The organism is Polaromonas aquatica (assembly GCF_042659145.1).
GTDB classification, from domain to species: domain Bacteria; phylum Pseudomonadota; class Gammaproteobacteria; order Burkholderiales; family Burkholderiaceae_C; genus Polaromonas; species Polaromonas aquatica.
On the sequence record NZ_JBHSRS010000001.1, the window covers coordinates 55,295 to 111,839 of the forward strand.

Annotated in this window: 53 protein-coding genes and 1 riboswitch (2 of these 54 cut by a window edge); of the genes, 13 read left to right on the plus strand and 40 right to left on the minus strand. The window is 61.3% G+C overall.

Annotated features, from left to right (window positions below):
• A protein-coding gene (locus ACFQND_RS00290; RefSeq protein ID WP_371434730.1) for a 23S rRNA (adenine(2030)-N(6))-methyltransferase RlmJ crosses the window boundary here: on the plus strand, window positions 1-177 show its final stretch. It extends 789 nt beyond the left edge of the window; the window shows 177 of its 966 coding nt (coding positions 790-966); its start codon lies beyond the left edge, outside the window; the stop codon is at window positions 175-177.
• 42 nt (window positions 178-219) lie between these two features.
• Entirely contained in the window at window positions 220-2,271 is a 2,052-nt protein-coding gene (locus tag ACFQND_RS00295) for a protein kinase domain-containing protein (RefSeq protein WP_371434729.1), read from the plus strand.
• 60 nt (window positions 2,272-2,331) lie between these two features.
• On the opposite strand, the gene ACFQND_RS00300 is transcribed toward ACFQND_RS00295, so the two are convergent.
• The 4 genes from ACFQND_RS00300 to ACFQND_RS00315 all read right to left on the minus strand — a co-directional run bounded on the left by ACFQND_RS00300 (window position 2,332) and on the right by ACFQND_RS00315 (window position 5,872).
• Complete coding sequence (locus ACFQND_RS00300; RefSeq protein ID WP_371434728.1) at window positions 2,332-2,664, minus strand: hypothetical protein; 333 nt, start codon at window positions 2,662-2,664, stop codon at window positions 2,332-2,334.
• 118 nt (window positions 2,665-2,782) lie between these two features.
• The gene (locus ACFQND_RS00305; RefSeq protein ID WP_371434727.1) at window positions 2,783-3,814 is read right to left on the minus strand and encodes a cytochrome d ubiquinol oxidase subunit II; all 1,032 of its coding nucleotides are present in this window, start codon (window positions 3,812-3,814) and stop codon (window positions 2,783-2,785) included.
• Complete coding sequence (locus ACFQND_RS00310; RefSeq protein ID WP_371434726.1) at window positions 3,807-5,207, minus strand: cytochrome ubiquinol oxidase subunit I; 1,401 nt, start codon at window positions 5,205-5,207, stop codon at window positions 3,807-3,809. The genes ACFQND_RS00305 and ACFQND_RS00310 overlap by 8 nt, the downstream gene beginning before the upstream one ends.
• Before the next feature lie 2 nt (window positions 5,208-5,209).
• Window positions 5,210-5,872, minus strand: a complete 663-nt coding sequence (locus ACFQND_RS00315) for a GbsR/MarR family transcriptional regulator (protein ID WP_371434725.1) — start codon at window positions 5,870-5,872, stop codon at window positions 5,210-5,212.
• Between the two features lie 353 nt (window positions 5,873-6,225).
• On the opposite strand from ACFQND_RS00315, the gene ACFQND_RS00320 reads away from it, so the two are divergent.
• The gene (locus tag ACFQND_RS00320; RefSeq protein ID WP_371434724.1) at window positions 6,226-7,194 is read left to right on the plus strand and encodes a DUF4062 domain-containing protein; all 969 of its coding nucleotides are present in this window, start codon (window positions 6,226-6,228) and stop codon (window positions 7,192-7,194) included.
• A 77-nt stretch (window positions 7,195-7,271) separates the two neighbouring features.
• Complete coding sequence (locus ACFQND_RS00325) at window positions 7,272-7,721, plus strand: hypothetical protein (RefSeq protein WP_371434723.1); 450 nt, start codon at window positions 7,272-7,274, stop codon at window positions 7,719-7,721.
• Window positions 7,722-7,733: 12 nt separating this feature from the next.
• Here the strand turns inward: ACFQND_RS00325 and ACFQND_RS00330 are convergent, their stop codons facing one another.
• Complete coding sequence (locus ACFQND_RS00330; protein ID WP_371434722.1) at window positions 7,734-8,228, minus strand: SRPBCC family protein; 495 nt, start codon at window positions 8,226-8,228, stop codon at window positions 7,734-7,736.
• 52 nt (window positions 8,229-8,280) lie between these two features.
• Here ACFQND_RS00330 and ACFQND_RS00335 point away from each other — a divergent pair, with 52 nt between their 5' ends.
• Window positions 8,281-8,538 carry a hypothetical protein gene (locus ACFQND_RS00335; RefSeq protein ID WP_371434721.1) on the plus strand — a complete coding sequence of 86 codons (258 nt, stop codon included), beginning with the start codon at window positions 8,281-8,283 and terminating at the stop codon, window positions 8,536-8,538.
• Between the two features lie 63 nt (window positions 8,539-8,601).
• Here ACFQND_RS00335 and ACFQND_RS00340 read toward each other — a convergent pair whose 3' ends face one another.
• From ACFQND_RS00340 to ahcY, 4 genes are all read right to left on the minus strand, one after another.
• On the minus strand, window positions 8,602-9,258 hold the full coding sequence (locus tag ACFQND_RS00340; RefSeq protein ID WP_371434720.1) for a septal ring lytic transglycosylase RlpA family protein: 657 nt from the start codon (window positions 9,256-9,258) through the stop codon (window positions 8,602-8,604).
• A gap of 17 nt (window positions 9,259-9,275) precedes the next feature.
• Window positions 9,276-10,106: a methylenetetrahydrofolate reductase [NAD(P)H] gene (metF, locus tag ACFQND_RS00345; protein ID WP_371434719.1), complete on the minus strand. Its 831-nt coding sequence runs from the start codon at window positions 10,104-10,106 to the stop codon at window positions 9,276-9,278.
• 107 nt (window positions 10,107-10,213) lie between these two features.
• Window positions 10,214-11,245 (minus strand): TlyA family RNA methyltransferase, encoded by a 1,032-nt coding sequence (locus tag ACFQND_RS00350; protein WP_371434718.1) that lies wholly within the window; start codon window positions 11,243-11,245, stop codon window positions 10,214-10,216.
• A gap of 86 nt (window positions 11,246-11,331) precedes the next feature.
• Complete coding sequence (ahcY, locus tag ACFQND_RS00355) at window positions 11,332-12,762, minus strand: adenosylhomocysteinase (protein WP_371434717.1); 1,431 nt, start codon at window positions 12,760-12,762, stop codon at window positions 11,332-11,334.
• A 99-nt stretch (window positions 12,763-12,861) separates the two neighbouring features.
• Window positions 12,862-12,934: riboswitch (S-adenosyl-L-homocysteine riboswitch) on the minus strand.
• A 56-nt stretch (window positions 12,935-12,990) separates the two neighbouring features.
• On the opposite strand from ahcY, the gene ACFQND_RS00360 reads away from it, so the two are divergent.
• Window positions 12,991-13,812: an HAD-IIB family hydrolase gene (locus ACFQND_RS00360; RefSeq protein WP_371434716.1), complete on the plus strand. Its 822-nt coding sequence runs from the start codon at window positions 12,991-12,993 to the stop codon at window positions 13,810-13,812.
• Between the two features lie 22 nt (window positions 13,813-13,834).
• On the opposite strand, the gene ACFQND_RS00365 is transcribed toward ACFQND_RS00360, so the two are convergent.
• The 15 genes from ACFQND_RS00365 to ACFQND_RS00435 form a co-directional block, all read right to left on the minus strand.
• Window positions 13,835-14,803 (minus strand): Bug family tripartite tricarboxylate transporter substrate binding protein, encoded by a 969-nt coding sequence (locus ACFQND_RS00365; RefSeq protein ID WP_371434715.1) that lies wholly within the window; start codon window positions 14,801-14,803, stop codon window positions 13,835-13,837.
• Window positions 14,804-14,980: 177 nt separating this feature from the next.
• Window positions 14,981-20,863: an excinuclease ABC subunit UvrA gene (gene uvrA / locus ACFQND_RS00370; protein ID WP_371434714.1), complete on the minus strand. Its 5,883-nt coding sequence runs from the start codon at window positions 20,861-20,863 to the stop codon at window positions 14,981-14,983.
• A gap of 231 nt (window positions 20,864-21,094) precedes the next feature.
• Window positions 21,095-21,580: a hypothetical protein gene (locus ACFQND_RS00375; protein WP_371434713.1), complete on the minus strand. Its 486-nt coding sequence runs from the start codon at window positions 21,578-21,580 to the stop codon at window positions 21,095-21,097.
• 213 nt (window positions 21,581-21,793) lie between these two features.
• Window positions 21,794-21,961, minus strand: a complete 168-nt coding sequence (locus ACFQND_RS00380; protein WP_371434712.1) for a hypothetical protein — start codon at window positions 21,959-21,961, stop codon at window positions 21,794-21,796.
• A 106-nt stretch (window positions 21,962-22,067) separates the two neighbouring features.
• Complete coding sequence (locus ACFQND_RS00385; protein WP_371434711.1) at window positions 22,068-23,726, minus strand: MFS transporter; 1,659 nt, start codon at window positions 23,724-23,726, stop codon at window positions 22,068-22,070.
• Between the two features lie 190 nt (window positions 23,727-23,916).
• Complete coding sequence (locus tag ACFQND_RS00390) at window positions 23,917-24,579, minus strand: 2-hydroxychromene-2-carboxylate isomerase (protein ID WP_371434710.1); 663 nt, start codon at window positions 24,577-24,579, stop codon at window positions 23,917-23,919.
• Between the two features lie 29 nt (window positions 24,580-24,608).
• Window positions 24,609-25,376 carry a YbaK/EbsC family protein gene (locus ACFQND_RS00395; RefSeq protein WP_371434709.1) on the minus strand — a complete coding sequence of 256 codons (768 nt, stop codon included), beginning with the start codon at window positions 25,374-25,376 and terminating at the stop codon, window positions 24,609-24,611.
• A 157-nt stretch (window positions 25,377-25,533) separates the two neighbouring features.
• Window positions 25,534-26,442, minus strand: a complete 909-nt coding sequence (locus ACFQND_RS00400) for a hydroxymethylglutaryl-CoA lyase (protein WP_371434708.1) — start codon at window positions 26,440-26,442, stop codon at window positions 25,534-25,536.
• 4 nt (window positions 26,443-26,446) lie between these two features.
• Window positions 26,447-27,376, minus strand: a complete 930-nt coding sequence (locus tag ACFQND_RS00405) for a 2-hydroxyacid dehydrogenase (protein ID WP_371434707.1) — start codon at window positions 27,374-27,376, stop codon at window positions 26,447-26,449.
• 42 nt (window positions 27,377-27,418) lie between these two features.
• Window positions 27,419-29,410, minus strand: coding sequence for an acetyl/propionyl/methylcrotonyl-CoA carboxylase subunit alpha (locus ACFQND_RS00410; RefSeq protein WP_371434706.1), 1,992 nt, complete (start codon window positions 29,408-29,410; stop codon window positions 27,419-27,421).
• Between the two features lie 110 nt (window positions 29,411-29,520).
• Entirely contained in the window at window positions 29,521-30,189 is a 669-nt protein-coding gene (locus ACFQND_RS00415) for a DUF4126 domain-containing protein (RefSeq protein WP_371434705.1), read from the minus strand.
• Entirely contained in the window at window positions 30,186-30,974 is a 789-nt protein-coding gene (locus ACFQND_RS00420; protein ID WP_371434704.1) for an enoyl-CoA hydratase/isomerase family protein, read from the minus strand. Before ACFQND_RS00420 ends, ACFQND_RS00415 begins: the two co-directional genes overlap by 4 nt.
• 1 nt (window position 30,975) lies before the next feature.
• A complete protein-coding gene (locus ACFQND_RS00425; RefSeq protein WP_371434703.1) occupies window positions 30,976-32,109 on the minus strand; it encodes an acyl-CoA dehydrogenase family protein in 1,134 nt (377 codons plus the stop codon).
• A gap of 13 nt (window positions 32,110-32,122) precedes the next feature.
• Window positions 32,123-33,748: a carboxyl transferase domain-containing protein gene (locus tag ACFQND_RS00430; RefSeq protein WP_371434702.1), complete on the minus strand. Its 1,626-nt coding sequence runs from the start codon at window positions 33,746-33,748 to the stop codon at window positions 32,123-32,125.
• A gap of 14 nt (window positions 33,749-33,762) precedes the next feature.
• On the minus strand, window positions 33,763-35,490 hold the full coding sequence (locus ACFQND_RS00435; RefSeq protein ID WP_371434701.1) for an AMP-binding protein: 1,728 nt from the start codon (window positions 35,488-35,490) through the stop codon (window positions 33,763-33,765).
• A 128-nt stretch (window positions 35,491-35,618) separates the two neighbouring features.
• Here ACFQND_RS00435 and ACFQND_RS00440 point away from each other — a divergent pair, with 128 nt between their 5' ends.
• Complete coding sequence (locus ACFQND_RS00440; protein ID WP_371434700.1) at window positions 35,619-36,674, plus strand: AraC family transcriptional regulator; 1,056 nt, start codon at window positions 35,619-35,621, stop codon at window positions 36,672-36,674.
• 347 nt (window positions 36,675-37,021) lie between these two features.
• Here the strand turns inward: ACFQND_RS00440 and ACFQND_RS00445 are convergent, their stop codons facing one another.
• Entirely contained in the window at window positions 37,022-37,903 is an 882-nt protein-coding gene (locus tag ACFQND_RS00445; protein WP_371434699.1) for a LysR family transcriptional regulator, read from the minus strand.
• Window positions 37,904-38,018: 115 nt separating this feature from the next.
• Here ACFQND_RS00445 and ACFQND_RS00450 point away from each other — a divergent pair, with 115 nt between their 5' ends.
• From ACFQND_RS00450 to ACFQND_RS00460, 3 genes are all read left to right on the plus strand, one after another.
• Window positions 38,019-38,699, plus strand: a complete 681-nt coding sequence (locus tag ACFQND_RS00450; protein WP_371434698.1) for a Bax inhibitor-1/YccA family protein — start codon at window positions 38,019-38,021, stop codon at window positions 38,697-38,699.
• A 16-nt stretch (window positions 38,700-38,715) separates the two neighbouring features.
• On the plus strand, window positions 38,716-38,994 hold the full coding sequence (locus ACFQND_RS00455; RefSeq protein ID WP_371434697.1) for a TFIIB-type zinc ribbon-containing protein: 279 nt from the start codon (window positions 38,716-38,718) through the stop codon (window positions 38,992-38,994).
• 71 nt (window positions 38,995-39,065) lie between these two features.
• Complete coding sequence (locus tag ACFQND_RS00460) at window positions 39,066-39,482, plus strand: ABC transporter substrate-binding protein (RefSeq protein WP_371434696.1); 417 nt, start codon at window positions 39,066-39,068, stop codon at window positions 39,480-39,482.
• Window positions 39,483-39,624: 142 nt separating this feature from the next.
• On the opposite strand, the gene ACFQND_RS00465 is transcribed toward ACFQND_RS00460, so the two are convergent.
• The 5 genes from ACFQND_RS00465 to ACFQND_RS00485 all read right to left on the minus strand — a co-directional run bounded on the left by ACFQND_RS00465 (window position 39,625) and on the right by ACFQND_RS00485 (window position 43,972).
• A complete protein-coding gene (locus ACFQND_RS00465; protein WP_371434695.1) occupies window positions 39,625-40,785 on the minus strand; it encodes an aminotransferase class V-fold PLP-dependent enzyme in 1,161 nt (386 codons plus the stop codon).
• Between the two features lie 92 nt (window positions 40,786-40,877).
• Window positions 40,878-42,290: a patatin-like phospholipase family protein gene (locus tag ACFQND_RS00470; RefSeq protein ID WP_377411865.1), complete on the minus strand. Its 1,413-nt coding sequence runs from the start codon at window positions 42,288-42,290 to the stop codon at window positions 40,878-40,880.
• 55 nt (window positions 42,291-42,345) lie between these two features.
• The gene (locus ACFQND_RS00475; protein WP_377411867.1) at window positions 42,346-42,729 is read right to left on the minus strand and encodes a YciI family protein; all 384 of its coding nucleotides are present in this window, start codon (window positions 42,727-42,729) and stop codon (window positions 42,346-42,348) included.
• Window positions 42,730-42,816: 87 nt separating this feature from the next.
• A complete protein-coding gene (locus ACFQND_RS00480) occupies window positions 42,817-43,488 on the minus strand; it encodes an HAD family hydrolase (protein WP_377411870.1) in 672 nt (223 codons plus the stop codon).
• Window positions 43,489-43,567: 79 nt separating this feature from the next.
• Window positions 43,568-43,972, minus strand: coding sequence for a YchJ family protein (locus ACFQND_RS00485; protein WP_377411873.1), 405 nt, complete (start codon window positions 43,970-43,972; stop codon window positions 43,568-43,570).
• 22 nt (window positions 43,973-43,994) lie between these two features.
• On the opposite strand from ACFQND_RS00485, the gene ACFQND_RS00490 reads away from it, so the two are divergent.
• Together ACFQND_RS00490 and ACFQND_RS00495 are read left to right on the plus strand one after the other, a co-directional pair.
• A complete protein-coding gene (locus ACFQND_RS00490; RefSeq protein ID WP_371434690.1) occupies window positions 43,995-44,210 on the plus strand; it encodes an addiction module protein in 216 nt (71 codons plus the stop codon).
• Window positions 44,207-44,503: a type II toxin-antitoxin system RelE/ParE family toxin gene (locus ACFQND_RS00495; RefSeq protein WP_371434689.1), complete on the plus strand. Its 297-nt coding sequence runs from the start codon at window positions 44,207-44,209 to the stop codon at window positions 44,501-44,503. The genes ACFQND_RS00490 and ACFQND_RS00495 overlap by 4 nt, the downstream gene beginning before the upstream one ends.
• A 26-nt stretch (window positions 44,504-44,529) precedes the next feature.
• Here ACFQND_RS00495 and ACFQND_RS00500 read toward each other — a convergent pair whose 3' ends face one another.
• From ACFQND_RS00500 to ACFQND_RS00540, 9 genes are all read right to left on the minus strand, one after another.
• Window positions 44,530-44,943 carry a rhodanese-like domain-containing protein gene (locus ACFQND_RS00500; protein ID WP_371434688.1) on the minus strand — a complete coding sequence of 138 codons (414 nt, stop codon included), beginning with the start codon at window positions 44,941-44,943 and terminating at the stop codon, window positions 44,530-44,532.
• Window positions 44,944-45,079: 136 nt separating this feature from the next.
• Window positions 45,080-46,210 carry an acyl-CoA dehydrogenase family protein gene (locus ACFQND_RS00505; protein ID WP_371434687.1) on the minus strand — a complete coding sequence of 377 codons (1,131 nt, stop codon included), beginning with the start codon at window positions 46,208-46,210 and terminating at the stop codon, window positions 45,080-45,082.
• Window positions 46,211-46,265: 55 nt separating this feature from the next.
• Window positions 46,266-47,459, minus strand: a complete 1,194-nt coding sequence (locus ACFQND_RS00510) for an acetyl-CoA C-acyltransferase (RefSeq protein ID WP_377411877.1) — start codon at window positions 47,457-47,459, stop codon at window positions 46,266-46,268.
• Window positions 47,460-47,508: 49 nt separating this feature from the next.
• A complete protein-coding gene (locus tag ACFQND_RS00515) occupies window positions 47,509-49,050 on the minus strand; it encodes a serine hydrolase (RefSeq protein ID WP_377411880.1) in 1,542 nt (513 codons plus the stop codon).
• Window positions 49,051-49,091: 41 nt separating this feature from the next.
• Window positions 49,092-50,966: a bifunctional isocitrate dehydrogenase kinase/phosphatase gene (aceK, locus tag ACFQND_RS00520; RefSeq protein ID WP_377411883.1), complete on the minus strand. Its 1,875-nt coding sequence runs from the start codon at window positions 50,964-50,966 to the stop codon at window positions 49,092-49,094.
• A gap of 52 nt (window positions 50,967-51,018) precedes the next feature.
• Window positions 51,019-51,678, minus strand: a complete 660-nt coding sequence (gene can / locus ACFQND_RS00525; RefSeq protein ID WP_377411886.1) for a carbonate dehydratase — start codon at window positions 51,676-51,678, stop codon at window positions 51,019-51,021.
• Window positions 51,679-51,706: 28 nt separating this feature from the next.
• Entirely contained in the window at window positions 51,707-52,888 is a 1,182-nt protein-coding gene (locus ACFQND_RS00530) for an isovaleryl-CoA dehydrogenase (protein ID WP_371434682.1), read from the minus strand.
• Between the two features lie 58 nt (window positions 52,889-52,946).
• Complete coding sequence (locus ACFQND_RS00535) at window positions 52,947-53,390, minus strand: PaaI family thioesterase (protein WP_377411889.1); 444 nt, start codon at window positions 53,388-53,390, stop codon at window positions 52,947-52,949.
• A gap of 92 nt (window positions 53,391-53,482) precedes the next feature.
• A complete protein-coding gene (locus tag ACFQND_RS00540; RefSeq protein ID WP_371434680.1) occupies window positions 53,483-53,884 on the minus strand; it encodes a MerR family transcriptional regulator in 402 nt (133 codons plus the stop codon).
• Window positions 53,885-54,006: 122 nt separating this feature from the next.
• Between ACFQND_RS00540 and ACFQND_RS00545 the strand changes: the two genes are divergently transcribed.
• Window positions 54,007-55,098 carry an MBL fold metallo-hydrolase gene (locus ACFQND_RS00545; RefSeq protein ID WP_371434679.1) on the plus strand — a complete coding sequence of 364 codons (1,092 nt, stop codon included), beginning with the start codon at window positions 54,007-54,009 and terminating at the stop codon, window positions 55,096-55,098.
• Window positions 55,099-55,199: 101 nt separating this feature from the next.
• Here the strand turns inward: ACFQND_RS00545 and ACFQND_RS00550 are convergent, their stop codons facing one another.
• On the minus strand, window positions 55,200-56,545 hold the 3' portion of the coding sequence (locus ACFQND_RS00550) for a sensor histidine kinase (RefSeq protein ID WP_371434678.1). Its footprint extends 202 nt past the window's final position; 1,346 of the gene's 1,548 nt are visible here — the last part of the coding sequence; the start codon falls outside the window, past its right edge — the gene reads right to left on this strand; the stop codon is at window positions 55,200-55,202.

The window sequence follows — 56,545 nt, forward strand, 5'->3', positions numbered from 1 at the left end:
AAGTTGACGACAGATACCGAGGGTGAAGTGGTTCGCCCGGGCCTGCCTGCCAGCGGCATGTTTGTCATCAACCCGCCGCACACGCTGAAAGCAGGGTTGCAAGCCGCCCTGCCGCAAATGGTGGCCCTGCTGGGCCAGGACCGCAACGCGGGCTTCACGCTGGACCACGGCGGCTGAGCGACTGGCCACGACGCGGGCGCTTTTACCGGGCAGGCTTGCATGAGCACCATACTCATTGTTGAAGACGATGACGCGATCCGCAGCAACATCGTCCGCCTGCTCAAGCTCGAGGGCTTTGACACCATCTCGGCCCCCGACGGCACCGCCGGCCTGGAGCGGGCCCAGGCCTTCAAGCCGGACCTGATCATCTCCGACGTGAGCATGCCCGGCATGAACGGGTTTGAGCTGCTGGCCGCCATACGCGCCGACAAGGCGCTGGCCACCACACCACTCATGCTGCTGACCGCCCTGGACGACCGCGAGAACATGCGCCGCGGCATGACGACCGGCGCCGATGATTACCTCTCCAAACCTTTCACGCGCAACGAACTGCTCGATGCCGTCAACGCCCAGATGCGCAAGCGTGGCCTGGTCGAGCAAGCCATACAGACCGAGCTGGCAGCCGGCGAGGAACGCCTGCGCGCAGCTTTTTCCCACAGCATGGACGGCGGCATGCCGCAGACCTTCATGGTCGATGTGCCGGAAGGCGCCACGACCGAACAGCTGGCCGATGCGACCGTGCTGTTTTCGGATATCCGAAACTTCACGTCTCTGGCGGAAAAACTCGGCTCGGTTGAAGTCGCAGAACTGCTCACCGAATACTTTGAGCGAGCCTGCCAGCCCCTGCTGAAAAACGGCGGCCTCCACGTCAAATTCATTGGCGACGGGCTGATGGCCGTGTTCACCGACACCAGCCAGGGCTCGCCGCTGCCGGCCGCGCGACGCGCCGTGTCTGCCGCGCTGGCCATGGCGCTCGCCGCGCATGAATTCCGCGCCTGGCTGGAGCAGCGCTACCCCGGGCGCGGCCTGCCGCCTTTTGCCATAGGCGTGGGCCTGCACTGCGGCGAAGTCACCCTGTGCCAATTGGGCACCGTGCAAAGCAGGGAAACTGCGCCCATAGGCGACACCGTCAATACCGCGGCACGCCTTGAAACCGCCAGCAAGGAGCTGGGCTGGACCGTGGTCGCCAGCACCGCCGTGCTGCTCAAGGCGGGCGACGGCATCCTGACCGGTTCCAGCACATCACTGGCAGTGCGCGGCAAGGACCTGGTGGTGGATGTGCTGGAGGTCACCGGCCTCGTCACGACCGTGGCCGACAGGGTGCATGGCATGGCCACCCTGAGCGAGCGGGCACAGGAAATCAGCGAGGCCGTCAAGGCCAATTCGGCCATCACGGCACGCGCAGTCAAAAGTGCGCTGGACTCCAAGCTGGCGGCCCTCAAGGCGCAGGGCTTTGACCCGGCCACCGCCACGGTGCGCCTGAAGGGCTACCGCATCACCGAAAAAATCGGCTCCGGCGGCATGACCGAGGTCTACCTGGCCGAACGTGAAAAGGACGGCCTGCCCATCGTGCTCAAGATACTGGACTCGCGCGGCAAGGACGCCTCGCAGCACCTGGTCCGCTTCATCCAGGAGTACGCGCTGCTCTCAGGGATCCAGCACCCGCATGTCATCCGCATCTATGACCAGGGCTTTACCGACGAACACGCCTATATCGCCATGGAGTACTTCGAGCGCGGCGACCTGCGCAGGCTGTTCGGGCCCGAGATGACGGAGCAGCGGGCGCTCACGGTCATCCGCGAGATTGCCCAGGCGCTGCAGGCGATCCATGCCAGCGGCATCGTGCACCGCGACATCAAACCCGAAAACATCATGCTGCGCGTGGACGGCAGCGTGGCGCTGGCGGACTTCGGCATCGCCAAGTCCATGCGCGAGGCCGAGAGCCTGGGCCTGACGCAGACGCGGCATGGCGACGTGGTGGGAACGCCCTATTACCTCAGCCCCGAGCAGGCCGGCGGCAGGCTCACCACCACCCAGTCAGACCTCTACAGCCTGGGGGTGATGATGTTTGAAATGCTGGCGGGCAAACGGCCTTTTATTGCCGAGTCGCTGGAGCTGCTGCTGGCCAAGCACCTGCATGCCGACACACCGGCGCTGCCTGCAGCGCACGCGCACCTGCAGGCCATCGTCAACAAACTGATGCACAAGGACCTGGCTGTGCGCTACGCGTCAGCGGCCGACCTGCTGGAAGACCTCGCGCTGGCCGGCTGAAAGACAGGAAACAGAAAAAGAGAAAAATAAAGCCCGTGACGGGCAACCGGCAGCAAGCGCTCAGTTGGTCCGGGAGTTCCACACATGGAGCTCGAAGAATGCATCGCCGGGGGGAATCTTCATCTGGCTGAAAACCAGCCGGGTCGCTTTTTCAGCCGCTTTTTCCCAGAGGGTGACGGCCTGGACCTCTTCCGGTGTGGTGGTGCTCCACGGGTTTTCCACGCGCAGCGAACGCACGGCCACGCATTCGCAGTAGGCGCCCCGCACTTTGGAGGCACTGCCGAAAACACGTTCCAGCAGTTCCAGGAATTTCTCCTCAGCGGCCTTTCGCTCTTCGTCTGTCAAACCAGGTGCTGCCTGCAGGGATGCGTCGTATTTACTCTGCCGTCTCATGTTAGCTACTGGATGGTGGATGCCCCAATTTTACAGTAACGAACCCGAAACTGGCTACCCGGCTAAACACCCTAGCGCCCGGGCGGAAGTTCAGGGATGAGTCGGGCCAGGAGCCTGTTTAATACTTGAGGGCTGTGCTCTTGCCCCAGAACACCCGGTAGGCAAAGATGGTGTAGCCGATGATCACCGGCAACACCACCAGCGCCCCGACCAGGATGACACCCATGGACTCGGGCGCTGAGGCCGACTGCCAGATCGTCAACTTGTCTATCACCAGCCACGGGAAGATGCTGTAGGCCAGGCCGTAAAACGCCAGCAAAAACACACCCACGGTTGAACCGAACGGCACCCAGACGCCGTACTCGTTGCCCTGCGCCAGCCGCACCGGCAAACGGTGCAGGCTGCGGTAGATGATCCAGAAGAGCACCGCGGTGGCCGCCGGGATAGGCAGCAACAGCACGATGTTCGGGAAGGAGAACCACTTGCCAAAAATGCTGGGGCTGACCAGCGGCGTGGCAATCGAAATCGCGGCGATGCCGGCCATGGTGAACCACAGGCTGCCGCGCGCCCAGCGCACTGCCCGCAATTGAAGCTCGCCTTCGGTTTTCATGATCAGCCAGCCCGCGCCCAGCAGGCAATAAGCCGCCACCAGCGCCGCGCCTATCACGGCATTGAACACGATGTTCCAGGCGCCGGAGGCAAAACCGGTGATCAGCGCGCCCAGCATATAGCCCTGCGACCAGCCGGCCAGCAGCGAGCCGCTGTAGAACAGCCGGTTCCACAAGGGCTTGTGCGCCGCATGCGCCTTCACCCGGAAGTCAAAGGCCACACCGCGCAGCATCAGGCCTATCAGCATCAGGGCCACCGGCACATACAGCGCGCCCAGGATGATGCCGTAACCCTTGTGAAACACCGTGAGCAAAACACCCACACCCAGCACCAGCCAGGTTTCATTGGCATCCCAGAACGGGCCAATGCTGGCCACCATGGTGTCCTTGTCGTCGTCGCTGGCGCGGCGCATCAGCACACCCACGCCCAGGTCGTAGCCGTCCAGGATCACATAGGCCAGCATCGCCAGGCCCATGACCACGAGAAAGACAATCGGCATCCAGCCAGCGGCCTGCGTCAGATCGGGGGCAAGGTCAAGCATGGGAGGCTCCTTTCTTTTCAGGGTAGTTCACGACATTGAGCTGGTCTTCCAGCCGCTCTCCCCGGGGTTTTCCGTCCTGCGGTTTGGGGCGCGCCAGGTAAAACACCACGGTGATGTAGGCCACCAGCAGCGACAGGTACAGCGCCAGGTACAGGACAAGCGAGAACGCAATCGTCGGCGCCGGCACCCTGGAGGCCGCATCGGCCGCCGTCAGCACACCGCTTACCAGCCAGGGCTGGCGCCCTATCTCGGTCACATACCAGCCGGCGATCAGCGCCACCCAGCCGGCAAACGTCATGGCCACCAGCACCCGGGCATGCCAAACCGTCAGGTCGCGGGTCTGGCCTTTTTTCCAGGGCGCCAGTTGAAAGCTTGTGGCCCAGCTCACGGCCAGCATCAGCAGGCCGACACCGACCATGATGCGAAAGGCCCAGAACACCGGCGCCACCGGCGGGTGTTCGCCTTCAAACTGGTCCAGGCCCTTGACCTCGCCGTCCCAGCTGTGGGTGAGGTACAGCGAGGCGAGTTTCGGGATGGCGATTTCATAACGGTTGGTTTTGGCTTTTTCGTCCGGCCAGGCAATCAGCACGGCGGGCACGCCTTTTTCGGTCTTCCAGATGCCCTCCATCGCGGCCAGCTTGGCCGGCTGGTGTTCCAGGGTGTTCAGGCCATGCAGGTCGCCCGCCACAATCTGCAGGGGAATCAGCACCGCGGCCAGGTAGACACCGGTTTTCAGGCTGGCCATCACATCGGCACCGCGGTCCTGGCGCAACCAGCGGTAGGCCGATATACCAGCCACCAGGAAAGCCACCGTCAGCCCCGAGGCCAGCAGCATGTGCACCAGGCGGTAGGGAAACGAGGGGTTGAAGATCACCTCGAACCAGCTCGTTACATGGGCCTGGCCGTTGATCATCTCAAAGCCGGCCGGCGTCTGCATCCAGGAGTTGAGCGCCAGAATCCAGAATGCCGAGAGTGTCGTGCCGCCGGCCACCAGCCAGGTTGCCACCGTGTGTGTGGTTTCACTGACACGCGACCGCCCGAACAGCATCACGCCCAGCATGGTCGCTTCCAGGAAAAATGCCGTGAGCACCTCATAGGCCAGCAGAGGCCCGGCGATGTTGCCCACGGTTTCCATAAAGCCCGGCCAGTTGGTGCCGAACTGGAAACTCATGGTGATGCCGCTGACCACGCCCAGCGCAAAGGTCAGCGCAAAAATCTTCACCCAGAACTGGTAGGCATCCATCCAGTGCTGTTGCCCGGTCTTGACAAAACGCAGCTTGAAAAACAGCAACACCCAACCCAGCGAGATGCTGATGGTCGGAAACAGGATGTGAAAAGTGATGTTGGCCGCAAATTGAATACGCGCCAACAGGAATCCATCAAGGCCTTCCATGGTCAGTTCCCCTCTTTATCGTTCGTGTTATCGAAGATTCGGCCAGCAGGTTTGTGATCGGCAACACCCGATGGTTGAGCCGCCATGGTGTCTTGTGTCGGCCTGCCTGTCAAACCGGCAACGACCCTGCCCGTCAGCTTGTCCTTGACCTCCAGCAGCTTGGCCACCTTGGCGCCCATCTTCATCAGGCTGACCAGGGTGGCCGAATCCATCTTCTGCACATCGGCCAGCCAGCCCGTCATGAGCTCTATCAAATCGTGCATTTGTTTCATGCGCGCCTGGGCGTGGATGTCATCCTCGTGCGCCGGCTGCTCCATCAGCGCATCGCGCAGCATCGACAGAGTCGGGTCGATCTCGCGCTTGCGCCGCTCCTCGGCCAGCGTGCGAAAGATGGCCCAGACGTCTTCAGGCGCCTGGAAATACTCGCGCCTGTCATTGGGCAAATGCTGCAGCCGAACCAGGTTCCAGGATTGCAGTTCTTTCAGCCCCATGCTCACGTTGGAGCGCGAAAACCCCAGTGCCTCGCCAATATCGTCGGCATTCAGGGCGCGCGGCGAAACATACAAGAGCGCGTAAATCTGGCCAACGGTGCGGTTAATGCCCCATCGACTGCCCATTTCTCCGAAATGGAGGACAAAACGCTGGGTCAGGGGGGCTAGGTTCATGGCAGCTCGTGTTTACTGAATTTTCAGGAGTTACTGAAAGTATAGTAATCAAAAGATGATTGCGCCAGCTATGAATGCTTGTCGCACCATGGCGTGAGGCTATTGCGGTCTCAGTCCAAAAACGGGGAAAGCACCTACCCGGCAGAGAAGGTCCATCGCGGGAGCAGCACCTAAACTCGAGGGCTGTGCGAAGTTTGCCGGTAAATTATTTAGCTGGAGGCAGAAGTGAAATCAGAAAATTCTTTGAGGAACAATAACTTAGCTGATTTACTCAGCGCCAGCTTATACCGCAGCGGCATTTCTATGCCGCAGCGGCTGCGGTCTACATTACGTCATACGTCACCAATACTTTCATGACTCGCACTGTCTTTGTCTCATCCACATTCGTTGACCTGCAGACTCACCGGAAGGCGATTTGGGACATGCTCGCAAAATTCGACGTTACCGTCCGCGGCATGGAGCAGTTCGGCGCTAGGACGGAAACGCCACTACAAACATGTCTGATCGAAGTCGACCAATCGGACATATACGTCGGTGTCATGTCCTTTCGGTTGGGCTCAATTGAACCAACCTCGGGTAAGTCTTACACACAGCTTGAGTACGAGCGCGCCATTGCCTTGTCCAAGAAGGTATTCATTTACCTCGTCGATGAGGAGAACGCTCTCGTGCCGGTCAGATTTATTGATCGAGGGGAGTCCCAGGAAAAGTTGGACTCTTTCAAGAGCATCCTTCGGGAACGGCACACCATTGAAACCTACACCAATGAGGCGGATCTTGTTGCCAAGGTGAAGCGCGACCTGGAGCGGCACATTTCACCGCGCGGGGGAATTGAGTCAAATCCAGATGAGTTTTCGTTCTCAGCCGCTCGACTCAAGACTTTCATGTTGCTCCCTAAGGCTGTGGCCGGAACAGAGATACGTCTCCGTTTGCATGTAGAAGGGCGCCCGTACCCAGCGTCACGTGTAGTTTGCCAAGCATTCAACCTGGAGTTCGGCGGGACGGTAGGCTTACCCATATCCGTACTGGAACCCAAAGGGATTGAATCCAGCGACCTTCCTGACCTTTACATCAGTGCCAAGCACGCCACTGAACTTCTGCCGATTGCTAAGGGTGATGTCCTCGATGGATATATGAAGATGCATTTCTCCAGCAAGAAAATCGACAGCGTGCGGGCTCGTTTTCGTCCTCATACGGACTATCCGAATATTTCTGCGGCGGCGAGTGTTCTGGGGGAGGCCGTGCACTACGAAGCGGACTCTCGTCTTGCGCTTGAGCTTTCCAAAACGCTAGAGTTCAAGTCGGGAAGCGCGAGTGCCGTATAACCGGTCGTTCGAACTGACGTCCTTCGACAAGCCTGAGTCCTCGGCTCAACTTCAACGTTAGACCGCACGCAAACGCGATGACCTACTACTGCACTTTATTCCTGCGCTCGGATAAGAGGGACGTGCTGTCGGCAATATTGCCTCCTGCTGCCATTGAGGCGCTTGACCAGGAAGACAACCAGTCACCGGTAAACCTGGCACGAGCGCAACGCATGCGTATCGCAGGCTTCGTCACAAGAAGCGACCTGCCCAGATACGCGTGGTACGTGGATTCGCGGGAAGGGGTAAGCGCCGACGAGAGCGATCCACTCGTTCACGTGTCCTGGCTGTTTTCGCAACTCAAGCCTGGCGTTCTGCTAGCCGACGCGAAGAATCAAGGCCTTGATTCTTCATTGGCTTTCTACTGGGGAGGCCAGGGAACAGGAGGTGGCCCCTTCATTTCATCCGCACTGGCGGAGCTCCTCGCACACCACAAAGTCGGCCTTGATGTGGGGTTCTACTATGAAGAGTCGGCAAGTGCGATCTAGAAGATAAAACGCTCAAGCCGTAGGCCTAGGCGCACCAATCAACTCAGCCAGTTGGTCGGTAGCCTTGCCCCAGCCTTCATGAAAACCCATCTTTTCATGCGCCTCGCGGTCGGCCACCGTCCAATGCAGCACGCGGGCGGTGTAGCGGGTTTTGCCGCCTTCGTCCTCGAAGGTCAGCACGCCCGTCATGAAGGGTTTTTCTGACGGCTTCCAGGCTTCGGTGAATGCGTCGGTAAACACCAGGCGTTTGTTGGGCACCACTTCAAGATACACACCGCGATTCGGGAACTCGGTGCCGTCGGGGCCGCGCATCACGACCAGGCTGGCGCCGCCGGGGCGCACATCGACCTCGGCGCGCACGGTCTGCCAGGGCTTGGGAGTGAACCACTGCACCAGCAGCTCGGGCGTGGTCCAGGCCTTGAAGACTTTTTCGCGCGGGGCGTCTATCAGGCGGGTGAGTACAAGCTCGCGGTCGGAAGCCGGCGCGGCGGGGCTTGGGGTCGTCATGGCGTTCTCCTTCGGGTTGGTAGTATTTAACTGACTCGGCGGCCATGCCCACTTGCAGGCCGCTTATCTGTACGACGAAGCAGGCGCGGCGTTCTCGACACGCTGGCGTTCAATCTGCAGAAAGTACCTGATTTTTATGCATTCCGGCCTGAAAGGCAGACGCATAAACGCTATTTATTTAATAGCTGGTTGCGCGCATAGCTATTGGGCTTCAGGCATTTTTGGCACTCAAAAACGCATCAAAACCACTCCAAAACGGCTTGAAACGGCAAAAACTGCCCCTGGAGCCCTGGATTTAGCCGTTTTATGAACGTTTTAGGCCCATGGCCGCCGCGCTGCTTGCGTGACCAGCTATCAATTAAGTAGCAAAACCTTACCGGGCTTTGGTTTTTGGCTTGGGCGAAGGCCTGGCCCGCCGGGCTTTTTTGACCGGCGGCGACGGCAGGGACTCCACCACCTCGGGTGTGGACTCAGGCACCAGCAGCACGACTTCCTTGAAACCCAGGCCCAGCATGCCCAGCTCTTCAGCAGCGGCGCGGCTCACGTCAATCACGCGGTTGCGGCTGAAGGGGCCGCGGTCGGTGATGCGTACGTCCACGTCGCGGCCGTTGACCAGGCTGTGCACCCGCACCATGGTGCCAAAGGGCAAGGTGCGGTGCGCGGCCGTGAAGGCGTGCATGTCGTAACGCTCGCCGCTGGCGGTGCGCTTGCCATGAAAGCCCGGGCCGTACCAGGAGGCGCCGCCGCGCTCGAACTCGCGCGCGGGTTCGCCCGCCAGCAGTGCCGGCCGCGGAAAATCGTCTGGCGAATCGGCCTCGGGCATGCTCGCCGCTTCGGCAGCCCCGGTGGAGGCGGCAGATTTGGCAACCGGTTTGGCCGGCGCTTTGGCAGGGGCGCGGCTTGCCGCAGGGCCTGTTGCCGGTGTTTCAGGCGATGGCGGCGCGGTGGTACAAGCGGCCAGCCAGGCCAGCAGGGCGAGGCCGAGTACGAGGCTGGAGGCCCGCCGGATGACACCTTGTTTCATCATCATGCCGGCCCCTGTCTGGTTCAGGCCAGCTGCAGTCGCTGGATGATCTCGGAGGTCGCCGCCGCCTGGTTCATGGTGTAGAAATGAATTCCCGGCACACCGGCCGTGCGCAGTTGCTCGCACAGGTCGGTGATCACATCCAGTCCAAAACTCTTGATGGACGCGGTGTCGTCGCCGTAGCCTTGCAGGCGCAAGCGGATCCAGCGCGGAATCTCGGCACCGCAGGCATCGCTGAAACGCATCAGCTGCGTCGAGCTGGTAATCGGCATGATGCCGGGCACCACCGGCACATCGGCGCCCAGCTTGGCCGAGTCGTCCACAAACCGGAAGTAGGCGTCGGCATTGAAGAAATACTGGGTGATGGCCGAATTGGCACCGGCCTTGACCTTGGTCACATAGGCCTGCAGGTCGGCGTCGGCGGATTTGGCCTGTGGGTGGATTTCCGGGTAGGCAGCGACTTCTATGTGGAAGGCGTTACCGGTCTCGGCCCGGATAAAGGCCACCAGGTCGCTGGCGTAATGAAACTCGCCGCCCGCGCCGTAGCCGCTGGGCAAATCGCCGCGCAAGGCCACCAGGCGCTTGACGCCCATGGCGCGCAGGGTTGCGAGCTGCTGGCGCACGGTGTCCTTGGTGGCGCCCACGCAGGAGAAATGGCTGGCGGCGTCAACGCCCTCTTGCAGGATTTCGCCGACGGTGCCAAAGGTGCCTTCTTGCGTGGAGCCGCCTGCGCCAAAGGTGACGGAGCAGAACTCGGGCTTGAAGGCGTACAGCGCCTGGCGCGTCACGCGCAGTTTGGCCGCGCCTTCAGGCGTCTTGGGCGGGAAAAATTCAAAGCTGATGGGCATACTCATCTGGCATCCACTTTTCGATAACAACTCTTGCAGGAATCCGTTCGCGTTGGGCTTGTCGAAACGCTGTCGAAGCCTTCGACGGGCTCAGGCAGAACGGTCTGTTTTTTTCAATCTTCGTCCGGGTTGTGGCGGCGCTTGGCCCTGGCCGGCCCATGCTGGCCGGCGTGCGCCTCTTCCGAATCCTCGTGCGCCGCATGCCTGGCGCGCAACTCGCTGCGCGGCGTGCGTTTGACAAGGTTGCGCGATGGCGCTGCGACCAGCGGCTGGTCTTCAGCGGCGACGTTGTGCTGCTTTTTGCCGTGTATGAAAAACTCGCGGTTGCCGTCGCCGCCTTCAATGGCGGATTCCATCCAGCCCAGCACGTCAACACCGACCTGGGCGCAGGTGTCGCGCAAACGTTTTTCGACAAACTCAAAATGCACAGGGTCGCGCACAATGCCGCCCTTGCCTATCTGGCCGGGCTGCAGTTCGAACTGCGGCTTGACCAGCATCAGCAGATGGCCGTCGGCCTTCAGCAGGCGCGCAACGGCAGGCAAGACCAGCGTCAATGAGATAAAGGACAGGTCGCCGGTGAGGAAGTCAAAAAGCGGGTTGAAGGCTTCTTCATCGCTTTCCGGCGCTTCATCGTCAAAGTCTTCATCACCCTCTTCACCGCCATTTTTCAGGTGCAGTGCACGGCGATAGTGTTCGGCCAGATCGTCTGCAGTCAGCGAGCGCGCATTCACGCCCTCTATGCAGACCACACGCGCGTCGTCGCGCATGGTGGCATGCAGCTGTCCATGGCCTACATCGACACCGACGACCTGCGCCGCGCCGTGCTGCAGCAGGCAATCCGTGAATCCACCGGTGGACTGGCCTATGTCGAGGCAGCGCAGGCCGCTCACGTCCAGCTTTGTAGCCTTGAGTGCGCCTTCGAGCTTGAGCCCGCCGCGCGAGATGTATTTGGCCTCGGTGTTGTCGAGCACTTCCATCTCGGCCGCGTCCGGGATCTCGTCGCCGTTTTTGGCAACACGCTTCCATGCCGGCAGCACATCGGTATCGACAAGCACGCGCCATTGCACCCCCGAAGCAATCAGGCGCTGGGCCTGGGAGCGGGTGGTGGCAAAGCCGTGTTCGACGAGGAAGAGGTCAGCGCGCATGGATAGGTTTTCTGCCTTTTATGGCGTTGAGGGCGTAGCGAGCGGCCCGAAATCCGCAAGGCGGAAATCGGCCCGCGCAGTAGCCATTAATAGCGGTAGGTGTTGGCTTTGTAAGGGCCGGACTTCGACACGCCGATGTAAGCAGCCTGCTCATCGCTGAGTTCAGACAGCATGGCGCCGACTTTCTTGAGGTGCAGGCGCGCGACTTTTTCGTCCAGGTGCTTGGGCAACACATAAACCTTGCCCACTTCGTAGTCAGCCTGTTTGGTGAACAGTTCGATCTGCGCAATGGTCTGATTCGCAAAGCTGGAGGACATGACAAAGCTGGGGTGGCCCGTGCCGCAACCCAGGTTCACGAGGCGGCCCTTGGCCAGCAGGATGATGCGTTTGCCGTCCGGGAAGATCACGTGGTCGACTTGCGGCTTGATCTCTTCCCAGGTGCATTTTTCCAGCGAAGCGACGTCGATTTCGTTGTCGAAATGGCCGATGTTGCAAACGATGGCCTGGTCTTTCATCTTGGCCATGTGCTCATAGGTGATGACGTTTTTGTTGCCGGTGGCGGAGACAAAAATATCGCACTTGTCGGCTGCGTATTCCATGGTCACGACCTTGTAACCTTCCATCGCGGCCTGCAGGGCGTTGATCGGGTCGATCTCGGTCACCCAGACCTGGGCCGACAGCGCACGCAGGGCCTGGGCCGAGCCCTTGCCCACGTCGCCGTAACCGGCCACACAGGCGACCTTGCCGGCCACCATCACGTCGGTGGCGCGCTTGATCGCGTCAACCAGGGATTCGCGGCAGCCGTAGAGGTTGTCGAACTTGGATTTGGTCACCGAGTCGTTCACGTTGATGGCGCGCAGGGCCAAGGTGCCCTTGGCCGACATTTCGTTCAGGCGCAGCACGCCGGTGGTGGTTTCTTCAGTCACGCCGATGATGTTTTTCAGGCGGCGGCTGTACCAGGTCGGGTCTTGCGCAAGCTTGGCCTTGATCGAGTTGAACAGGCAGATTTCTTCTTCGCTGGTGGGCTTGGAGATCAGGCTGGCGTCTTTTTCGGCCTTGGTGCCCAGGTGCATCAGCAACGTTGCATCGCCGCCGTCGTCCAGGATCATGTTCGGGCCTTCTTCGGGCGTGCCTTTGGCGCCGTTGAATTCGAAAATGCGATGGGTGTAGTCCCAGTAGTCGGCCAGGGTTTCACCCTTGATGGCAAACACGGGCGTGCCGGCAGCGGCAATCGCGGCAGCAGCGTGGTCTTGCGTAGAGAAAATGTTGCACGAAGCCCAGCGCACGTCGGCGCCGAGTGCCTGCAGGGTTTCGATCAGCACGCCGGTCTGGATCGTCATGTGCAGCGAGCCGGTGATGCGTGCGCCCTTCAAAAGCTGGGCTTTCGCGAATTCTTCGCGGATGGCCATCAGGCCGGGCATCTCGGTCTGGGCGATGTTCAGTTCCTTGCGGCCCCAGGCGGCGAGGGAAATGTCGGCAATGGTGTAGTCGGTGGAAGGCTTCAATACGGCGCTCATACGGTTCTCCAAAATCAAACGTCAATTGGGCAAAATCGCCACAGGCATGGGCGTTCAAGGGACGGGGGAACTCGGTCATTCACCCGGCTTGAGAGCACATGCGGGTGAGCGTGGTTGCAATGAAGTCCTGAGCCTGGTCCACTGGGTGTGGGTTGCAACGCTCCTCAGGAAGCCTGCCATTGTACCGAAGCGCGCCGGCGCCCGAAAATGGCATGCGAAAATTTCACCATGCAAGAACTGAACAACTGGCCCGTCGCAGCACGGCGCCTGGTGACCGGCGTCTTCACCGACATCGACGACACGCTGACAACAGACGGCGCCATCACGCCCGATGCACTGCAGGCGCTGGCCGACCTGAAAGCGGCCGGCCTGCATGTCATTCCCATCACCGGCCGGCCGGTGGGCTGGAGCGAGCCTTTTGCGCTCAGCTGGCCGGTGGACGCCATCGTTGCAGAAAACGGCGCAGTTGCGCTACTTTCAAGCCAAAAAGGCCCGCAGCCCTTGCAGGACAGGCGCAACCAGCTATCAAAACTGTATCAACAGGACGAGTCCATGCGGCGGGCCAACTACGCCCGCATGCAGCAGGTGGCGCGCCGTGTGATGCAGGAAGTGCCCGGCGCCGTCCTCTCACAAGACAGCCCCGGGCGCGAAACCGACATCGCCATAGACCACAGCGAGTTTGTGCATCTGCCGCCCGCCGCCATCGCCCACGCCGTGCAGATCATGCAGAACGAAGGCATGAATGCCACCGTCAGTTCCATCCACATCAATGGCTGGTTTGGCGCGCACAACAAACTCGAAGGCGCACGCTGGATAGTCCGCGAGTTGCTGGGCCGCGAGCTGGATGCCGAGATGGAACGCTGGGTTTATGTTGGCGACTCAACCAACGACCAGCTGATGTTTGAGGCCTTCCCGCACTCAGTGGGCGTGGCCAATATCCGGCGTTTTGAGGCACAGCTGGCGCACAAGCCGCGCTACATCACGCAGGGCGAGCGCGGCGCGGGTTTTGCCGAGGTGGCGCGCGCCATTTTGTCGGCACGCTCCACGTAAAAACCGCGCAGGCGGTTTTGACTCAGCTGCCTTTGGCCAGGCCCAGCTTGTCGATCAACACCTTTTCGCGGCCAATGGTGTCCTGCGCAAATTTTGTGTAGTCAGCCGAGCTCAGGTAGTTGGGCAGCATGTCGTAGCGGGCCAGCGCGGCCACATAACTGGGTTCTTCCATCGCCTTTTTGAACGCATCATGCAGCCGCCTGACCACTTCGGGCGGCGTGCCCTTGGGTGCGCCTATGCCGAAAGGCGAGTTCTGCACTATGTCGTAACCCAGTTCCTTGAGCGTAGGCGCGCCGGGGAATTTGTCCAGCCGCTTTTCGCCCCAGGTGTTGAGCACGCGCAGCTTGCCCGCCTCGACCTGCGTTGCAAAACCGGTGCTGTCGGCCGCCGCCATCACCTGCCCGCCAACCACCGCCAGCATCAGGTCGGCGCTGCCTTTGTAGGGCACATGCTGCAGCTCGATGCCGGCCTTCTGTGCGACCAGCTCGGTCGTCAGGTGCGGGCTGGTAAGCGTGCCCGTGGAGCCGTAAGTCAGCTTGCCGGGGTTGGCCTTGGCGTAGGCAACAAAGTCGGCCCAGTTCTTCAGTGGGCTGTCGGCCGGCACAACAATGCCAAAGGCGTAGCCCGTGACATTGATGACGTAAGTGATGTCCTTGATCGGGTCCCAGTTGATTTTGGTGGTGTAACCCAGCCGGAACACACCCAGCGGAATCTGCGCCACCGTATAGCCGTCAGCCACGGCGCTTTGCAGTTGCTGCGCCGGCAGGGTGCCACCGGCGCCGGGCTTGTTCTCGACAATCACCGGCTGGCCGAGGATTTTGGAAGCATTGTCCGCCAGCGAACGCATGGTGATGTCCGTCGGCCCGCCGGCCGGAAAGGCAATCACCAGCTTGATGGGTTTGGCCGGAAAGCTGCCTTGCGCCCAGGCCTGCTGGCCCAGTGCAGGAACGGCGAGTGCGGCGGCGGTTTGCAAGAGGTGGCGACGTTGCATGAAAAACTCCCGGTGGGTGATGTAGCGCCAGATCATGCGTCACATCACCCCGGGCCGCATCAGGGGAACACCTGAAGGCCTGCCGGCCCGCACCAGGCCGGTTTTAAAGGTGTTTTATGCCTCTGGCCGGCTGGATATGCGCGCAACCAGCTATCCATTTGATAGCAAAATACACACTTACACCCGTGCCAGCACACCCCGCAAGGCATTGCCGGTGTGCGTCCCCAGCTTCACCACCGTTTCGGGTGGCGCGGAGGCGACCACCGTGCCACCGGCATTGCCGCCATCGGGGCCCAGGTCAATCACCCAGTCGGCCTCGGCAATCACGTCCAGGTCGTGCTCGATCACCACCACGCTGTGGCCGCCATTGACCAGGCGGTGCAACACGTGGATCAACTTTTCGACGTCGGCCATGTGCAGGCCCACCGTGGGCTCGTCCAGCACATACAAGGTATGCGGCGCCTTCTGGCCACGGCGTGTGATGTCGTCACGCACCTTGGACAGTTCGGTCACCAGCTTGATGCGCTGCGCCTCGCCGCCCGACAAAGTCGGCGACGGCTGGCCCAGCGTAAGGTAGCCCAGGCCCACGTCTTTCAGCAACTGCAGCGGATGGCTGATGTTGGGCATGGAGGCAAAAAAGTCCACCGCCTCGTCAACCTCCATCTTCAGCACGTCACCAATGCTTTTGCCGCGCCAGGTCACAGCCAGTGTCTCGGGGTTGAAGCGCGCGCCGTGACAGGTTTCGCACAGCACCTTCACGTCAGGCAAGAAGCTCATGCCAATCGTGCGTACGCCGGCGCCTTCACAGGTCGGGCAACGGCCTTCGCCGGTGTTGAAGCTGAAGCGCCCCGCCGCATAACCGCGTGCCCGGGCCTCCAGCGTGTCGGCAAACAGCTTGCGAATCGTGTCCCAGAAACCGATGTAGGTGGCCGGGCAGGAGCGCGGTGTTTTGCCTATCGGGGTCTGGTCCACTTCCAGCACACGGTCAACCACGCGGTAGCCTTCAATGCGCTCGCAGCCCGTCCATGCCGGGTGTTTGCCGGCATCGTCAGAATCGCGGCCGGCTTTGGTCGAGCGCTGCATGACGGCGGCATGCACATTGGTCAGCAACACATCGCGCGCGAGCGTGGACTTGCCCGAACCCGACACGCCGGTGACGGCCACCAGGCGGTACAGCGGCACATCAATGGAGACGTCCTTGAGGTTGTGCAGGTCTGCGTTGACGACCTTGAGCCACGAGGTGAAAGGCGTGGCGGCAGCGGGCGCTGCATTGTGCAAGGCACTCGCACTGGCTGCCGCAGCCTTTAGCGCGGCGGCCTTGAGCAGTGCCTGCTTTTGTTTGCTCAGGGGCTTGGCGGCAGGACCGGAACCGGCGCCCGGCGCCACTGCTGCATCCGGGTCCAGCCCCAGCTGCGTTTCACGGCGTATCTGCAAGGGGTGAATCAGCGGATTCGCCAGGTAACGGCCCGTCAGCGAATCCGGCACTGCCGACAGCTGCGCCGCCGTGCCCTGCGCCACCAGCCGCCCACCGCGTTTGCCTGCGCCCGGACCGATGTCGATGATGTTGTCGGCGCGGCGAATGGTGTCTTCATCATGCTCTACAACGACCAGCGTGTTGCCGCGTTCGCTGAGCTTGCCAAGCGCGCTGAGCAAAATCTGGTTGTCGCGCGGGTGCAGGCCAATCGTCGGCTCGTCCAGCACATAACAGACGCCCTGCAGGTTGGATCCCAGCTGCGCGGCCAGGCGAATGCGCTGCGCCTCGCCGCCCGAAAGCGTCGGTGCGCCGCGATCCAGCGTGAGGTAACCCAGGCCCACGTCTTCGAGGAACTCGAGGCGGCTTTTGATCTCGGGGACCAGGTCTCGCGCGATACCGGCTTCACGGCCCACCAGGTCGAGCTTTTCAACCCAGGCGCGCACGTCGGTCACCGACAGGCGTGCGATCTCGGAAATACCCACGCCGGCGAACTTGACCGCCCTCGCCAGCTTGTTCAGGCGCGTGCCTTCGCAGCCCGGGCAGACGGTGTCCACCACGTCTTCGGCTTCAGGCTCCGCAAAACTCTGCTCGCGGCCCTTGTTGTCGTCGTCACGCACAGAGTCGTCAAATACCTTGCGCTGCTCTTTGGTGAGCTTGACACCGGTGCCCACGCAATCGGGGCACCAGCCATGTTTGCTGTTGTAGCTGAACAGGCGCGGGTCAAGCTCGGGATATGAGGTTGAGCAGACCGGGCAGGCGCGTTTGGTGGAAGAGGCTTCGAGTTTGCCAATCGCCTTGGTAGATGTGCCCGCCAGCATGGCACCGCGCAGGCCGTCCAGCGGCGCCAGCACATGCACCACGCCCTTGCCATGTTGCAGCGCGGTGGCGAGCGCTGCACGCAGCACCGCTTCGTTCTCGGGCGTGACATGGATGTCGGCAACCGGCAACTCGACCGTGTGCTCCTTGAAACGGTCAATGCGCGGAAAGTTGGTGGTCGGCAAAAACTCGCCGTCAATACGCAGGTGCGTGTAGCCGCGCGGCCGCGCCCAGTCGGCCAGCTCGGTGTAGACACCCTTGCGGGCAATCACCAGCGGCGCCAGCAGGCCTATGTGTTTGCCGCGGTAGGCCTTGAGCAGTTGCGCTGCGATGCTCTCAGGGCTTTGCGGCATCACGGCCGCGCCATCCTTAGTGCAGTGCTGCACGCCGAGCTTGACGTAAAGCAGGCGCAGGAAATGCCAGACCTCTGTTGTGGTGCCGACGGTGGACTTGCGCCCGCCGCGCGACAGGCGCTGCTCGATCGCCACCGTGGGCGGAATGCCGTACACCGCATCGACCTCGGGCCGGCCCGCCGGTTGCACAATGCTGCGCGCATAGGCATTGAGCGATTCAAGGTAACGCCGCTGGCCTTCGTTGAACAAAATGTCAAAGGCCAGTGTGGACTTGCCCGAGCCAGACACGCCGGTCACCACATTGAACTTGCCGCGCGGAATGTCGACCGACAAACTCTTGAGGTTGTTTTCCTTGGCGTTGACGATCTGTATCAGGTTGCTGAAGGCCGGCCGGGTTTTCCAGGCCTTGGGACGGGCCTCTTCGACACCATGCACCTTGCCCATGGCGGCTTCGTATTCGCGCAGCGCCAGCGCGGTGTGCGAGGTCGGGTGCTCGCGCACCTGCTCCGGCGTGCCCTCGGCCACCAGCAAACCGCCGGCTTCACCACCATCGGGACCAAGGTCAATCAGCCAGTCGGCGGAACGGATCACATCCAGGTTGTGTTCGATGATGATCAACGAATGACCGGCATCGATCAGCTTGCGCAGTGCGCGCATGAGCTTGGCGATGTCGTCAAAATGCAGGCCGGTGGTCGGCTCGTCAAACAGGAACAAGGTACCGCGCCCCGGCATCCGGAGTGCCAGCGACTGTTTGCTGACGCTTTGTGTTTTGCTTGCATCGGCCAGGAAGCCCGCGAGCTTGAGCCGCTGCGCTTCACCGCCTGACAGCGTGGGCACGGGCTGGCCCAGCTTCACATATTCAAGGCCCACATCCACTATCGGCTGCAGGGCGCGCACCACCTCACGATCCTGCGCAAACAGTTGCACGGCCTCGCTCACGGTAAGGTCCAGCACATCCGCCACGCTGAGTACTCTGGGCAGGGCTTGCCCAATCGCCTTGCGTTCAATCGTGACTTCCAGTATCTCGGGCCGGTAACGTTTGCCGTCGCAATCCGGGCAACGCAGGTAAACGTCGCTCAGGAACTGCATCTCCACATGCTCAAAACCCGAGCCACCGCAGGTCGGGCAGCGCCCGTCGCCATTGTTGAAGCTGAATTTTGAGGCCGTGTAACTGCGCTGCCTTGCCAGCGGCGCCTGCGCAAACAGCTCACGCACGGCATCCCATGCGCCCACATAGCTTGCAGGATTGGAGCGCGCGGTTTTTCCAATCGGTGACTGGTCCACAAACACCACATCGGTCAGGTGGTCCGCACCCATCAGTCGGTCGTGCAGGCCCGGTGTTTCTGTCGCCTTGCCGAACTGGCGCAGCAATGCCGGTGCCAGGATGTCCTGCATCAGCGTGGATTTGCCGGAGCCGCTGACGCCGGTGACAACCACCAGCCGTTGCAGCGGAAAGTCCACCGTCAGGTTCTTCAGGTTGTGGTCGCGTGCACCTTCAAGAATCAGGCGCGGTGTGTTGTCGGTCACCGCACGCTTGATGCCCATGCCGACCTGCTTGCGCGAGCCCAGGTAGGCGCCGGTCAGCGTGTCGGCATGTTTGAGGTCTTCGGGTGTGCCGTCAAACACGATCTGGCCACCCTTCTCGCCGGGTCCAGGCCCCATGTCTATCATGCGGTCGGCGGCCAGCATGACGGCCGGATCGTGCTCCACCACCACCAGCGTGTTGCCCGCATCGCGCAAACGATGCATGGCCTGGGTGATGCGGTTCATGTCGCGTGGATGCAAGCCGATTGAAGGTTCGTCCAGCACAAACAGTGTGTTGACCAGCGAGGTGCCCAGCGCGGTCGTGAGGTTGATGCGCTGCACCTCGCCACCCGAGAGCGTGCGGCTTTGCCGGTCCAGCGTGAGATAGCCAATGCCGACATCACACAAATATTTGAGCCGCGTCTGGATTTCCTCAAACAGCGACTTCAGCGCTTTCTGCTCCGCGTCATCACCCACGGCCGAAATCGAAAGACTGCCGGCGAACTTTTGCAGGCGCTCAATCGGCAGGCGCATCAAATCATGCAGGCACAGGCCGGGCAAGGCCTCAAGCTGTGCGCGACTCCACTTCACGCCCACGGGCATAAAACGTTCCGTGGGCGGCAGCACGGCGTCGGCGGCCTCCCTGGTGCCCAGGCGCCAGAGCAGCGACTCCAGTTGCAGGCGTGCACCGCCGCAGGTCTCGCACGGCGTGTAGCTGCGGTACTTGGACAAGAGCACACGGATGTGCATCTTGTAGGCCTTGCTTTCGAGGTATTCAAAAAAGCGTTTAATGCCGAACCAGTGCTGGTTCCATTTGCCATTCCAGCTCGGTGAGCCGTTGATGACCCAGCCCTGCTGCTCCGGCGTGAGCTTGTACCAGGGCGTGTCGCGCGGGATGCCTGCCGCTTCGGCGTGGCGCATCAAATCGTCCTGCGCCTCTTTCCATGCAGGCGTCTGCATGACCTTGATGGCGCCTGCACGCAGGGTGAGCTTGTCGTTCGGAATGACCAGGCCGTAATCCACGCCTATCACCCGGCCAAAACCCCGGCAGGTGGCGCATGCGCCCATGGCGGAATTGAATGAGAACAGCGAAGGCGTCGGGTCGGTGTAACGTGTGTCGCTGTCAGGGCAATGCAGGCCGGTTGAATAGCGCCACATTTCCTCGGTATCTGTTCCGTCTACCCCAATTTTCTGTACATAGACATTGAGGCGGCCACCGCCACGTTTGAGTGCTGTCTCAATAGCTTCAATCGCGCGTGCTTTTTCTATGGACTGGATACGAAAACGATCCGCCACTACGTCGAGCAGTTTGTGCGGCCCGGCGGGTGTGGCGACCTCCCGCTGCACATGCACACGCGTGAAGCCACTGGCCGAAAGCCATTGTTCGAGCTGTTCCGCGCTGGTGTTACCGGGCAACTCGACCGGGAAGGTCATCACGACACGGTTGTCACCGGTCTTCGTGCGCTCCATGATTTCCGCATAGATGGACTCAGGGCTGTCATGGCGCACCGATTGCGCGGTCTGTTTGTCGAACAGCTGTGCAGAACGTGCATAGAGCAGTTTCAGGTGGTCATTGAGCTCCGTCATGGTGCCCACGGTCGAGCGTGAGCTGCGCACGGGATTGGTCTGGTCAATCGCAATCGCAGGCGGCACGCCTTCGACCTTGTCCACGGCGGGTTTGTCCATGCGGTCCAGGAACTGCCGGGCATAAGCAGAAAAAGTCTCCACATAGCGGCGCTGGCCCTCGGCAAACAGCGTGTCAAACACCAGCGAGGATTTGCCCGAGCCGCTGGGCCCGGTGACCACCGTCATTTCACCGGTGCGGATGTCCAGGTCAAGGTTTTTGAGGTTGTGCTGACGCGCGCCGCGAATGCGGATGGTGCCCTGGGACATGTATGGGTGCTTTCCTGAAGAAGTCAAACATTCTAGACAGGGCAGCGCCGAAAGCAGGGGGTGGACTTAAAGCCCTTTTTAATGCGGGTTTTGCACCGGCCTGCCAAAACGGGGGCGCGGATTTTTGAGTACATTGATCTGCAGATCCAGACTGACGGGGCCGCCACGGACCGTTCGCAATGCTTGCGGCCAGAAGCCGGAGCGGGCACCGGCCTAATAGCCGGGCATGCCTCAGTAATACAAGGCGTTTTCGAGTTCCAGGAACTTCTCGGGGCCCACGGCTTCCCGGATTTTCGGCGCGAGTTCCTTGAGCTTGTCGAGGTCTGTGGCGCCTTCAACTGCAAGGTTCAGCCTGAAACCGCGCAAGCCAAGACCAGCCGTCAAACGTATCGCGATCGGATAGGCTTTTGAATAATGTGCCTGGGCACTGAGCGTTGGCTGTCCATCAGGCGTCTGCGAAAGTGCGGCGGCAGCCGGTGGTGCAGTTGCAGCAGTGAATTTTTCGACTGACGGCGATGCCTGCTGCACAAGCAGGCCAAGGGACACCAGACGGTCCACATCATCCTGCGTCACACCCAGGCCCAGGGTGGCTTTCATGACCTCGGCCAGATTGCGCTTTCCATCGAACATGATGAAGGCAGAGCGCTGGCGCGGTGTCAGCGCCAGCGAACGGTCCTGTAACGCGGTTTGACCCAACTCTGTTTTTATATAAATCATTGGCTTGTCTCCAATTGATGCCGCTACCGGGGTCTGTAGCAAGCAGTGACTTGTAGTTGAGCAACGCTGTTATGTGTTTTTATGCCCGACTCAAATCAATTTAACCCATTTTCATGGGCTGCGCATCAGTGTTATGGAGGAGGTGGCAAGCCGGCTTCACGGTTTTCGCCAAAGGCGTGTCGCCCTGCCCGCAAGTGCCTGCGGGGAAGCGGTTCAGGCAATAAGCGCCAAACGCCCACCAGCCGGCGGCGACTGGGATAAAGGAGTGCCGGATTCCTGCAGACCATGCTTTTCACCCCCCATATCAATATCGCCGCCCTTGTTGAGCAAAAACAGGGCAAGCCCGGCAATCACGACAAAGCCGATCACTAGTTTCCACATATCAAAACTCCTAAAAAAAAGCCCCCGCCATATGACGGGGGCCTGCAAACTTTCACAAATCTGTTCAGGTCGGCATGGGCTTTGGCCCACGCCGCCTGACGGCTCATCAGTCGTCGGCGTAAATATCGACGTCCTTGGTTTCCTTGATGAACAGCGTACCCACAACCAGGGTGACACCCGCGATGATGATCGGGTACCACAGGCCGTTGTACATGTTGCCGGTCTGCGCCACGATGGCAAAGGCCGTTGTTGGCAGCAGGCCGCCGAACCAGCCGTTGCCGATGTGGTACGGCAGGCTCATGGAGGTGTAACGAATGCGCGTAGGGAACAGCTCGACCAGCATGGCCGCAATCGGGCCGTACACCATGGTGACCAGCAGCACCAGGTAGAACAGGATGATGGTCACCATGACCTTGTCGACCTTGGCCGGGTCGGCTTTCGTTGGGTAGCCTGCGGCTTTCAGGTCATCCGCGACGAGTTTCTTGAACTCGGCATCCTTCTTCTTGGCTTCGTCAGCGCTCAGGCCCTTGGCGGCGTAGCTTGGAATGGAGGCTTCACCAATCTTGATGCTGGCGACAGTTCCGGCAGGTGCTGCAACGTTGTCGTAGCTCACCGATGCACCGGCAAGCACCTGTTTGGCGATGTCGCAGGAGCTGGTGAACTTGACAGTACCCGTTGGGTTGAACTGGAAGGAGCATTCGTTCGGATCAGCCGTCACCGTCACCTTGTTTTTGGCCTGTGCTGCTGCCAGGTCAGGATTGGCAGCCTTGGTCAATGCAGTAAACACCGGGAAGTAGGTGACCACAGCCAGCAGGCAGCCTGCCATGATGATGGGCTTGCGGCCGATCTTGTCGGACAGTGTGCCGAAGATCACGAAAAACGGCGTGCCAAGGATCAGGGAATAGGCCACCAGGATGTTGGCCGTAGGGCCATCCACCTTGAGCGCCTGCGTCAGGAAGAACAGTGCATAGAACTGGCCGGAATACCAGACAACGGCCTGGCCGGCGGTCAGGCCCACCAGTGCAAGAATGACGATCTTCAGGTTTTTCCACTGGCCGAAAGACTCGGACAGTGGCGCCTTGGAGGTCTTGCCTTCTGCCTTCATCTTCTGGAACGCTGGCGATTCGTTCATGGACAAACGAATGTAGACAGACACTGCCAGCAGAAAGATGGAGACGAGGAACGGAATGCGCCAGCCCCAGTCGGCGAATGCAGTTTCGCCGATGGCGGTACGCACACCCAGGATGACCAACAGGCTCAGGAACAGGCCCAGCGTTGCCGTGGTCTGGATCCAGGACGTATAGGCACCGCGTTTGTGTGCAGGAGCGTGTTCCGCCACATACACGGCAGCACCGCCATACTCACCGCCGAGCGCCAGGCCCTGCAGCATGCGCAGGGCAATCAGGATCACCGGAGCCGCGACGCCAATCGATGCATAGCTGGGCAGCAGGCCCACGATGAAGGTGGACAAGCCCATGATCACGATGGTGACCAGGAAGGTGTACTTGCGGCCAATCATGTCGCCCAGCCGCCCGAACACCAGTGCGCCGAAGGGACGCACGATGAAGCCGGCGGCAAAGGCCAGCAGCGCAAAAATGAATGCGGAGCCGCTGTCCAGTCCGCTGAAGAACTGCTTGGCAATAATGGCTGCAAGTGAGCCGTACAGGTAAAAGTCGTACCACTCGAATACGGTGCCCAGCGATGAGGCGAAGATCACTTTCTTCTGCTCAGCTGACATGGGTCTGTTGTCGACTGCTGTTGACATGTTTTTGTCTCCAAAATAGTAGGGGCTCCCAAAATGGGAGCTGCACTGATTATTTTGGGGATGTCTGACCCAGCTCTGACGTGAAAATAACAGGAGCTTGCGCGAAACTTATGCGAGGCTGACAAGTCAAGGGGAAACCCCAGAAAAACTTTTCAGCATGCGAAGCGTCTACGGGAAAACGCCTAGCCTTTCACTCAGACCGTCGGCTGACGCCCACAGCAACCTGACAGGCATTTTTCCAGTCCTCGCCTTCAAACCACGGCTCGCCCAGCAGGTAGCCTCGCAGCATGGGCAAGGCGTCCAGGCCCCAGAAAAGCTTGTCATCGACGGCAAACATGGGCACGCCAAAAACACCTTTGGCGATGGCGTCTTCGGTATTTTTTTTCAGTTGCGCCTTGACCTGGTCATCACGCTCCCTGCCTTGCTGCTGTTGCGGCACGAGCGCTTGTGCAAGTGCCGCAAGACGCGACACATCGGCGGCATCGGCTCCACCGCGCCAGACATGGCGAAAGATGCTTTCACACACATAACGGCTGGGCTGGCCGGGTTCCGCTTCAGGGCTGCAGGCGAGGGACAGCCGGAGCAGCGGCAGCGGATTGAACGGGTGGCTGGCCGGCATCTGCAACGGGATGCCCAAGGTATGCGCCAGCCACAAGACCTGGCGGTAGGTCCAGTCGCGCTTGGGCGCTATCTCCGCAGGGCCCAGTTGCCCATGGTGCTTGAGCAGGCCGGCAAACAGAACCGGCTTGTAGCCAACGCTGTAACTTGTGCCTGCAAGGGCGTCTGGCAACTGCTCGAACGCCAGGTAGGCATAAGGCGAGATGAAGTCAAGATAAAACGTGATGTGCTTCATGCCGGGCAAACCCCTTCTTTTAAGTATCTTTATGACTGCAAGGCAGCCATGCGCTGCTCGATCAGTTTCCAGGTGGCTCGTTTGCCGTCGTCATCGGCCCGGCTCCAGCCCGCAATTTCGTCACGCGTGCGAAAGCAACCCATGCACAAACCCGTGCTGTCGCTCATGCGGCAAATGGAAATGCATGGTGAAGGAATGTCCGCTGCGGCCGCCACAGTACGGGCACGTATAGCTACTAAAGTAATAGCGCGCTGCAGGGCGACTTTTTCTTCATCCACATCCACCGCAAGATCGGCAACCGGGGCGCCGGTCAGCCGCTCAAGGTCCTGGGGCGAAAGCCGGAACACCGCATGCGGGTGGCCGGCGGCGGCCCAGATTTCCCCGAAGCGGAACAGCGACCGGTCAATCATGATCACCGTGGCGGTCGCATGTGCGAACGGCGACACGCCGCCTATTGAAAACCCGGTACGGCTTTTGACAAACTCCGCATCGGCCCGCCCCAGCCGTTTACCATCAGGGCAGACCAGCGCTTCCAGTTTTTTTTCATCGACGCGCTGGTCGCCGGAGGTCACTACCAGGATGGCGACATCATCCGAGCGGCGGCGAAAAACAATGCTCTTGGCGATCTGGCCGACGGAAACACCCAGCGCGTCAGCAGCCTGTTGCGCGGTGCGTGCAGCATCGTCAAGCATCACTGGAGGATAGGGATGGCCCTGGCGGTCAAGCAAAGCCGCGACCCGCTGCACACCTTCAGGCAAGGATACCAACTCGGCACCGCACATATTAGTAGCCCCCACGTTTGCTCACTTCGTGTAGCTCTCTGCCCCCCGAGAGGGCTGTGCTTGCTGGGGGCGGTCCGTCGCGGTTTGCATTGACCCCCACGCTTTTCACTTCGTGTAATGCGCTGCCCCCCGAGGGGGCCGTGCTTGCTTGGGGTGGCCCGGCGCGGCGCACTTAGCCTGCCCTCTTGTTCAGCAAGGCCGTGGCAGCGCGCGAGTTCGGCTTGCGCTCCAGAAAGTCGCTGATGAATTTCCCGGCGTCGATCAGTTTGTCGAGATCGATGCCGGTCTCAATGCCCATGCCCTGCAGCATGTACACGACGTCTTCTGTCGCGACATTGCCTGTTGCGCCCTTGGCATACGGGCAGCCGCCCAGCCCGGCTGACGAGGCGTCGAATTGCCAGATGCCCATTTCCAGCGCGGCCAGGGTGTTGGCCAGTGCCTGGCCATAAGTGTCGTGGAAGTGGCCGGACACGTCGTTGATGGCGTAGTGCCTGAGCGCAGCCTCCATGGCGCGCTGCACCTTGAGCGGCGTGCCTACGCCAATCGTGTCCGCCACGCCGATGTGCTGGACGCCAATGTCCTTCATGAGCCGCGCGACGAGTTCCACACGCTCGGGTTGGATTTCGCCTTCATAAGGACAACCCACAGTGCAGGAGATTGCGCCGCGCACATAAATGTTGCGGGCCTTGGCCGCAGCCACCACCGGCCGGAAGCGCTCAATGCTTTCAGCGATGGAGCAGTTGATATTGCGCTGGCTGAAGGCCTCGCTGGCAGCGGCAAACACCACGATCTCATCGGGTTTCGACAATACCGCTGCATCAAAACCCATCATGTTGGGTGTCAACACCGAGTAACGCACACCCGGCTTGCGGTGTATGCCGGCCATGACCTCCGCGTTGTCGGCCATTTGTGGCACCCACTTCGGCGAGACAAAACTGGTGACCTCGATCTCCGTCAGACCGGCATCCTGAAGGCGATGCACCAGCTCGATCTTGACGGCCGCAGGCACAGGAGCTTTTTCATTTTGCAGGCCGTCTCTGGGGCCTACATCAACCAGTTTTACTTTGGATGGGTATTTCATCTGCCTAGTATCCTTTTTTTGGGTCAACCACACCGGCCAGGCTGGCAATTGAAGCACCGCGGTCCAGGGCCCGGATTTTCCCGGCGATCTGGGCAATGCTTTCTTCGCGCAGGGTCCGGGCCGAAGTATGTGGCGTGATGGTAATTTTTGGATGGCACCAGAAAGGGTGCGCTGCGGGCAAAGGCTCAGTCCGGAATACATCAAGCGTCGCACCTGCCATGTGTCCGCTGTCAATCAGTGCGATCAGGTCATCATCCACCAGGTGGCCACCACGCGCCACATTGATGAGGTAGGCTCCCGGCAGCAAGCGCTGCAGCGTTTCACGCCGCAGGATGTTCTGCGTGTCTGGCGTCAGGGGCAGCAGGCAAACCAGGATACGGGTGGCTGCCAGGAAATCGTGCAGCCCGGCCTCGCCGGAAAAACACTTCACACCCGCCACGGTTTTCGCAGACCGGCTCCAGCCCACGACAGGGAAATCAAACTGCGCCAGCGCCCGGCTCACACGCTCGCCCAGCACACCCAGGCCCATCACACCGACGGGAAAATCCTCACGTTGATGTGGCTTGCGATAGGACCACTTGCCTTCGGCGACCTCGGCCTCATAGGCATCGAATTCACGGAAATGCCGGATCACGGCATGGCACACGTACTCGGCCATTTGCGCCGACATGCCCGCATCGTCCAGCCGGACGACAGGAACACCGGCGGGCAGCCGCAGCTTCATGAGCGCATCAACACCGGCGCCAATATTAAAGACCGCTTTAAGCCCGGCCTGCTCGTCAAAAAACTGCTGCGGCGGCACCCAGACCACCGCATAGTCGGCCGGGGCCGCACCGGCCGACCACAAATCAACTGAGGCCCCTGGCAAGGCCGCCCGCAGCCCCTCCAGCCAGGGTTGGGCTTTGGTATCGGTACAACAAAAAGTAACTCGCATGGTCAGGTATTAAACCAGCCCACCGCAGCCCGGCCAGGCGGCTCAGACCTCTATCTTGAGCAACTCGGCCCCTTCTGCGACCTGGTCACCCGGCGCATACAAAATTTCCAGCACCGTGCCGTCGGCAGGCGCTGCAATGGTGTGCTCCATTTTCATGGCTTCCATGACGGCCAGGGCCTGGCCCTTGCTCACCTTGTCACCGGCCTTGACGGCAAAAGAAACCACCTTGCCGGGCATGGGTGCTGTCAACCGTCCGCCTTCGGCCGGACCGTGACCTGCATGCTCCAGCAAATCGATGACAGTGATATGGGTGGCGCCACGCGCCGTAAACACATGATCCACCTCCCCCTGCCTGTAAACCGCCGCAGTCATGCGCTGGCCCGAAAACTGGAGGTCGATACCCTTGGGGCTTGCTGAAAAAACCAGCGGTCCCGATACATCCCCCACCGTCACATGCAGCGCGCCGTCATGCAGGTAGGTCAGTTCGGCCTTGGCCGGCTCGCCCTGGAATTCAAACTCGAAGCGCCGGACATTGACGCCATGAGAGCGCCAGCCATCGCGGCGGCTAAAGGGGTCGGTGCCTTCGCGGGATTTTTCATCCAGCAGGGTCCGGGCAATGGCGCTCGCGGCAGCCATGACCAGACCAACCGGCTCCTGCTTGAAGAGCACGGCACTCTCACGCGGAATCAGCGCCGTATCGAGATTGGCCTGTGCAAACGAGGGGCTGCGCACCACATAACGCAGGAACTGCACATTGGTGTTCAGCCCCACGATGCGGGTTTGCGCCAGTGCCTCGTCAAGCCGGGCAAGCGCTTCTTCACGGGTACGGCCGTGCACGATCAGTTTGGCCACCATGGAGTCATAGAACGGCGAGATGGCATCGCCCTCACGCACACCGTCATCCACGCGTACGGCGCCTCTTTCAAAGCTGGTGCAATCGGGCTTCTGGTAAAGGTGCAGCGTGCCGGTTGCCGGCAAGAAGTTGTTGTCCGGGTTCTCGGCGCAGATGCGTGCCTCGATGGCGTGGCCATTGATGCGCAACTGGTCCTGCGCCAGCGGCAGCTTCTGGCCGGAAGCGACCAGCAATTGCCATTCCACCAGGTCCAGGCCGGTGATGGCTTCAGTCACCGGGTGTTCGACCTGCAGGCGCGTGTTCATTTCCATGAAGAAAAAATTCATGCTGCCGTCAGCACGCTGTTCAACAATGAACTCCACGGTGCCAGCGCCCACGTAATTGACCGCACGTGCAGCCGCCAAGGCCGCCTCGCCCATCTGCTTGCGCATGGCCTCGGTCATGCCGGGTGCAGGCGCTTCCTCCAATACCTTCTGGTGGCGGCGTTGCACCGAACAATCGCGCTCGAACAGGTAAACATAGTTGCCATGCGTGTCGCCAAACACCTGTATCTCGATGTGGCGCGGGCGTTGTGCGTATTTTTCAACCAGCACCGCATCGTCGCCAAAACTGTTGATGGCCTCGCGTTTGCAGGATGCCAGGGCGGCATCAAAGTCTTCGGACTTGTCGACTGCGCGCATGCCCTTGCCGCCACCGCCCGCACTGGCCTTGATCAGCACCGGGTAGCCGATGCGGTCGGCTTCACGTTTAAGCAGTGTGGGGGACTGGTCGCTGCCGTGGTAACCGGGTACCAGGGGCACGCCTGCTTTTTCCATCAACTGCTTGGACTCGGCTTTCAGGCCCATGGCCTTGATGGCCGACGGCGGCGGGCCTATGAACACCAGCCCCGCGTCACTGCAGGCCTGCGCAAATTCTTCGTTCTCGCTCAGAAAGCCATAACCCGGGTGGATGGCTTCAGCGCCTGTGGCCTTTGCCGCTTCAATGATGCGCTCCCAGCGCAGGTAGCTGTCCTTGGGGGCGCTGCCGCCTATGTGCACCGCCTCATCGCAATACCCGACATGCTTGGCGCCGGCATCCGCGTCGGAATAGACCGCCACGGTCTTGATGGCCATGCGCCGCGCCGTTGCGGCCACACGGCAGGCTATTTCACCGCGGTTGGCAATAAGGATCTTTTTAAACATGGTTGACTTTCGCGGTGAAATACCCTGAGCACGCTTCGCGTGCCACGCAATTTAGCTTCGCTGCTGCGCGGCGTTGCCGCTGGTCACCCCGGTTTGCAATTAGGATTTTTTTAAACATGTTTATCAGTCTTTGAAAAAAGTGACTTCAGGGCGAAGGCGTTCGGCGTGCCGGGGTCTGGCTTGCCACTAAAAATGCGCGCAACCCGGGAGAACAGCTGGCGCAAAAACCGCCAGCAGGTGCGTATCAACCAGACGCTGAGCGCCAGCATCAGGGCCAGCAACACAACAAATACAAAAGGGTGTGCAATGGCCAGCCACAATCCCGCCGGGACCAGGCCATCCTCCACCAGGGAGGCGCCGACATTGCTGAAGGGCTCGGGCGAGGTGTTGATGGCTGCACGGGTCGTGGCTTTTGCCGCAAAGCTGGTGGCCGCCAGCGTGCCGCCCATCAAGGCGGCAACCAGGGCCATCACACCGTTGTCAGCACCAAAAACGCCGGCCGCCAAGGCCGCGCCGGCGGGGATGCGAATAACGCTGTGCACCACATCCCACAGGGAATCCAGCCCCGGAATCTTGTCGGCAAAAAACTCGATAAAAACCATAAACCCGCTGACGCCCAGAACCACGGGATTCGCCAACAGGTGCAGGCCTTGCGGCAACACAATCCAGCCCATGAAACCCGCCAGCCCCGTGAGCAAAACCACAAGGTACAGGCGCACCCCGCTGGCCCAACCCAGGGCGCCGGCTAGGGCGATCAGTTGTGCGGTATCGAGGTTCATGGTGCTCCCAACGTCCAATTCGGCTTGCGTTTTTGCAAGAATGACTGAAGTCCCTCGCGCCCTTCCGGGCTCACGCGCACATCGGCAATGCTGCCCACCGTCATGGCGACCAGTTCCGGCGTGATGTCATACCCCGCCACATCCTGCACCAGCTTTTTGCAAAGCCTGACCGCTTCGGGGCCGGCATTGACCAGAGCCTGCGCGAGTTCCATGACCTTGCCATCAAGCGCCGCGGTGGTCACGACCTCATGCACAAAACCAATCCGCAAGGCTTCGGTCGCGCTGAAACGCTCGGCCGTCAAAAAATAGCGGTGCGCGGCACGCGCGCCCATGGCCCGGATCACATACGGACTGATGGTGGAAGGTAGCAGGCCCAGCCTGACTTCGCTCAGGCAATACTGCGCTGTATCGACGGAGACAGCGATGTCGCAGGCCGCCACCAGCCCCGTGCCACCGGCATACACGTCACCCTGGATGCGGGCAATGGTCGGTTTGGGGCATTCATAAACGGCGCGCATCATGCCGGCGAGCCGTCCCGCGTCCGCAAGGTTCTGTTCGCGCGTGTAGTCGGCCATGCTGCGCATCCAGTTCAGGTCTGCGCCTGCGCAAAACGCACTGCCGTTGGCGGCCAGCACAATGCAGCGCACGTCGCCCCGCGCCCCCAGATCCCCGAATGCTGCCGTCAGCTCAAGAATGACCTCGTCATTAAAGGCGTTGCGCACATCAGGACGGTTGAGTGTGACTGTGGCCACCGCACCGGCGACATTGATCTGCAAATGGCTCATGTCAATACCTCTTGGCGACTTCCTCAAGCATGACTTCGGTCGCGCCACCGCCTATGCCCAGCACACGCGCATCGCGCCACAGGCGTTCAATCGCGGTTTCGCGGATAAACCCCATGCCGCCGTGGAACTGCTGGCAGGTCTGCAGCACCTCATTGACAAGCTCGCCGGTCAGCGCCTTGAGCATGGAGACCTCCTGCACAATGTCGCGTTTTTGCGTGACCGACCAGGCGCAGTGGTACATGAACTGGCGCGCAGCGCGGGTCTTGGCGTCCAGCATGGCGATGCGCTGGCGTATGGTCTGCTTGTCCCACAGCGTGGCGCCAAAAGCCTGGCGCTGGCGCACATAGTCCAGTGTCATTTGCAGCGCCCGGGTGCAATGGCCCACAGCCATCGCAGCCAGTGCAATGCGTTCGGTCTGGAAGTTCTTCATGACCGAATAAAAGCCCTTGCCTTCTTCCCCCAGCAGGTTTTCAGCGGGGATGCGCACATTGTCAAAAATCAGTTCGGCCGTGTCGGACGAGAGCCAGCCGGTTTTATGCAGTGCACGGCCCACGGTAAAACCCGGCGTGCCCTTTTCAACAATAAACATGGACACATCGTGCCGGGCCGTGCCAGTCTTGGCCGCTACAAAATACAGGTTGGCATGGACCCCATTGGTAATAAACATCTTGGTGCCGTTGAGCACCCAGTGGTCGCCGTCGCGCTTGGCTGTCATGCGCATGCCGGCCACATCCGACCCGGCACCCGGCTCGGTGATGCCGACGGCAGTAATCGTCTTGCCGGCAATCACGTCCGGCATATAGCGGGCTTTTTGCGCAGCATTGCCTGCGTGGAACAAATGCGGGCTGGCCATGTCGGTATGCACCAGCACGGTGATGATGAAACCGCCAAACGTGGACTGCGACAGCGCCTCCGCAAACACCAGGTTCGTCAGCGCATCCGCCTCGCTGCCGCCAAATTCGGACTCGTACATCAAACCGAAAAAACCGGCTTCGCCCATGCGCCGCAACACGTCGCGCGGCACGCAGCCGTCTTCTTCCCACTTCGCGGCAAAGGGCTCAACCTCGCGGGCGATAAATCGGGCGACCTGCTCGCGCAGCAGTTCGTGTTCGGGGGTGATAAAGATGTTGTCCATGGCTGATCCCGGTTTACATGCGGAAGACGCCGAATTTCGGCTCGCCTATAGGCTGGTTCAAGGTGGCGGAAAGCCCCAGCGCCAGCACGCGGCGTGTGTCTGCCGGGTCAATTACCCCATCATCCCAGAGCCGGGCACTTGAATAATACGGATGGGACTGGTGCGCAAACTGGTCAAGCGTGGGCTGCTTGAAAGCGGCCTCTTCCTCGGCACTCCAGCTGCCGCCGCGCGCTTCAATGCCATCCCGCTTGACGGTGGCCAGCACACCGGCGGCCTGCTCGCCACCCATGACACAAATGCGCGCATTCGGCCACATCCAGAGAAAACGCGGCGAATAGGCACGGCCGCACATGCCGTAATTGCCGGCGCCGTAACTGCCGCCAATGATGATGGTGAACTTGGGCACCTGCGCCGTTGCCACGGCCGTGACCAGCTTGGCGCCGTGGCGCGCAATGCCTTCGCTTTCGTACTTGCGCCCGACCATGAAGCCGGTGATGTTCTGCAAGAACACCAGCGGCACCTTGCGCTGGCAGCACAGCTCGATGAAGTGCGCGCCTTTTTGTGCGCTTTCAGAAAACAGGATTCCGTTGTTGGCAATGATGCCCACCGGCATGCCTTCAACATGCGCAAAACCACAGACCACCGTGGTGCCGTAACGCGCCTTGAATTCATGGAACTCGCTGCCGTCCACGATGCGGGCGATGACTTCACGCACGTCATACGGTTTGCGCGTGTCGGTCGGGATCACGCCGTAAAGCTCTTCCGGGCTGTGTAGCGGCGGCACGGGCGTGCGCAAGGCTAGCTCCGGCTGCTTTTTACGGTTCAGGCTGGCCACGGCCTGGCGCGCCAGTGCGAGTGCATGCGCATCGTTTTGCGCCAGGTGATCGGCCACACCCGAAAGCCGGGTATGCACATCACCGCCGCCCAGGTCTTCGGCAGTGACCACTTCGCCCGTGGCCGCTTTCACCAGCGGCGGGCCACCCAGGAAAATCGTGCCCTGGTTCTTCACGATGATGGATTCATCGCTCATGGCCGGCATATAGGCGCCGCCAGCCGTGCAGGAGCCCATGACCACGGCGATTTGTGCAATACCTTGCGCGCTCATGTTGGCCTGGTTGAAAAAGATGCGGCCGAAATGGTCGCGGTCAGGAAACACATCGTCCTGGTTCGGCAGGTTGGCGCCGCCCGAATCCACCAGGTAGACACAGGGCAGGTTGTTCTGCTGGGCAATCTCCTGGGCGCGCAGGTGCTTCTTGACCGTGATGGGGTAATAGGTGCCGCCCTTGACCGTGGCGTCATTGCATACCACCATGCAGTCGATGCCGTTGATGCGGCCAATGCCTGCCACAACACCACCGCAGGGCGCGCTGTCGCTGCCGTCACGGTCCGGGTACATCGCATAGCCGGCCAGCGGAGAGAGCTCCAGAAAAGGTGTGCCCGGGTCCAGCAGCATCTGCACACGGTCACGCGGCAAAAGCTTGCCCCGCGCAACGTGTTTGGCACGCGCTGCGTCACCACCACCTGCAGCTGATTTGGCGACCTTCTCGTTGAGGTCGTCTACCAGCGCCCGCATGGCTGCGGCATTGGCAAGGAAGTCGGCGGAGCGGGCGTTGAGTTGGGTGGCAAGCGTAGTGGTCATGAATCCGGTTTCTTTCAGGCGGTTTTGTTTTCTTCCAGCCCCAGCTGGCTTTTCATTTCGTCGCGAATCTTGAACTTCTGTATCTTGCCGGTCACCGTCATAGGGAAGCCCTGCACAAAACGAATGTAGCGCGGCACCTTGTAGTGCGCAATCTGGCCCTTGCAGAAGGTACGGATCTCGTCTTCCGTCAGCGTCTGTCCGGGTTTGGTGACGATCCACGCGCACAGCTCTTCACCGTAACGTTTGTCTGGCAGGCCGACCACCTGCACATCCTGCACCTTGGGGTGGCGGTAGAGGAATTCTTCAATCTCGCGCGGGTAGATGTTTTCGCCGCCGCGTATCACCATGTCCTTGATGCGGCCGACGATGTTGACATACCCTTGGTCATCCATGGTGGCGAGGTCACCGGTATGCATCCAGCCATCGGCATCGATGGCCTCTTCGGTGCGGGCCGGATCGTCCCAGTAGCCGTGCATCACAGAATAACCGCGTGTGCACAGCTCGCCCGACACGCCGGGCAGGGCGATCGCGCCGCTCTCGGGATCTATGACTTTCACCTCCAGGTGCGGCTGTACCAGGCCCACGGTGGACACCCGTTTTTCCAGCGGCGTATCCACGGAACTCTGGCAGCTCACCGGACTGGTTTCCGTCATGCCGTAGGCAATGGTGATCTGGCTCAGGTGCATGTCGCTGACCACACGTTTCATCACTTCGGTCGGGCACGGCGAGCCGGCCATGATGCCGGTGCGCAGGCTGGACAGGTCAAACTCCGCAAAACGCGGATGGTCAAGCTCGGCGATGAACATGGTCGGCACACCATGCAGGCCGGTACAGCGCTCGGCCTGCACCGCCTGCAACACAGTGAGCGGATCAAAGCCGTCGTTCGGGTAGACGATGGTCGATCCGTGCGTCAGGCAGGCCAGGTTGCCCAGCACCATGCCAAAGCAGTGGTAGAGCGGCACCGGGATACACAGGCGGTCGGCAGGCGTGAGCTTCATGGCCTCACCGATAAAAAAGCCGTTGTTCAGGATATTGCGATGTGTCAGCGTCGCACCCTTGGGAAAGCCCGTGGTACCGCTGGTGAACTGGATATTGATGGGGTCGGTCGCCTTGAGCGTGGCGGCGATGCCAGCCAGTCGCGCATCGTCAGGGTTGCCGCTCACCAGCAGGTCCGAGAAGCGCATCATGCCGGGCTGATCCGCGCCCCGCCCCGGCTCGTCAATCCAGACCACGCTGCGCAGGTTCGGCAGCTTGACCGACTCCAGCTGGCCCGGCTGTGCATGCGCCCACTCGGGCGCCAGTTCGCGCAGCATGCCGAGGTAATCGCTGGTCTTGAAGCTGGCCATGGTCACCAGCGCCTTGCAGTTGACCTTGTTGAGTGCGTACTCGACTTCAGCCGTGCGGTAGGCCGGGTTGATGTTGACGAGGATCAGGCCGACCTTGGCCGTGGCCAGCTGCAACAGCACCCACTCGGCATTGTTGTGCGACCAGATGCCAACACGTTCACCCGCTGCCAGGCCAAGCCCCAGCAGTGCGCTGGCCAGGCGATTGGCCTCGCGCTGCAGTTCGAGGTAGCTGTAGCGGCGGCCCTGGTGAATGCTCACCAGCGCTTCATGAGCGGGCTGGCGCGCCACGACGGCGTCAAAAAATGCACCTATGGGTTGCTCGATCAGCGGCACATCGGTCGCACCCCGGTCAAAGCTGCCGGTCAGGGGTTTCGATGTGGAAAGTCCTGCGCTCATGTTGTTTGTCTCCTTGCGGTCGCCATCCAGGGCGAATACAACAGTATGGCCCATTCCCGAAAATACGATGCCATCTCCAATGGTCACTTTGGTTGCAAATCGCGCCACAAAAAGGCAAACTCAAAGCCATGCCCCGCCCGCCAGCGCCATCCGCCCGCAAGCCGCATCCCGATGCGGCGCCAGCCATCACGCCTATCGCTTTTATCCGGGCGATTGCGCTGGCATATGAGCGCCGGGGTTTGAGCCCGTCCAATGCACTGGCACAGGCACAAATTGCGCCGTCATCCTTGCTCGATCCGGCAGCACGCATCACCGCACTGCAGATGGAGCGCATCTCCAGCGCCGCGATGCAGGAGCTGGACGACGAGGCGCTGGGCTGGTTCAGCCGGCGCCTGCCCTGGGGCAGCTACGGCATGCTGGCGCGCGCATCACTGAGTGCGCCCAACCTGGGGGTGGCACTCAAACGCTGGTGCCGCCACCATGGGCTGATTGCCAGCGACATCACACTCACCCTGACGACCGCGGGCGACACCGCCACGCTGACCATCACGGAACATGGCGACCTGGGCGCCCTGCGCGAGTTCTGCCTGGTGTCCATGCTGCGCAATATCCTCGGCGTGGCCTGCTGGCTGATCGATTCACGCATCCTGCTGCAGGGCGCGCAGCTTCCGTTTGCGGCGCCGCCATACCGCGATATCTACGATGTGCTGTTTTCCGGCCCCACCACATTTGATGCCGAGTCAGCCTGCATACGGTTTGATGCGCGTTACCTGGCCCTGCCCCTGCGGCGCGACGAGCGCGCCCTCCAGCAAATGCTGCAACGCGCCCTGCCGCTCACAGTGCTGCCTTACCGGCGCGACCGGCTGCTGGTGCAACGTGTACGCCAGGCACTGGTCGCCCACCCGGCACAAACCCACAACGCCGACGCCCTGGCCGCGCTGCTGCATGTCTCGCCGCGCACCCTGCACCGCCAGTTGAAGGAAGAGGGCGCATCGCTGCAGGCGCTGAAAGACGAGGTGCGGCGCGACCGCGCGCTGGACCTGCTGCTGCGCACCAATCGCCCGATCAAACAGGTGGCCGAAGCCGCGGGCTTCCAGAACGAAAAAAGCTTTATGCGCGCCTTTCGCGGCTGGACCGGCCAGTCGCCGGCGGAATTCCGGCTAGGCAACCATCCGCCGGCCTGATTTGCCCCGTTCGTGGCAGGACTTGTGGCAAACAGCCACCAGACTGCGCCCATGGTCACTCACCATTGCGCCAGCGGCCGGGCAGGTGATCGGAACAAGGGGAAATCACCTGCCTCGCTCATGCACAGCTTCTGTGGACAACTTTGTGTATCCCCATGGGGACAACACCTGAAAGCCTTTGCTGGCGTGGCCTCCGACAGGATGCCTTCAAAACAGGCAGCATGAATAACCCGGCATTTCCAACGGGCAATCAGGTCGTGATGACCATCCGATAGCACTATAAGTCGGTCGCTGCAGCAGCCCGAAGCCACGCAACTGGCGATTCAGGCAGCACCACAGCGCGTATATCAACGCTGGGCCAGCAGGCGCCTAACCACGGGGTGCTCCACTTTGCGCTCCGTGCTGATAGCGTAGTAGTGTTCTTCCACGCCTTCACAGGAGCCAAGCAGCCTGGCTTGATAACGTTGCATGAGGTCGTCCTGCACCGACAACGCTGCCGGAAAAACCCCCAGACCACTGCCGCCGAAGGTCTCCAGCAGGGCGCTGTCTTCAAATTCTCCCACCACCCGAGGGCGCAGCGCGTGCTGGGTCAGCCACTGATCAAGACGTCCCCGAACGGTGGAGTGTGTGGTGGGCAGCAGTACCGGCACCTTGTCCAGCGATGCAGGAAAACCCTGGTGCGCCAGTTCCCACCAGTGCTGCGGCGCGTACCACCCCATCCCGGAGCTGCCCAACGGGTGGTTATGCACCTTCAGATGCCGATTGAATGGCGCAGGGTGATCGGACAGCACAACATCCAGCCGGTGGACCGCCAGGTCAGCCAGCAGGTCGGCCATTTCACCCTCATGGCACACAAGACGCAGGTTGGGCGTGCCCAGCACAGGTTTGAGCAGGCGTTGCACTACCAGCTTCGGCAGGCCATCTGCAATGCCTACCGTGAGCCGCACGGATGTCACGTGGGCGGCACCACGCACAATGTCGGGCAACGCTTCACCCAGCTGAAATATCTGCTCGGCCTGTTGCAGTGCAGCCACCCCGGCTTCGGTCAATGCCAGGCCACGCCCTGCGGGCTTGAGCAACTGGCATCCCAGGTCTCGCTCCAGTTCGCGGACCTGCGCACTCACGGTCTGGACCGCCATGTCCAGTCGCGCGGCAGCGTGCGACATACCGCCTTCCTTTGCCACCACCCAGAAGTAGTACAGGTGCCGGTAGTTGAATGCAAGGCTCATATTCAGTATTTAAAGGACATTAATTCATTAATTGTCTGCTTTTTTATGCTGCTTTAAAGCCCTACCCTTCGCTTCTTCAGGTGTAGCTGTTCTGCACATACACGAAAGACAAACCATGAACCGTCCTTTAGTCCTCTCATCGCCCACCACCGGCTCCGGCTGGGGTGCCGGCATTGCGCAGCACAAGGTGCTTCGCAATACCTACGCCCTGCTGTCCATGACCCTGCTGTTCAGTGCCGCCGTGGCTGCGCTGGGCGTCACGCTCAAACTGCCGCCCGCCGGATTGATCATGACGCTGGTCGGCTATTTCGGTTTGCTGTTTCTCATCCACAAGCTGCAAAACAGCGGATGGGCTGTTCCGGCGGTTTTCGCCCTTACCGGCTTCATGGGTTACACCCTCGGCCCGCTGCTGGCAAAGCATCTGTCCCTGCCGGGTGGCGCGCAAGCCATCACGCTGGCACTTGGTGCGACCGGCGTGACTTTCCTGGCCTTGTCGGGCTGGGTGCTGGCAACCCGGCGTGACTTCAGTTTTATGGGGGGTTTCCTGTTCGCCGGCATGGTGATTGCACTTCTGGCCGGCGTGGCAGCAATGTTCCTGCAGTTGCCCGCCTTGTCGCTGGCCGTGTCAGCCATGGTGGCACTGCTGTCGGCCGGGATGATTTTGTTCGAAACCAGCCGCATCGTGAATGGCGGAGAAACCAATTACGTGCTGGCCACAGTGAGCCTTTTTGTTTCGATCTTCAACCTGTTTACCAGCCTGCTGAGCCTGTTCGGCTTCGGTGGCAACAACGACTAAGTACAAGGAAAAACTTATGAAATGCCCCCATTGCAAAGACATCGCCCTGGTCATGGCTGATCGCCAGGGTGTTGAAATCGATTACTGCCCGCAATGCCGCGGCGTGTGGCTGGATCGCGGCGAGCTGGACAAGCTCATAGAGCGCAGCGCTACTGCGGCACCCGCAGCGCAACCTGCGTACCAGCAACCCGCACATCGTCCCGACTTTGCGGACTCGGACTTCCGCCACAACTCCGGCTCCAGCTATGGCGGCAAGCGCAAACACAAGTCATGGCTCAGCGAGATCTTCGACTGACGGCCGCCCGACACACCATGCAACAGCCCCCGGTCAACCCACTTTTGTCAATTTCTACTTCTGGAAGCTTCATGAGCACTTCTTTTCGCACCTCGGCTAGCGTGATCGCCCTGACCATCGCTTCACTGGCCGCCCCCACGCTGGCACACGCCAAACGCATGGGCACTGGGGGCAAGTCCATGTCCCCCGCCCGCCCGGCCGCGCCTGCAGCGCTTGTCGCACCCAAGGCAGCTACGCCGGCCGCTGCGCCAGCTGCGCCAGCTGCAACTGCTGCAGCCCCCGCAGCCCGGGGCTCAGGACTGATGGGCACCATGGGCGCAGTCGCTGTGGGTGCCGTGGTCGGCTCCATGGCAGGCAATGCGCTGGCCGGCCCCCCGTCCGACAAGGAAACCAAGGCAAAGGACGCAGAGAAAGAAGCCCAGGAACTGCAACACAAGGCCGATGAAGCCAAACGCAAGGCCGAAGCCGCGCGCGCGGCGGCGAAGTAAGCCTGGGTGGCGCGGTCCATGCGCCAACTCGGACCAGGCCACGACATACAGCTCGTAAATCTTTGCATGGCCCTGCCGGGAATCGATTGACGACTGTATGTTGAGTATTCGCTTTAGCCTCAACGAAGCGAAAACCCAATCCTCAGCCAGCAACCGCCTCAGCCACAGGCGCCGTCAACCCAATCCGGTCCAGGGCGCCCGCCAGGTTCGCAACCGTCTTGTCCACGTTCTGCCACTTCTCCAGCCCGAACAGCCCAACGCGGAAGGTCTTGAAGTCCGGGCCTTCGTCGCATTGCAAAGGCACACCGGCGGCGGTCTGCAGGCCTTGCTCCAGAAACTTCTTGCCAGACTGGATGTCGGGATCCGTGGTGTAGCTGACCACCACACCGGGGGCTTTAAAACCTTCTGCGGCGACGCTGGGCAGGCCGCGACTTTCAAACAGTTTGCGCACCTTGCTGCCGAGCAACTCCTGCTCGGCCTTGACCCTGGCAAAACCGTATGCCTGCGTTTCCTGCATCGCAGCGCGCAGGCGTGTCAGGGCGTCTGTGGGCAGCGTTGCGTGATAGGCGTGGCCGCCCTTTTCGTAGGTTTCCATGATCTGCAGCCACTTCTTCAGGTCGCAGGCAAAGCTGGAGCTGGTGGTGCCGTCAATCGCAGTGCGGGCACGCTCGCTGAGCATGACCATGGCGCAGCAGGGTGAGCTGCTCCAGCCCTTTTGCGGGGCGGAGATCAGCACGTCAACGCCTGTGGCCTTCATGTCGACCCACATGGCGCCGGAGGCGATGCAGTCGAGTACAAACAGGCCGCCGACTGCATGCACGGCATCAGCCACCGCCTTGAGGTAGCTGTCGGGCAGGATCATGCCGGAGGCAGTTTCAACATGCGGGGCAAAAACAAGGGCTGGTTTTTCTTTTGCAATTGCGGCCTGCACTTCGGCAATCGCTGCCGGTGCCCAGGGCGCCTGCGCGCCGGCACCCTGCTGGCGCGCCTTGAGAACACTGTGTGATGCGGGGATGCTGCCCATCTCGAATATCTGCGTCCAGCGGTAGCTGAACCAGCCATTGCGTATCACCATCACATGCTTGCCGGCGGCAAACTGGCGCGCCACCGCCTCCATGCCGTAGGTGCCGCTGCCGGGCACCAGCGCGGCGGAATGTGCGCCGTAGACCTCCTTGAGGATGCTGGAGATATCGGTCATCACGCCCTGGAAGCTTTTGGACATGTGGTTCAGCGCGCGGTCTGTGTAGACCACCGAAAACTCGAGCAGGCCATCAGGGTCGACGTTGGGAAGAAGTCCGGGCATGGTGTGTCTCGCAATCTTTGTGAAAGTCGGGCTGGCAGCTTAGCACGCTGTGCTGTTTTGCGCCCCCGGATTTAGCCCCGGCAACACACTGCTCAAGGTGCAGCGGGCACGGCAGCCGCCTGCGGCAGGGAGCGGACCAGCTCCTTGAACCCGGGGGATGCCTGCAATACCTGGTGCCCGGCCTGGATCAGTCGGGTCACATCATCCGGCAGGATCGAAAAGGCCGTGGGGATCTGCAACAGGCGGCTGCGCTCCATGGCTTCAGGCGCGTCACGCAGGTTGACGTTGATCACGTATATCTCTGCATCTTCTGCGAACGCGCTTTGCCTGTCAGACGCCGTGCGGATTTCGTTTTTCCATTGCCGGGCCATGTCGCCTAGCAGGCCCAGGGTTTCCTGGGTGGCACGGGCGCCGGTGCCGAACAGCATGGCGTCCACCACCTGCAGCGTGCTGGGCACCTTGTCGCTCTCGTCAATGCGTGCCGACGGATCACGCTCGGCATTGACGGCAATCAGCACCAGCTTGCGCACCACGCCCTTGGGCAGGTCGCGCAGCGCGCGGCGTATGCCGCCCTCACTCATGGACCGGTCCAGCAGGCTGCGCAGCCCCAGGTTGTCGGCCACACCGCCATCGACCAGGTGAATGAAGGGGCGCGAGGCCACGTCCTGGTAGCTGTCGAGTTGCGCGCGCAGCATGCGCATGCGGTAGTCGCCATGCCCTTCGGCCGGAGCATCTTCGCTTACGGCCTGTGGCCGGCAACTGCCCGCGTAGTTTTTGACGGTAACCGGGCTCAGAACCAGGGGCACGGCGGACGATGAGGCCACGGCAAATGACAAGGGCACGCTGGCAAGGTCGGAGCAGATGCGGGAGAACTGGTCCCATGAAAAATCGAAACTGGACCCCAGGGATAGATCGGTCGCCGAAATCAGCAGGCGGGGACGCCCGGGCCGGGCCCACAGGTCACCAAAGGTCCGGCCCCGGTAAAGCTCGTCCAGCCGCCGCGCCAGCAACTGGCTGCGGCCGAACCAGGGTGATGTCAGGTCCACCAGGTTGCCGGGCGTGAACGCAAGGCTGATCAGCGAATCCTGGAAATTCTGGCGCAGGAACTCGGGCTCGAAACGCTCAAAGGTTTCAGCACCGAAAGCGGCATAGTAGGCGGCGACTATGCTGCCGCCGGACACCCCGCTGACAAAACCGACATGGTCCAGCAAGGAGGTGCTGCGCCCGTTCCAGACCATGGGCGTCTGGTGCAGGGCCTGCAATACGCCATAGCCAAAGGCCGCTGCCCTGGCGCCGCCACCAGACAGGGTGACAGCAATGATGATGGACTGGTCTTCCGACGCGGCCCCGCGAACCAGCTCTATCCGGTCGGGGTCAGGCGGAACCAGTCCATCCGCCAGGGGCTCATTGATCCAGGGGCGCGTACTGGAGCAGCCCACCAGCAGTGCCGCCAGCAGGCAAATGCCCCAACGCAAAACCCCGGACAGCTTGTGTGATGAACTCATGCGCGCCATTTTCCGCGAGATGGCGGCAGGGTGCACGGCCAACGCGGCGAAGGGCTCAGGCCTTGCCTTCGTACTGTTCAAAGAACCCGATGGGGTGCATGTCGATGCGCCAGCCGGCACCTTCGCCCAACGTGGCCGCCGGATGCAAGGAGGCGGCTTTCACGGCCTCATCGGGATTGGCGGCTTCGATGATGAAAAAGCCGCCCACCAGCTCCTTGGCTTCGGTAAACGGGCCGTCGATCCTTTGCGTCTTGCCGCTGCGGGGCTGCAGGCGGATGGCTGTGGCGGGCTCGCCCAGCGAGGCGCTGAGGCGCAACCGGCCCGTGGCCTTGAGCTGGGCATCCTTGGGCGGGCACTGGCTGACAAGGGCCTTCATGTCAGCGGGCGACATGGCGGCGAATTCGGCAGGGTCGTAATAGGCAAGGCAGAGGTATTTCATGACGCGTCCTTGATAACGTGGTTGATGACAACTCTACGACGAACGGGTTCCACCGAAGTCGACACGCCCGCCCAAAAAAACGCAGCGTCAGCCCAGCAGCGCCGGCAGATCCGCCATGTCCGTAAAGACATGCACCGCGCCGGTGGCGAGCAAGGCCTTGGGTGCATCATGCCCCAGCTCCGGCGGGCTGTAGCCGATCACTGTGGCACCCGCAGCCACCCCGGCCGTCACGCCGGTAACCGTGTCTTCCACCACCGCACATCGTTTCGGGTCCACCCCCAGCGCCGCAGCGGCGGCCAGGTAAACATCCGGTGCAGGTTTGGAGCGCGGCTGCTCATGACCGCTGAAAATATTGCCCTTGAAGTAAGGCATCAGCCCGCATTTCTGCAACTGCAACTCGACCTTGAACCTGTCCGCACCCGACGCGCAGGCGATGCGGCCCTGGTGCAGGGCGTGGATCTTTGCTACCGCATCCACCGCACCGCGAATGGCCTTGAGGTCGCGCACCAGACCTTCGTTGCGGCGCTCGCGAAAGCGCAGCATCCAGTCCTCGGTCAGCGGCCGGCCGGTGTTGGCTTCAATCTGCGCGCGCTCATCCTTGACAGCCTTGCCGATAAAGATGCGCATGCATTCGGCGGAGCTGAGCTTCCAGCCGGATTCTTCAAGCATGTCGCGCAGCACGCCGTTGGTAATGGGTTCGCTGTCTACCAGCACACCGTCGCAGTCGAACAGCACCGCGTCAAATTTCAGGAGGGTCATTTTTTGCTATGAATATGGTAGCTGGTTGTGCGCTCTGGACGGTGGCCGGGGGCACTTTTCGTTTAAAAACTGCCCTTTTTCAGAGCAAATCGCCATCCACATAGTACCAACGGCCGTTTTCACGCACAAAACGGCTGCGCTCATGGATGCGCACCGCGCGGCCGGCAACGCGGTAGCGCGCGACAAATTCAACCTCGGCATGCTCCGCGTCGATCACGGCATGGCGGCGCACCTCCAGGCCCAGCCATTTGGTGCCCTCGTCAGGCGCCACATCGTCCGGCCGGTGGCTGGCATGCCAGGTGGCTCGCAAATAACTCTCGCGGCCCAGCACAAAGGCGCTGTAACGCGAGCGCATCAGGCTTTCGGCATCGGGCGCCGGGGTGTTGTCAAAGTCGTCGAGGTAGCGGCCGCAGCAGTCGGCAAAGGCCAGCGGCCTGCCGGAGCGGCCAAGGCGCCCGCAGGGGCAAGGGTAGTCACTTGACATTTGATTTGCTAGACTTTCCATCATGAAAGCTACATTACAACCCGTTCAACACCTTGGCAAATTTGAACGCCTTCAATTGGTGGAAGACCTGTGGGATGAGTTTGCCACTGAGACGGGTGCCGAGACCAGGCCAGAGGTGCTGGACGAGCTTGAGCGCCGGGCAGCCTGGCGCGACGCGCACCCTGCGCAAGGCAAAAGCCTGGCCCAGATTGCACAATCGCTCGGCGTGCGTCTTTGAGCTGGCAGGTTGTTTTTGAGGCTGCCGCGCAGGCCGAAATTGCCGAGGCTTTTGACTGGTATGAACAACAGTCTTACGGCCTGGGCGGCGATTTTTTACGGGTCATCGCAGCGGCCGAAGAGCAACTGACACGCAACCCCCAGGCCTTTCCATCCACAAGAGACCGGTTTCGCCGTATCTTATTGAGGCGCTTTCCCTACGCCTTGCACTTCGAACTGCTAAACGACCAACGCGTCTCCATACTTGCCTGCCTGCACCACCGTCGCAGCCCGGCGCGCTGGCCGGGCAACTGATTACCCGCTGAATCCGCACACACGCATCAGCCCTTCCTTGCCTTGCGCTCTTCCAGCGTTTCGGTCGGCGCGCCCTGCTTGACCCATTCAGCATAACCGCCGTCGATATGCGCCACATTGCGCATGCCCATGTCCTGCAGGGTTTTGGCGGCCAGCGCGCTTCGCCAGCCAGCCCCGCAAAACAGGATGAACTCCCTGCCCTCGTCGGCAAACAGCGGCTTGTGGTACGGCGACTCGGGGTCTACCCAGAACTCCAGCATGCCGCGCGGCGCGTGGTACGCCCCGAGGACGGTGCCTGCGGTCAGCTCACGCACATCGCGGATATCAACCAGTTGCACCGCGGGGTCACCAAGTTTGGCCCTGGCTTCTTCAACGCTATAGGTTTTGACCTGCGCCATGGCTTCATCGACCAGTGCGCGGAATCCTTTGGTAATCGGCATGGTTTTGTCTCCTTTGCTTCTATTGTCTATGGGTTGGTTTTTTGTTGTTCATGCGCTTTGCGCCTTGCCCTTCACTGGCAGGCCGGGGCGAGACCCGGCCTGGTCATGAAGGGCACCCACTTAAACCAAACAAACCCTAAGCCAAACTCCTTTGAATGATGATCTTCTGCACGTCAGAAGTGCCCTCGTAAATCTGGCAAACCCGCACATCGCGGTAAATGCGCTCGACCGGAAAGTCACTCACATAACCATAACCGCCCAGCGTCTGGATGGCGGCACTGCAGACTTTCTCGGCCATCTCGCTGGCAAACAGCTTGGCCATGGCGGCTTCTTTCAGGCAGGGCAAGCCGGCATCGCGCAGGCTGGCGGCGTGCCAGATCAGCTGACGCGCGGCCTCCAGCTGCGTGGCGCAATCGGCCAGGCGGAAACCCACCGCCTGGTGGTTGAAGATGGCGGTGCCAAAACTTTGCCGCTCTTTGGAGTAGGCCAAAGCAAACTCGAATGCGCTGCGTGCCATGCCAACGCTCTGGGCCGCGATACCAATGCGCCCGCCCTCAAGCGCGCCCAGGGCGATCTTGTAGCCTTCGCCCTCGGCGCCAATCAGGTTCCCGGCCGGGATGCGACAGTTGTCGAAGTTGATCTGCGCCGTGTCGCTGGAATGCTGGCCCAGCTTGTCTTCCAGCCGCGCAACAACATAACCCGGTGCATCGGTCGGCACCATAAAGGCGCTCATGCCCCTCTTGCCTGCGCTCTTGTCGGTGACCGCAATCACGATGGCCGCGTGACCGTTCTTGCCGCTGGTGATGAACTGCTTGACGCCGTTGATGACGTATTCATCGCCTTGCCTGACCGCCGTGGTCTTGAGCGATGAGGCATCGCTGCCCACATGCGGCTCGGTCAGGCAAAACACACCCAGCATCTTGCCCTGCGCCAGCGGTGTGAGCCACTGCTTTTTCTGCGCTGTGTTGCCGTAGCGCATGAGGATGGCGTTGACAGGGCAGTTGGTCACGCTGATGGCAGTGCTGGTGCCGCCGTCGCCGGCAGCGATTTCCTCCAGCACCAGCGCCAGAGTCACGTAGTCAAGATTGGCGCCGCCAAACTCTTCCGGCACACAAATGCCGTAAGCCCCCAGCTCGGCCAGCCCCTGGTGCACGTCTTTGGGAAAGTGGTGCTCCTTGTCCCAGCGCGCGGCGTGGGGCCAGATTTGCTCCTGCGCAAAGGCCCGGACCGCGTCGCGGACCATTTCCTGGTCATTATTGAGTATCAAATTGGCCTCCAGCCACCGTTATATGCGCGCAACCAGCTATTGAATTTATAGCAAATCAGGGCAACTCAATAGCCAGCGCCGTGCCTTCGCCACCACCTATGCACAAGGTGGCGATACCTTTCTTCAGCCCGCGCGCCTGCAGTGCATGGATCAGCGTGACGATGATGCGGGCGCCGCTGGCGCCAATCGGGTGGCCAAGTGCGCAGGCGCCGCCATTGACATTGACGATGTCGTGCGAAATACCCAACTCTTTCATCAGCGCCATGGGCACCACGGCAAAAGCTTCATTGACTTCCCACAGGTCCACGTCCTTGACGCTCCAGCCGATTTTTTTCAGCAGCTTATTCACCGCGCCTACCGGGGCGGTTGAAAACCACTCAGGCGCCTGCGCAAAGGTGGCGTGGCCGACGATGCGGGCAATCGGTTTCGCCCCCAGTTCTTTCGCGGTGGACTCACGCGCCAGCACCAGCGCCGCGGCGCCGTCGTTGATGGACGAGCTGGAGGCAGCGGTGATGGTGCCGTCCCTTTTGAAGGCTGGCTTGAGCGCGGGAATCTTGTCGAGCTTGACCTTGCCTGGGCCTTCGTCTATGGAAATCACGGTGTCGCCGGCGCGGCCCCTGACGGTGACAGGCGTGATCTCGGCCTTGAAGGCGCCGGACTCGGTGGCGGCCTTGGCGCGCTGCACGCTGGCCGTGGCAAAGGCGTCCTGCGCCTCGCGGGTGAAGCTGTACTTGGCCGCGCAGTCCTCACCAAAGGTACCCATGGAGCGGCCGGGTTCGTAGGCGTCTTCCAGGCCGTCCAGCATCATGTGGTCAAAAATGCGGTCGTGGCCGATACGTATGCCGCTGCGGCCCTTGGGCAACAGGTGCGGCGCATTGGTCATGCTCTCCATGCCGCCGGCCACCATCACGTCGCGGCTGCCAGCCAGCAACTGGTCGTGCGCCAGCATGGTGGCCTCCATGCCCGAGCCGCACATTTTCGACAGCGTGACTGCGCCTGTGCTGGCAGGCAGGCCGCCCTTGAAACCGGCTTGCCGCGCCGGTGCCTGGCCCTGGCCCGCCATCAGGCAATTGCCGAACAGCACTTCATCGACCTTTTCAGGCGCGATACCGGAACGTTCTATCGCTGCCTTGATGGCGGCACCGCCCAGGTCATGGGCGGCGAGGCTGGTGAAGTCGCCCTGGAAACCGCCCATGGGGGTGCGGGCGGCGCCGAGAATGACGATGGGGTTCTGGCTGGAATTTGACATGCGGGGCTCCTGAAAAAATGGATGAAAAGAAAGAAAAACCGGTGACGGGTCAGGGGGCTGCGGCAGTCCGCGCAAATACGCCTAGGCCCTGGTGGTTGTAATGCTCCAGGGCCAGCTTGCCCTCACTGAATTGCGCTTTTGAAAGCGAGCCCGGCGGCGCGCTGTCGTTGGGCGGCACAAAGGTAAAGGTGTCACCGTCCCAGTGCCGCAGGGGGAAAACCAGCTGGGGGGCGGCGCCTATGCGAAGCTCCAGCGCACCCTGTTCGCTGCGCAGCACCTGCAGCGCGCCGTGGTAGTCGTTGCGGTAAACGCCGGTGTATGTTTGCAGCGCCTGGGCCGGCGCGGGCTGGGCAGGCCGGGCTTTGCCTGCAAGCTCGCCCTGCGGCTTGAAGGCAGCGGCAAAAGCCGGGGCATACAGCGCAAACCAGTCATGCCGCACCGCGCCGTACTGCACAAGGTCATTAAACTGCGCCACCAGCGCCTCGGCAATGCCAGTGGGCCAGGCATTGGTGAGGACCACCATGCCCACATTCACCGACGGCATGATCGCGAAATTGGTGGATGCGCCCCACGAAAACGCACCGCTGTGGCTGAGCACTGCGCGGCCGGCCTCCGAGGTATCGACGAAAAAACCATAGCCGTAGTAACTGGCGCGCTGGCCCAAGGCCGACGCCTCACGAATCATTGACTTGGGCGTCATGGCCGGCAGCAGTGCGGCGGCCGGCACCAGCGGACCGTCCGGCCCGGCACCGCCCGCGAGCAGGAACGACATCCAGCGGGCGATGTCGTTGGCGGATGAACTCACGCCGCCCGACGGCGATTGCGGATCGGTGTTGTAGGCGACCCAGTGCTGCTGGCCAGCGGCCGTACCGCGCTCGGGGCCGATCACAAACACGCCGTTTTCCTTGACATGGCCAGGCGCGCGGTTGGGCCTGGCCTGGAAGTCGGCAAAGCGCGAACTGGTCGAGGCCATGCCCAGCGGGCGGTACAGCACCTGCTCGGAAAGGCTGGCCCAGTCGGTACCGGCAGCGGCGGCAACCGCCATGGCCGCGCCCGTCATGCCGTAGTTGGTGTAGGCGTAGGAGTTGCGAAACGGCGTGAGCGGCAACTGGTTTAGCCGGCGCAGGATTTCAGCCTGGGGGTAGCCCAGCTCTTCCAGCGTATCGCCCGCATGGTCGGGCAGGCCCGAGCGGTGTGCATAGAGGTCGCCTATGGTGATGTTCTCGCTGACATAGGCGTTGCCCAAGTTGAACCAGGGCAGGTGCTTTCTGACGGGCGTGTCCCAGGTGATGCCGCCCGCGCCTACCTGCTGCGCAACCACGCTGGCGCCAATCGATTTGGACATGGATGCCAGCTGGAACACGGTGTCGGCGTCCACCCGCTGCGGCGAGCCAACGGCACGCACGCCAAAACCCCTGGCATAAACGACACGCTTGCCCTGCACCACCGCGACTGCCATGCCGGGAATGCCGGTGCGCTTCATCAGGCTTGCGGCCATGCCATCGATACGGGCGACAGCACGATCCACCCGGTCCTGTGCAACGGCAATCGCCGGTGCATCCGCTGCGCCGGCGCAAGCATATGCGGACATGATGACCGCAACGGGCAAATATCGAAATGAAGATTCGGGCATCAATCAGGCTCCTTCCTTGAAAGATGGGATTCAGCAAGATCCTGGACAGGCAGATCCCGGGCGGACGTACTCCGCGCGTACAGGCGGCTGAAACGCCGCTCCCGCTCATACGGAAATACGTCATGCACATGGCCCGCCTGGATGCGCTCCTTGTGCTCCTGCCAGAATGCAACGTCCAGCAGGTCGGCATGGTGTTTCATGAAAACCTCGCGAACCGCGTCGTTGCCCAGCAGGAAAGGCGCAAAGGTTTCAGGAAAAACGTCCCTCGGTCCAACCGGGTACCAGACCTCCCCGCTCATTTCCTCTTCTTCATTGCGCGGCGTGGGCACGCGGCGGAAGTTGCAGTCGCTGAGGTATTCGATCTCGTCATAGTCGTAGAACACGACCTTGCCCTGCCTCGTCACGCCGAAGTTTTTCCAGAGCATGTCGCCCGGGAAGATGTTGGCCGCCACCATGTCCTTGATGGCGTTGCCGTACTCGATAACGGCGCCTTCCACCTGCCCCCGGGCGGACGCATTGTCCAGGCCGGCATCAAAGGCCTCCTGCAGGTAGATGTTGAGCGGGATCATGCGCCGCTCTATGTACAGGTGCTTGATGATGACTTCCACCTGGCCGTCGCCATCGCGGTCGCTGATCTCCAGCTGGCTGGGGGCGAACTTTTCGATCTCGGCAATCAGCTCGTCGTCAAAACGCGCGCGCGGAAATGCAACCTCGCTGTATTCCTGCGTGTCAGCCATGCGGCCCACGCGGTCATGCTGTTTGACCAGCAGGTATTTGCCCTTGATCTGCTCGCGCGTGGTGTCTTTCTGCAGGGGGTAGTAATCCTTGATCAGCTTGAATACATAAGGAAACGACGGCAGGTCGAACACCAGCATGACCATGCCCTTGATGCCCGGCGCAATGCGGAAGCTGTCGGTGGAATGCCGCAGGTGGAATAAAAAATCCCGGTAAAAAAGTGTCTTGCCCTGCTTGGCCAGCCCCAGCGCGTTGTACAGCTCGTTGCGCGGCTTGCGCGGCATCAACGAGCGCAGGAACTGCACATAGGCGCTCGGGACATCCATGTCCACCATGAAATAAGCCCGGGCAAAACTGAACAGGGCCTGCAGGTCGTCCTCGCCGAACAGGGCGGCATCTATCAGCAGCTTGCCGCTCCTGGGGCTGTGCAGCACCGGCAATGCAAAAGGCAATTCGATAAAACCGTTGATGATCTTGCCGACCACATACGCGCCCTTGTTGCGAAAGAACAGCGAGGACAGCACCTGGATCTGGAAGTTGGCGCGCAGCTTGACCTGGGCGAGGCGCTCGCCGATGGCCTCCAGCACGTACGCGGCATCACGCGGCAAATCCTCAAAGCCGTGCTGCAAATTGAAGTTTTCGACAATGCTGACTATGGTCGGCAGCAGGGTCTCGCGGGTCGGGTAATAAGCCCGGTAGGTCGGTTTGGCCGCAGGCTCATCGTTCTCTATGTACTCGGTGCTGACGGCCGGCCGCACAAAAATGAAGTTGTTGTGGAAATGTGTGCGGTGCAGGATCTTGGTGGTAACCGAGTTGAAAAAGGTTTCGGCCAGCTCGGGCTGGAGATGGTTGACGAGCAGCCCGATGTAATGCAGCTTGACCTGGTGCCAGACGTTCATGGGCTGGGCGCCGGCCTTGAACTCCTTTTCCAGCCGCATGACACATTCCTTGACGCGCAGGTCATAGAACTCGATGCGCTCCCTCTGCGCACGCTGCTGGCCGTGCCAGTCGGCGGTTTCAAAACGGTGTTTGGCGCGCGCCGACTCGGAACGGAACAGGCGGTAATGGCGGTTGAACCCGTCCATCATCGCCTTGGCAATGTCGTAGGCTTGCGGCGAATCGAGGCGCTGGGGAAACATGGGCAAGGCTTCCTGAAGCAAACGACTGCGTGCCGGGAAAGGCCCCGCGACTTTAGCGGCGCGCCGCCGCCACGCCGGCCACGGCGGCCTGGTAGCGGGCGCTCAGCCCTTCGTTGCCGTCCACGGACATGCTCAGGTTGTTGATGAGCCCGTCCTTGAGCCCGTAGCACCAGCCGTGCAACGTGACCTTCTGGCCGCGTGCCCAGGCGTCTTGCAGCACGGTGGTGTGCGCGATGTTGATGACCTGCTCAATGGAATTGAGCTCGCACAGCGCGTCGTGGCGGTGTTCGGGTGCGATGGCGGCAATCAGTCCCAGGTGCTTGTCGCGAACATCCTTGACGTGGCGGATCCAGTTGTCGGCCAGGCCCACGCGAATGTCGTCCAGCGCCGCCAGCACACCGCCGCAGCCATAGTGGCCGACCACCATCAGGTGCTCGACGTGCAACTGGTCCACAGCGTACTGGATGGTGGACAGGCAGTTCAGGTCGGTGGGCACCACCACATTGGCCACATTGCGGTGCACGAATATCTCGCCCGGCTCCAGCCCGGTGATCTGGTTGGCCGGCACGCGGCTGTCGGAGCAGCCGATCCACATGTAGCGCGGCTTTTGCTGGGACATCAGCCCCGTGAAAAAACCCGGGCGGTCCTGCTCCATCTGCGCCGCCCAGGCACGGTTGTGGACGAACAATTCTTCAATGGAGGTAGTGGTCATACGCAGGGTCCTTCGATGCAATGATTTTTCAACAGGTTTCGGCGAACAGCTCGCGGCCGATCAGCATACGGCGTATCTCGCTGGTGCCCGCACCGATTTCATAGAGTTTGGCATCGCGCCAGAGGCGGCCCAGCGGGTATTCATTGATGTAGCCATTGCCGCCGTAGATCTGCACGCCCTCGCCGGCCATCCAGGTGGCTTTTTCGGCGCACCAGAGGATAACCGAGGCGCAGTCCTTGCGGACCTGGCGCACATGGTCGGTACCAAGCATGTCCAGGTTTTTGGCGACGGTATAGGCAAAGGAACGGCCGGCCTGCAGCACGGTGTACATGTCGGCGACCTTGCCCTGGATCAGCTGGAATTCGCCTATGCTCTGGCCGAACTGCTTGCGGTCATGGATGTAGGGCACGACGTTGTCCATCACCGACTGCATGATGCCCAGCGGCCCGCCGGTCAGCACGGCGCGTTCATAGTCGAGGCCGCTCATCAACACCTTGGCGCCGCTGTTCAGGCCGCCCAGGATGTTTTGCGCCGGGACTTCAACATTGTTGAACACCAGCTCGCCGGTGTGGCTGCCGCGCATACCCAGCTTGTCGAGTTTTTGCGCGACGGAAAAGCCTTTCATGCCTTTTTCAATCAGGAAGGCCGTGACGCCGCGCGCACCGAGCTCGGGCTCAGTCTTTGCATACACCACCAGGGTGTCGGCATCGGGTCCGTTGGTGATCCACATCTTGCTGCCGTTGAGCAGGTAGTAACCGCCCTTGTCCTCGGCTTTCAGCTTCATGGAGATCACGTCGCTGCCGGCGCCGGGCTCGCTCATGGCCAATGCGCCAACATGCTCGCCGCTGATGAGTTTGGGCAGGTATTTTTTGCGTTGCTCGTCGGTGCCGTTGCGCTTGATCTGGTTGACACACAGGTTGCTGTGTGCGCCATAGGACAAACCGACCGACGCACTGGCACGGCTGATTTCCTCCATGGCGATCATGTGGGCTAGGTAACCCATGTTGGCACCACCGTACTCTTCGCCCACCGTGATGCCCAGCACGCCAAGCGCTCCCATTTTTTGCCACAGGTCCATGGGGAACTGGTCGTTGCGGTCGATGTCGGCGGCGCGCGGTGCGATTTCGGCTTGCGCAAATTCGCGCACTGCGTCGCGCAGGGCGTCGATGTCTTCGCCGAGCTGGAAATTGAGTCCGGGCATATTGTTCATGGTGGAGTCCTTTTGTGAAGGCTGAAAGGCCTGTAGCGCCCGCAAGGGCAGCGGAAAGTTAATAGGTTTTGGCGACAGGCGCAAGGGTTTGCTGCATCAGGGCGCACGGGCTTTGTTTACCCGAGGCATCGATGTGCATGACCTCCGCAGCCGTCACAATGATCCGTTTGCCGGCCCTGACAACCCGGCCGGTGGCCTGCAACTCGCCGCCCGTGAAAGCCGCCAGGAAATTGATTTTGTATTCAACAGTCGTCACTTCCGAATCAGCCGGCGCCACGGTCAGTCCGGCATACCCGGCGGTGATGTCCGCCAGGGCGCCCATGGCCCCACCGTGAAAACCGCCCTGCTGCTGTGTCACACGCTCCGAATACGGCAATGCGATGACGCAAAGACCCGACTCCACGCGCAGCAGCCGTGCACTCAGGTGCTGCATCATGCCCTGGCGCAAAAAGCTCGCTTCTATGCGCTGGAACAGTTCTGAAGGGGCAGAAGGAGTATTCATATTGGCGGGTATTGACGGTTTTCACCGGTTTTTGGCATCGCCCCGAAGCGGCGCACCAATTGACGTTTACGTAAACGTCAATTATCCACAAATCAGGCAGCTTTTGCTTTTTCGGTCTTGGCCAGCAAGGCTTTGGCCTCTTTTTCGTGGGTACGAATCTCGTCGAGATTGGCCTGCAGGTCCAGCATCTGCGCTTCAAGTTTTTTACGGTGATCCGTCAGGATGGCCAGGAATTTGCGCAATTGGGGCGCGGTATCACGGGGGCTGTCGTAGGAGTCGATGATTTCCTTGGCCTCGACCAGCGACAGGCCCAGCCGCTTGGCGCGCAGCGTGAGCTTGAGCCGGGTACGGTCTCGCGCGGTGTACACACGGTTGCGCCCGCCGGCCCCCTCCCGCTGGGGCTGCAGCAGCCCCATGTCTTCGTAAAACCGCATGGCGCGCGTGGTCAGGTCAAATTCTTTTGCCAGGTCGCTGATGGTGTAAGTGATGGCCATGATGTGAAAAGTAATGCCGCAATTTCGCCCGATATCGGCCGGTCAGCGCAGGAAGCGCATCGTCCCTACAATAAACAGGGAATGACGTTTACGTAAACGTCACATATACCCGCGAATATTACATGAACATCCTTGAACAGCAACTCGACTACCCTTTTGGCGACACCCTGCCCGCGCCGGGCACCACCATGGAGATAGCGCCGGGTATCAAATGGATCCGCATGGCCCTGCCGTTTGCGCTGGACCACATCAACCTGTGGCTGCTGCGCGATGAGATGGAAGACCCGGCCCGGCCCGGGACAAACATACAGGGCTGGACCGTGGTGGACTGCTGCATCAGCAGGGACGAGTCAAAGGCGCAGTGGGAAAGCATCTTTGCCACGCAGCTCGAAGGCCTGCCCGTACTGCGCGTCATCGTGACGCACATGCACCCGGACCACATCGGCCTGGCCTCCTGGTTATGCGAGCGCTGGACAACGCCAACCCATGTGTGCCGCCTGTGGATCAGTGCCACCGACTACAACATTGCGCGCCTCTCCATCCAGAGCACAACCTCGTTCGGCGGCGAAAGCGCGGCCCTGTTTTTCGCTTCCCACGGGCTGACGGACCCGGACTCGGTCGAAAAGATCAAGGGCCGCACCGGCTACTACCCGAACCTGGTGCCCAGCGTGCCCGGCAGCTTTTGCCGGTTGATGGACGGGCAGGACATCCGCATCGGCGGCCGTGACTGGCGCTGCATCAGCGGCTACGGCCATGCGCCCGAGCACATGGCGCTCCATTGCAAGAGCATCAAGGTACTCATCAGCGGCGACATGGTGCTGCCGCGCATCTCCACAAACGTCAGCGTCTATGACCAGGAGCCCGAGGCCGACGCGCTGCGGCTTTTCCTTGAGTCCATAGACAAGTTCCTGCCGCTGGACAAGGACACGCTGACACTGCCCTCCCACGGCAAGCCCTTTCGGGGCCTGCATACGCGCATCACGCAATTGCACGACCATCACCGGGACAGGCTGGCGGAAGTGATGGAAGCCTGTACGGCGCAGCCCTGCAGCGGCGCGGACATCCTGCCCATCATGTTCAGGCGCAAGCTGGACCTGCACCAGACGACGTTTGCCATGGGTGAGTCCGTGGCCCACCTGCATTTGCTGTGGCATGCCGGCCAGCTCAGGCGTTCGCTGGGCAGCGACGGGGTTTACCGCTTCAGCGCGGGCTGATTCCATTTCCAAGTCATCCGTGCACTTTGCTGGCTTCGCTGGCCGTACGTTTGTACTGTCTGCGCTTCGCCTTCACGAATGATGTGGAAACGGAATGGGGTTCACGGCGCGGCGCCTGCGCCGTCCTGGGGAAAGGCCATGAAAAAACTGGCGCCGGCCTGGCCGGTTTCCGCCCATACCCGGCCGCCGTGCCGCTCGGCGACACGCTTGACAATCGCCAGCCCCAGGCCGTTGCCGGGAAAATCCGCAGAGGAATGCAAGCGCTGAAACGCGGTGAAAAGTTTTGCGCGGTAAGCCGCGTCAAAACCCGTCCCGTTGTCCGACACCTGCAGGATCCGTTCGTCGGGCGTCTTGCCGGGCAGCAGGTCCACCCTGATCCAGCCCTCGGCTTTTTTTGAGGTGAATTTCCAGGCGTTGTCCAGCAGGCAGGCCAGTGCCGTTATCAGGAGACTCTTGTCGGCCATCAGTGCCAGGCCGGCTTCCATCTCGACGGTCACCACGCGGCCCGGGTTGTGCCGGCGCAGATCGTCGATGAGCGCCCCGCAGATGGCCACCAGGTCAACACGCTCAAGGTTTCCCGACAACTGGGGCAACTGGACCAGCACGCGCAGGTCATCGACAAGCTTTGCCAGTTGCCGGGTGCCGGCCTGGATGCGGTTGACATAATGCCGCCCGGATTCATCCAGCACGGCGGAATATTTTTCAGCCAGCATTGCAGCAAATCCGTTGACCGCATGCAGGGGCCGCTGCAAGTCGCTGGACAGGGCATCGGTGAAGGCCGTCAGGTCACGGGTGGTGTTTTTCAGTGTGTCCTGCAGCCGGGTCAGTTCCTGCTCCTGCTCCGCGTTTTCCCGCCTCAGGGAGCGGTCTGCCAGGTGGCGCTCCGTGACGTCCGCCAGGCTCACCAGGATCGCCTTGTGCCCGCTCCAGTTGATGTGGCCGCAGGCAAGCTCCACCAGCACCAGCTGACCGTCGCTCTTTTTCTGTTTGCACAGCTGCGAAATAAAATGGACATCGCCCGTCTCGCTGCCAGGCGCCAGGGCGCTCAGCAGTGCGGCCCCTTCCCCGTCGGGGAACAAGGCGCCCATGCCCAGCGTCAGGAATGCCTTGCGGCCAATGCCGTAAAACGCCACGGCGGCCTCATTGACGGCAAGGATGCGTGACGACGCGGCGTCAAAAATCCACATCGCGTTGGGGTTCGCATGAAAGATCAGCTGGTTGTAACGCAAGCTGTCGTCCAGCAGGCCCTGCAGCTTCTGGCCCGGCGTGACATCCTTGAGGACAACGGCATACCCCGCCGGGTGCCGGCTGAAGGTGTATTCAAGCCAGCTGTCCGCAAACTCGTCATGGGCCACAAAGCTGTGCCGAGCCGAAGACGTCAGGGCCTTGCCTGTGGCGCCTTGATAGCGCCTGGCGATGTCCTCCGGCACGATCTCCCAGAAGTCCC

Bases quoted from the DNA above. Each gene is read 5' to 3' on its own strand.
- ACFQND_RS00350 (WP_371434718.1), bottom strand. From the start codon at position 11,245: ATGCGCGCTGACCTCTTCCTCGTCGAACACGGCTTTGCCACCACCCGC.
- ACFQND_RS00325 (WP_371434723.1), top strand. From the start codon at position 7,272: ATGACCTACTACTGCACTTTATTCCTGCGCTCGGATAAGAGGGACGTG.
- ACFQND_RS00470 (WP_377411865.1), bottom strand. From the start codon at position 42,290: ATGAGTTCATCACACAAGCTGTCCGGGGTTTTGCGTTGGGGCATTTGC.
- ACFQND_RS00415 (WP_371434705.1), bottom strand. From the start codon at position 30,189: ATGAACCTCGATACCGCACAACTGATCGCCCTAGCCGGCGCCCTGGGT.
- ACFQND_RS00540 (WP_371434680.1), bottom strand. From the start codon at position 53,884: ATGGCCATCACTTACACCATCAGCGACCTGGCAAAAGAATTTGACCTG.
- ACFQND_RS00545 (WP_371434679.1), top strand. From the start codon at position 54,007: ATGAACATCCTTGAACAGCAACTCGACTACCCTTTTGGCGACACCCTG.
- ACFQND_RS00385 (WP_371434711.1), bottom strand. From the start codon at position 23,726: ATGTCAACAGCAGTCGACAACAGACCCATGTCAGCTGAGCAGAAGAAA.
- ACFQND_RS00360 (WP_371434716.1), top strand. From the start codon at position 12,991: ATGCAAGAACTGAACAACTGGCCCGTCGCAGCACGGCGCCTGGTGACC.
- ACFQND_RS00375 (WP_371434713.1), bottom strand. From the start codon at position 21,580: ATGATTTATATAAAAACAGAGTTGGGTCAAACCGCGTTACAGGACCGT.
- ACFQND_RS00305 (WP_371434727.1), bottom strand. From the start codon at position 3,814: ATGCTTGACCTTGCCCCCGATCTGACGCAGGCCGCTGGCTGGATGCCG.
- ACFQND_RS00410 (WP_371434706.1), bottom strand. From the start codon at position 29,410: ATGTTTAAAAAGATCCTTATTGCCAACCGCGGTGAAATAGCCTGCCGT.
- ACFQND_RS00465 (WP_371434695.1), bottom strand. From the start codon at position 40,785: ATGCCCGGACTTCTTCCCAACGTCGACCCTGATGGCCTGCTCGAGTTT.
- ACFQND_RS00475 (WP_377411867.1), bottom strand. From the start codon at position 42,729: ATGAAATACCTCTGCCTTGCCTATTACGACCCTGCCGAATTCGCCGCC.
- ACFQND_RS00295 (WP_371434729.1), top strand. From the start codon at position 220: ATGAGCACCATACTCATTGTTGAAGACGATGACGCGATCCGCAGCAAC.
- aceK (WP_377411883.1), bottom strand. From the start codon at position 50,966: ATGTTTCCCCAGCGCCTCGATTCGCCGCAAGCCTACGACATTGCCAAG.
- ahcY (WP_371434717.1), bottom strand. From the start codon at position 12,762: ATGAGCGCCGTATTGAAGCCTTCCACCGACTACACCATTGCCGACATT.
- ACFQND_RS00515 (WP_377411880.1), bottom strand. From the start codon at position 49,050: ATGTCCGCATATGCTTGCGCCGGCGCAGCGGATGCACCGGCGATTGCC.
- ACFQND_RS00435 (WP_371434701.1), bottom strand. From the start codon at position 35,490: ATGAGCGCAGGACTTTCCACATCGAAACCCCTGACCGGCAGCTTTGAC.
- ACFQND_RS00440 (WP_371434700.1), top strand. From the start codon at position 35,619: ATGCCCCGCCCGCCAGCGCCATCCGCCCGCAAGCCGCATCCCGATGCG.
- ACFQND_RS00500 (WP_371434688.1), bottom strand. From the start codon at position 44,943: ATGCCGATTACCAAAGGATTCCGCGCACTGGTCGATGAAGCCATGGCG.
- ACFQND_RS00390 (WP_371434710.1), bottom strand. From the start codon at position 24,579: ATGAAGCACATCACGTTTTATCTTGACTTCATCTCGCCTTATGCCTAC.
- ACFQND_RS00455 (WP_371434697.1), top strand. From the start codon at position 38,716: ATGAAATGCCCCCATTGCAAAGACATCGCCCTGGTCATGGCTGATCGC.
- ACFQND_RS00400 (WP_371434708.1), bottom strand. From the start codon at position 26,442: ATGAAATACCCATCCAAAGTAAAACTGGTTGATGTAGGCCCCAGAGAC.
- ACFQND_RS00310 (WP_371434726.1), bottom strand. From the start codon at position 5,207: ATGGAAGGCCTTGATGGATTCCTGTTGGCGCGTATTCAATTTGCGGCC.
- ACFQND_RS00485 (WP_377411873.1), bottom strand. From the start codon at position 43,972: ATGTCAAGTGACTACCCTTGCCCCTGCGGGCGCCTTGGCCGCTCCGGC.
- ACFQND_RS00445 (WP_371434699.1), bottom strand. From the start codon at position 37,903: ATGAGCCTTGCATTCAACTACCGGCACCTGTACTACTTCTGGGTGGTG.
- ACFQND_RS00330 (WP_371434722.1), bottom strand. From the start codon at position 8,228: ATGACGACCCCAAGCCCCGCCGCGCCGGCTTCCGACCGCGAGCTTGTA.
- ACFQND_RS00365 (WP_371434715.1), bottom strand. From the start codon at position 14,803: ATGCAACGTCGCCACCTCTTGCAAACCGCCGCCGCACTCGCCGTTCCT.
- ACFQND_RS00405 (WP_371434707.1), bottom strand. From the start codon at position 27,376: ATGCGAGTTACTTTTTGTTGTACCGATACCAAAGCCCAACCCTGGCTG.
- ACFQND_RS00530 (WP_371434682.1), bottom strand. From the start codon at position 52,888: ATGAACAATATGCCCGGACTCAATTTCCAGCTCGGCGAAGACATCGAC.
- ACFQND_RS00450 (WP_371434698.1), top strand. From the start codon at position 38,019: ATGAACCGTCCTTTAGTCCTCTCATCGCCCACCACCGGCTCCGGCTGG.
- ACFQND_RS00380 (WP_371434712.1), bottom strand. From the start codon at position 21,961: ATGTGGAAACTAGTGATCGGCTTTGTCGTGATTGCCGGGCTTGCCCTG.
- ACFQND_RS00460 (WP_371434696.1), top strand. From the start codon at position 39,066: ATGAGCACTTCTTTTCGCACCTCGGCTAGCGTGATCGCCCTGACCATC.
- metF (WP_371434719.1), bottom strand. From the start codon at position 10,106: ATGAGTATGCCCATCAGCTTTGAATTTTTCCCGCCCAAGACGCCTGAA.
- ACFQND_RS00315 (WP_371434725.1), bottom strand. From the start codon at position 5,872: ATGAACCTAGCCCCCCTGACCCAGCGTTTTGTCCTCCATTTCGGAGAA.
- ACFQND_RS00420 (WP_371434704.1), bottom strand. From the start codon at position 30,974: ATGAGCCATTTGCAGATCAATGTCGCCGGTGCGGTGGCCACAGTCACA.
- ACFQND_RS00340 (WP_371434720.1), bottom strand. From the start codon at position 9,258: ATGATGATGAAACAAGGTGTCATCCGGCGGGCCTCCAGCCTCGTACTC.
- ACFQND_RS00480 (WP_377411870.1), bottom strand. From the start codon at position 43,488: ATGACCCTCCTGAAATTTGACGCGGTGCTGTTCGACTGCGACGGTGTG.
- ACFQND_RS00430 (WP_371434702.1), bottom strand. From the start codon at position 33,748: ATGACCACTACGCTTGCCACCCAACTCAACGCCCGCTCCGCCGACTTC.
- ACFQND_RS00535 (WP_377411889.1), bottom strand. From the start codon at position 53,390: ATGAATACTCCTTCTGCCCCTTCAGAACTGTTCCAGCGCATAGAAGCG.
- uvrA (WP_371434714.1), bottom strand. From the start codon at position 20,863: ATGTCCCAGGGCACCATCCGCATTCGCGGCGCGCGTCAGCACAACCTC.
- ACFQND_RS00425 (WP_371434703.1), bottom strand. From the start codon at position 32,109: ATGGACAACATCTTTATCACCCCCGAACACGAACTGCTGCGCGAGCAG.
- can (WP_377411886.1), bottom strand. From the start codon at position 51,678: ATGACCACTACCTCCATTGAAGAATTGTTCGTCCACAACCGTGCCTGG.
- ACFQND_RS00510 (WP_377411877.1), bottom strand. From the start codon at position 47,459: ATGTCAAATTCCAGCCAGAACCCCATCGTCATTCTCGGCGCCGCCCGC.
- ACFQND_RS00320 (WP_371434724.1), top strand. From the start codon at position 6,226: ATGACTCGCACTGTCTTTGTCTCATCCACATTCGTTGACCTGCAGACT.
- ACFQND_RS00300 (WP_371434728.1), bottom strand. From the start codon at position 2,664: ATGAGACGGCAGAGTAAATACGACGCATCCCTGCAGGCAGCACCTGGT.
- ACFQND_RS00490 (WP_371434690.1), top strand. From the start codon at position 43,995: ATGAAAGCTACATTACAACCCGTTCAACACCTTGGCAAATTTGAACGC.